The following is a 57,671-nucleotide window of genomic DNA, read 5'->3' as shown; positions in this document are numbered from 1 at the left end:
CATCCTTCTGCAAGTACCCTTTGTTGTACCAGTCTCTCATCATTGAAGCGCCAGCTTTAAATTCATCTGTTTCGTAAAAATTCCGCACCTTGCCGTCATTTCCGATGACGACACCGACACCCGTACTGTCCGTCAGAAAGTCGACTTTATGCGTTCCCCTTAACAGCCTCACCAAGCCCGTATCACTAGGGCTGACATTGATGGGTCCGAAAGGAACGACATCAGGAAGCTTTTCTTGCAAGGCATCAAATACCGCCGGCAGATCCTTTACCGATTGGATATCGTCAGCGGACACGCCAATTTCCGACATCATATCGGAGTTGTAGACCAAATTAGTTGGAAGCGCCATCCCTTTATTTGCGGGAATCCCGTAAATTTGACCATCAATCGTTGTAGCTTCAAGGAGATCATCACCGAAATCCTTATCTAGAATTCCTTTCATTTCCTTCCCATATTGCTGTAGAAGATCATTCATCGGATAAAGCTGCTTTTTCGATGCAAAATTCGCGAACTGCTCGAAGCCTGTAAAGATGTCCAACTGCTCACCGCTTTGCAGCGCCAGGTTTACTTTCTGACTATAATCAGCTGGTCCATACAATTTCAATTCAACCTCTACATTAATCTTTTCCTTCGTAATCTTATTAATAGCTTCCGTTACGCGGCTAAGATCGTCAGGAATTCGGTTAAATGACGGGAGTGCGAATACCACTTTTTCAACCTTTCCAGCAGCCTCTTTAGTCGTTTCGTTCGCGGATTCTGTGCCGCACGCGGTTAACGACGAACCGATTAAGGTTACGGACAAAAGCAGTGCAGTGATTCCCCTCTTTGTGCTCATTTGTTCTGCCTCCATTCGAATAATGAATCTTCTTTATCTTAACTTCAATCCACTTTCAAAACTTTAATAAATCCGTGCTCTTTTTTAAAAAATAAGCACTCTGCTTATGATTTGAATCCCATCCATCTTCTTTACTCGATAAAAAAACAGCAACTTCGCCACCTCTTCTGGGTAACCTAGTTGCCGTTGATTATTTTTTCGGATGTTAAATCCTCAGTACGTTATATTTAGCCCGAAACGCATTCGGAGTGTCGCCTGTTACTTTTTTAAATACAGTGGAGAAATAGGACAGACTGTCAAATCCCGTTTGGGTCGCAATATGGCTAATACTTTCCTTACTATGGGTAAGCATTTCTTGTGCAACCTTTACCCGGTACTCATTCAAATACTCCTTGACCGACAAGCCTGTTTCCAGTTTAAAGCGTTTAGCTAAATAGTCCGGCGTTAAAAACACGACTGCTGCTATATCTTCCCGATTTAAATCCTGATCGTAATGCTCTTGGATGAATCTTTTTGCCTTTTCAACGACACCTTCAGAAGCTATGATCAGCTTTAGAAAATCAATCGTTGTATTCGTTACATAATTTGCCCACTTCATGAATTCAAATACACTGCCATTCGAGCTTTGAGCCAATTGCTGGGCGACCTCATCCGAAAATAATTTATGAGCCTGAATATTGTTTTTATACAATAGGGCATAGACAACCTGTACGAAATCCTGGTGTATGGCACGTATTGTATTCACATCCAGTTTATTTAGAGACGCAAGCAGCTCTAGTTCCTTTTTCAACAAATGAACGATCTTCACTCTTTCTCCTTGAATAAACAACGTATTCATTAGAGCAACATCGAGCGAATAAGGTTCAGAGTAGGAAGGAATAAAACGCTCCTTGCCATCATGAACTTCACCTTTATAAATGATGTTCTTTTTATCCATTTCCTCTAGCCTTATTTTAGCTTCGGCGATTTGGAATATGGCATTCCCTTCTGAAATATAGGAAGTAGCCGTGCAGCGGAATAGCTTCCTGCATTGTTTAATGAGTTTATTGCATTTCTCCTTTGCCACATCGATGGATTCCAGCTCAGGTATAATTAAAGCGCTGTAAAAAACATCCTCCATTTTGTAAGTGACGATTTGGGAGTGATCGGTCGTCCCAAACCATATATCCGAACATAAGTTATGCAGGGCATATTTGAACGTGTTATCGTTCCATTCGATCTCCATATCGTTTTTGCTGACGCAGGTAATCACAAGCAGATAACGTTCCTCTAAATGGATGTCCAAATCCCTTTTCCGCATTTCGGACTGAATCACATCGAGTCGGGGAGGTATCGTCGCAAACATAATGTCTCTCCAGAAGCCCTGCTCAACAAGATCACGATTTTTCAACCATGCCTGTCCGTATTTGCTGTATGCATTGAGTTCCCTTCTTTGCTTGATGACATCTATCGCCTTTATTAGAGACGTCTCCAGTTTATCTTTATCGAAGGGCTTAATGACATACGCATCCGCATTAAACGAAATGGCTGTGGAGGCAAAATCAAAGCTTTCATGACAGGTAAAGAAAATAAAGCCGCAGTCGTATTTATGCTCTCTTACCCATTTGATCATATCGAGCCCGGTACCCTTTGGCATTTCAATATCACATATGATAATGTCAGGGATACTCTGTTCAAATAGCAATTTCGCATCGGATATATTGTGAGCGGTTGTGATTTTGGAAATGCCGAATGCATCCCAGTCTACAAAATCGTTCAAGACGTTTACTGTCGGGATATCATCGTCAATTAATAAACATTGCATCTGTTTCATCCCCTTTGTATGGAGTTTACCCTGCGTCTTCCATAGGAATCACGATTTCCACCTTGGCACCGGATGGCTGTATATTGGATAGCGTTAACAGCCTGTCCCGTTTGTATAAAAGTTTTAGGGTTCTTTGGATGTTGCTGATTCCCACTTTTTCCCCCGTTCCGCTTTGCTGCAAATCCGAAAAATTTACTTCTTCCATCATTTCTTCGGGAAAACCCTCTCCATTATCTTCTATTACTACCCGAAGGAAAGGCTGGCCATTTGTGAGAACGCTATCCACTTTGATAAAAATAGACAGCATTTCTTTATGCGCTAAAGCATGCTTAAACGTGTTCTCCACAAAGGTTTGAATCAAATACTGCGGCAGCGGAAAAGCTTGCAATTCCCGATCGATGTCCGCCATGTAAAATATTTGATTCGGATATCTCATTTCTTGCATCTGGATGTAGTTTTCGACATGCTTCATTTCCTCTTGAATCTGAACCTGAACCAAACCTCCTCTAAACATGTAACGCAAATGCTCGGATAAATGGCTAATGATCAGTCGTATCTCCTCATTCTTGTTATGGTAGGTGAGGCTTGAAATGGTCGTTATTGCATTCAAGAAAAAATGGGGCCTTATTTGCATCTGCAAATATTTTAATTCCGTTTTATTCCGCTCAAGCTTCTCTTCGTAGGTGTTGATTTTCAACGTCTTAATCTCGCGTATCATCGAGGAGAAGGAATTGGACAACCGTGCAAACTCGATTGAGGAGGCTTTGTTGGAAAACGGGTAGTCCCAGTTGCCTTTTTCCACTTCTTTTGCGCCTTTTACAAGCTCTAATATGGGTTGAATCAAATCCTTTGCAAAAAATCTGAAAATAATCGACGTGATGACGACTGCTAACATACTTAAAAAAATAATAAGCCATTGAATCCATTCCAAGCCATAGAAAACATTTCGACTTGCGACAACGTTCGTTAATCTTCCGAATTCAGGAATCTGCTCGGTAACGAAAAAATGCTTGGAGGTAAAGGTAAGGTTTTGTTTCTCCTTCGAAAGATCGACTGGGTTCGTTGTCGAAAGCATGCGGTCCGACTTATCGGTTAGGTAAAATAAGTTCTGTTCATTTGCATTTTTCTTTAGGGCAGACATTAGCGTATCCGTCTTTATGACGGCTCCAAAAATCACATTAGAATAAGTAATTGATTTCAATAAATAAGCAACGCCATTCACTTCGACAGGCATCCACTCTGCCCCGCCCGTTACATTCTTGGCATCAAAGTCATACGCTTTTAGAAAGTCAGTCAAAAACAGGCCTTCCTTTGAATACATTCGGTTACTGAAGGAGGCTAATAAAAAGTCCTCATTCGGAACTGAAATAAACAATCCGTCACTTCCGCTAGTATTAGACACCTTCGAAGCCAAAATCTCCTGCAGTCTGATCGCTTCAAAATACTTCTGGCTCTCATCCTTTGTTCCAAACGTACTAATGCTATTAATCTGGGTATCAAACACCTCTAACAAATCCCTAGATGTATTATTCAAGCTATTTTGAATACTGTTAATAAAAATCGCCAACGTGTTCTTGGAGCTTGCAATCTGATTTTTTCGTACGACCTCCAAAGAATAAAAATTACTCAATATAAGGGTTGCTAACAGAATCGTCAGGATCACCGTCATTTGCACAGTAATTTTTCTAATCATACTATGCTGCTTCAACATCTTGCTTCACCGCCCTGTTGATCTTCTGCTTTTTTTGCCTACGATTGATTATATACATTATTTCTATTAGAGCCTACAACAATTCGTCCGCGGAAACGATCCATGGGATACCGGAGGTTGAAATTGGCTATCATCTTGGTTATGAGAAGAATGACGGGAAGAACACAAGAAAATCGTTGCGAGGGAGTACGATAACCAGATCATCACCTTGTATGCGAAGGGTGTCCGTACACGTGAAATCTAGGATCATCTGCAAAGCTGTTCTTCCTGTTCTGTTTTACTTCCAATCCATAATTGAAAACTGACCCACTCAATTGAGTGGGCCACTGTGATAGAAATTTGAATAAGAAACTTCACACCTTCAATATAGATAAAATAAAGGAGCCCCTGCAGCTAGTGCTTTGGAGCGTACCGTTTGTTTTAAACGATTGAAAGCCTATCGTAATTCCTCTCCAGTAACAGCAGACATACGTGTGTCAATCCTTTTTGCTGAATCACTATGATTTTAGTTCAATTTCTTTTATCACTTTCGCTGGATTACCACCAACAATCATGTTGTCCGGAATATCTTTAGTCACCACGGCTCCAGAGGCGATAACCACATTATTGCCAATAGTTACACCTGGATTAATTACTGCTCGTCCGCCAACCCATACATTGTTACCAATCGTTACTGGCTTGGCATATTCTGGACCCTTGATTCTTTCATAAGGATCTACAGGGTGTGTAGCCGTATATACGTGTACACCTGGTCCGAACATACAGTTATCGCCAATTCGAACCTCGCACACATCAAGAATGGTACAGTCAAAGTTTGCATAGAAGTGCTCACCAACATGAATATTGTATCCATAGTCAAAACGAATGTTCGGCTCCATACCAAGGTTATTTCCTGTTGATCCTAGCAGGTCTTTAAGTAACCTTACTCGTAGTTCATCATCCATTTCGGTAGTCTGGTTGTACATGCGCGTCATCCGTCTGGCATATGCCCGCTCACGTGTCAATTCAGGGTCCCAAGCCATATATAGTTCTCCATCCAGCATCTTTTGTTTTTCTGTTTTCATTAATAATCCCGATCCTCTCTCATTCATAATATGAAGTATTTTGAAATTATATTGGTTTAGCTGATCTGGTCAGAGAAGCTGATATGACCATGCCAATAAGTACAACAATCAGTGCACGCAATAATCCAAAATGCTCTCCAAGGAAGCCCAATAGAGGCGGGCCCACCAGAGCTGCGATGTAGCCCGTCGTAGCTACGGCACCAACTCTTGCAGCAGCACCTTGAGGTTCATCTCCTGCCGCCGACAACCCCACGGGAAAACCTAGTGAAGCTCCAAGCCCCCATAAGACGACGCCTACCGAAGCGACAAAATAATGCTGCCCCCAGATCACAAGCAGTAATCCGAGAATGGCCGCAATGGCGCAGCCCGATAAGACCCACACCCTTCCATAACGATCCATGACCCATCCGCCAGTAAAACGTCCCAGGGTCATCGCTGCAACAAACAAGCCATAGACAAATGAACCTGCCAGCGAGCTAACCCCGTAACCATCTACCATGATCAACGGCAGCCAATCATTGGCGGCCCCCTCGGCAAATGCCATTCCCAAAACCATAAACCCAATTAACATGGTACGCTTCTCTTTCCATACCTCTAACTGCTGCTTAACAGCCGAGCTCCTCTGAGCTGCGCCATCCACAAGTTCCTTTCCTGTATCCTTTGGCAGGTAACGATAGCAATAAAATAAAGTGACGGTAATCAACAACGCGAGGATCGAGAAATGAGCCATGATCGGGATTTGAATGGCCATAGCCCCTGCACCGATTGCCGCACCAATGAGTGTTCCTACACTAAAAAAGCCATGAAAGGATGGTAAGAGCGTTCGATTCAATGCCTTTTCAATAGCAGAACCTTCCACATTTAGTGCGACCTCCGCCGCACCGAAACCGCAGCCAAAAACGATCAGTCCGCCTATAACAACAGACATCATCGTCATAGCCGAACCGATTCCGATGGCCACAAGTCCAATCACAATCATTAAAGAACTGCCTACTATGACAAGACGTGCACCTTTTCGTGCGACGACTGAACCTGCCGCAAGCAGACCAATGATGGATCCCGCTGCGGCCGCGAACATAATAATGCCCATCTCGGCAGTAGAGACATGAAGTAAATCCCGAATAGCAGGTGTAAGGGATATCCATGAAGCAAAGGACAGTCCTGGCAGAGCAAAGAGAAGGAACAAGATGTTGCGGACAAGTCGGGGACTCTGGCGATAAGCCGTTGTCATCAGCTTCGTTTCACCTCCGTTTCTCTACTAGCTGCAGCGAATAGGTCAGGCTTTCCAATGTCATTGTAATTAATCCGTACATGTACACCTCCTCCGGATCCTCGAGCAGCGTAATCTGTGGCATATGCATCTCCGGAATATACTTCAGGCATTCCTGACGGATGAGATGCACATCAGCGTGCTCTACCAAACTCCCCGTCAGAGCAATCATCTCTGGGTTCATTACTGCAATCAAGCTGGATAGGGTACGGCCTGCCAGAGAATGAAAAGTGGTTCGATCATGCAACTGCCGGAATTGCTCTTCATGGGTCATTCCTAACGGTAAAAAGGCGATTTCACCCGCAAAATGAGAGCTGCCTCTATGGATACGTCCATCAACCAACATACCTGCTCCAGGGAAACTGCCTTCAATAAATGTCGCAACCGCAACCGTTTTTTCTTCATCATATTCCTGCTTCTGGTAGAACCCGTAAACGGTCAGATTCATGTCGTTCTCCAAAATGACTTCTACCTCATGCTTTTCACGAATGTAAGCCTCCAGCGGAACATTAATCAGTTCCTTGATGTCGCTGAGATTAATGACCCCCTGATGAACAGCACCCGGCACCCCAATAGCAACAGCTCGAATTTGCGGGAATTGTCCTATGAGCTGATCAACCAGATGATCGATCAATGCAGGATCCACCCTATCGTTTTCCTGGTAACCTTCTGCAATTGTCTCTCCTGCTAGGTTGACGACTGTATGAGTGAGCGAACGGTTCTTTACTCCAGCTCTAACAATAATGCAGGCAATATAAAAGAAGTTTTCGTTATACCGGTACAATCTGGCCGGACGGCCACCGCTTGATTCCTCAATACCCAACTCCAGCAGCTCGCCGGTATCCAGCAACTCATTAAGAATGTTACCGCAAGTTGCTACACTCAAACCTGTTGCTTGTGCTACCATAGACTTTGTTCCCTGCTTCATCGTTTTGAGAGCCTTCCGGACAAACTCTTGGTTCATTTTCTTGACCAGCATCGTATTATTTGTAATTGAATTCATGTATGGTGATCTCACCCCACTTTTAAAAAGACTTTTAATAAGTGATAGTTTAAATGAATTTGGTTATTGTGTCCACTCTTATTCGGAATAAATGAACCAGTTGAAAAAGAAGATATCTACCCAAAAATAAGGAGTAGATATCTTTATTTTTTCTAATCTTTCCATCCAATTCTTCTAGGTTCGGTATACTCTATTCAACCCTTGTTCCCTTGTTTATAAGCCAACGCTCTCGCGCCCAGCGCCACTGCCCCACACAAGCCGGCATTTTCGCCTAATCCAGGCGGTACAATATAATACTCGATATCCGAAACAATCGACGCGCTACTCACATATCCATTTAAGATTCTGCCTACTTCCTCTCGGATCATCGGAAATAGCTGCGCTTGCTTCATCACGCCTCCGCCAATAATGACCTTCTTGGGGGATAACGTAAGAATGACGCTAGATATTGCATGCGCAATGTAGAACGCCTCCATCTCCCATGCCAAGTGATCCTTCGGCAGGGAATCCCCCTTTGCCTTCCACCTCGCCTCCAGCGCCGAACCTGAAGCCATCCCTTCCAAACAATCACCGTGATACGGACAAATGCCACCGAACGTATCGTTCGGATGCCGCCTCGTGAGAGTATGTCCACCTTCCGGATGGACAAGTCCATGTATCAGATTACCCTCGCTATAAATGCCGACTCCTATCCCGGTGCCTATCGTATAGTAAACGCAGCTGTCCAATCCTTTCGCTGCCCCCCATTTGGCTTCACCAAGCGCGGCAGCATTGACATCCGTGTCCCAACCGATCGGTACGTCGAAGATGGATTTCAACGTGCCCACAAAATGATATCCAGCCCATCCAGGCTTAGGCGTTGTCGTCACATAACCGTAAGTCGGACTAGAATGATCAATATCGATTGGACCGAACGAGCCGATTCCCATGCTATCGACTCTTTTATCCCGAAAAAAGTCGATCACTTTCTCCATCGTTTCCTCTGGTCGACGGGTCTGGAAATGAATTCGTTCCTCAATTTCCCCATTCTCGTTCCCGACACCGCATACGAACTTTGTTCCGCCCGCTTCAATGGCCCCGATCCGCATGCGCTTCCTCCTTGACTTTGTCACTCATCCGCCATATGCTTTCCATTTCATTAATGTGGAGCGACACTAGCTTTATATGGCCTCCAACCGCATACAGCTCAAGTCCGTTGCTTTCGGGAGCGGGGAAAATGGTGTCCGAAATGACCACAGTCCCGTCGTCACCGAACACTTCGATCGAAGACCAATCTATATAGATCGATATACGTACACGGTTGCCAGAAAGGTCGAGCGGCGCCCGATGCTTAGCCGCGAAATCCGGATGAAAATTCGTTATACCTGAATTCGTCCGATCGACGAACAGCTCCATCTCTATACTATCGAAACCGATTACCGTCTCCTCATCCGCAGATTTTCTGACTTTAAAACCAAACTCTGTTGCGGTTCCGATTTCGAATTCCGCGATCAATTCTGCTTTATCGACGGTGATGTCAACAAGCGGATTCATGTCTGGTTCGATCGTCACGTTTTCCAGAGTAGCCAGCGTTGAGCGAATTCCGTTAAACTCTTTTATCGGCTCTTGCACCAGACGAAGACCCTCTGGATACGTCTTCAGCTTCAACTCTCGCGGCATCGACATGCTTCCCCGCCATTGGCTAGTCGGAAGCAGACCGGCATACCTCCAGTTGTTCATCCAGCCGAGCCACAGCCTCCGTCCGGCTCCTTCAGGCATATTACTCCAAGTAACGGCTGCGTAGAAATCAGAGCCAAAATCGATCCATTTTAAGTCATCTATTGAATCAACAGGTTCGTCCGATATAAATGTTTTGCCGTCGAAGCCACCGACAAAGTACAACATGCCCGAACCGCCCGCTGGTGGTTCCGGATCATTCGGGTTCACGCCATTGCAATCGCCGACACTTAGGATAAGCACCCATTTTTTCTTATTTGGATCTCCATCGACATTAATCGAGAATAGGTCCGGACATTCGTAAATGCCACGATGTGTGCCGACCGCATCGGCGCCGAATGCGCTCGCAAACGTCCATTCTTTCAAATTTGAAGAGGTGTAAAATTCTATACGGTCTTGAACAGCCAGCGACATGATCCACTTGGATGTCTCCTCGTGCCAGAATACTTTCGGATCGCGAAAATCAATCGTCGTGCCTGGGAACAAAACCGGATTCCCTCCATACTTAGTCCAAGTCCGCCCATTGTCTTTGCTGTAGGCAATGCTTTGAACCTGCGGCTTGTCGGCCTGCACCTTGTTGTCGTTATTTGTATAGATCGCCACCAGCCCAGATCCTTCTTCATCAAAAAAACCGCTTGTATTATGCTTGTCGACTACCGCGCTGCCGGAAAAGATCGCACCGTCCTCACCTGGCGGCAATGCTGGTGGAAGCTCCTCCCAATAGACAAGATCGGAGCTCACCGCATGTCCCCAATGCATTCTCTGGAAATCGGGCTGCGTTGCGAACGGAGTATGCTGATAGAACAAATGGTACTCACCCTCGTAATAAACCATTCCATTTGGATCGTTCATCCAGTTTCTCTCAGGCGAATAGTGATACTGCGGGCGGAACTTCTCTAAATAATTCATGTTTCTACCTCTCCTCCAAGATCATAAAAGTAGGAGCATGCTCTACTGCATCAAGAGTTCATGCTCCCACTGTATACATAAATGCAACAAATTATTGCTTCACTCTGTCGTAACCTGCCTGTTTGATTTTCAACCAATCCTGCATACCGAGACGGTCAAGCTCTTTTACGAATGCATCCCATTCCTTATCCACGTTTTGACCTTGCATCCATTCCGTACGTTTCTTCAGGATATATGGCCACAAGTCAGCTTCGACTTCAGTCAAGCGCTCTGATTCCTCTTTGGAGAAAAACACTCTCGGATAAATGTTCTCAGCTTTCATGTCTGGCACATAGATTTTCTTCAAAATATCGAGACGCCATGCCGCATCATCCGGCATTGTTGTCACCTTGCCGTAATAGGAATCCAGAATGGCGAGCGGTCCTCCAACGCTGGTTTTGGCTCTCAGCTCGTTCGGCGCCGCACCGTTCAGTGGCAAGTGCTTCAGCATCTTCGCCGCTTCATCGAACCCAAAAATATTTTGCTGCTTGTCGTCGCCGTAGGTTCCCCAGTTGTTCTGTACGGACTGGTGCGGATCATACAACGCGTCAATCCATCTAATCGTCGCTTCGATGTTCTTATTATCGGCTGTGATCACCATTCTACCGCGGTCAAATCCCATGCCATTCGTACGAGCTACATTCTTCCAACCGTTTGGCCCTTCCAATGCTGGCATCGGCTCGAATGAACTGTCCATACCACTCACATTCGCCTTGTCCCAAGTGAAGTACAAACCGTAACGATCGTCTTTTGCTTTCGCTATAAATTTGTTCCAGTCTTGTGTAACGAACTCCAGATCAATCAGACCCGCTGCGTACAGCTCCTGGAAATACTTCATCCCTTCCTTATAGCCCGGCGCCAGTACAGCGTTGTTCACCTTGCCGTTCTCGTCGACCAACGTTAAATCCCCGTTAAAACCTGCACCGAATGAGCCGAGCAGGAAGCTTAAATCCTCGTTGCCCCCGTCATCATTTATTAAGGAAACCGGAATCTCATCCGCTTTGCCATTGCCATTTGGATCCTTTGTTTTGAACGCAATTAATACTTGTTTCAATTCTTCCGTCGTCTTCGGCATTTTCAGGCTGAGCTTGTCAAGCCATGCTGTGTTAATCCACGGAATATTGTTGACGGAGTGGATACTCTCCTTGCCTTCGCCAAGCTCCTCGATCCATGGGAATGAATAAATGTGGCCGTCCGGCGCGGTCATCATCCCTTTGTATTGAGGCGCTTCCTCTAGAACTTTACTGAGGTTTGGCATCTTCTCGGGCGTGATGTATTCCTCAACGGGAGTGATCGATCCGTCTTTGGCCAATTTCAGCAAATCAAAATCGCTAAGTCCAGCGTTAAAAAGCGCATCCGGAAGCTCACCCGTCGCCAAAGCGAGATTCCGCTTATCGACGTATACATCGTCCGTATAGGCCATCCAATCAATATGAATGCCGCTCTTCTCTTCCAACCGCTGAAGGATCAACTTATCGTTCGGATCTTGAGGAGCAAGAGGCGAGTTCGGCGTCATAAAGGTTAACGTGATCTTATCTTGATCAGTTGTACGATTAGCGGAATCGACACTCTCCTTGCCGTTGCTGCATCCTGTTACCACCACAATGGCTGCCAGAGAAATAATGGATACCGTTTTCTTGAAATGTTTCAATTTAAGCCCTCCCTTTTTTTGCCGTTCTTTTAACTGCAGCTACTTGCTCCTTACTTGAGGCTGCCGACCATGACACCTTTCTCAAAATACTTCTGGAAGAAAGGATACATCACGAGCAGCGGAATGCTCGAAATGACGATGGCTGCATACTTCATCAATTCAGACAACCGCGCCAACTCGGCTTGTTCCTTTACGGAGGCGATGATATTCGGATCCACCTTATTCAGAATCAGAATACGCCGGAGCACCAGTTGCAGCGGATATTTATCTTGACTATCCAAGTAGATCAGGGATTGAAAGAAATCGTTCCAGTGACCAACGAAGGCGTAGAGCGCAAGGACAAAAACGATTGGTTTGGAAAGCGGTAGGACGATCCTAAAAAAGATCATGATGTCCGAGCCACCATCAATCTTAGCTGCTTCGTTCAACTCCTTCGGCAAGCTCCGGAAGAAGGTCCTAGCCAGAATGATGTTCCAGACACTTACCGCACCCGGGATAACGAGTGCCCAAATTGTATCAAGCATGCCTAATTGTTTTACCACGAGATAGGTTGGGATCAGACCGCCGCCAAAGAACATCGTGATAATAAAAAGCGTCATAATCATTTTCCGTCCAATGAAGGCGTCAAGCGACAGCGGATATCCCGCAAAAACGCAAACAGTAACCGTAATTACAGTGAAGACAGAAGAATACAGCAATGCGTTGAGAAATCCTCGGAGGATGTTGTCATCGGATAAAATCAATTTGTATCCCTCAAGGTTATAGTCTGCTACATCGAATGAAATCCCCTTATTGAGCAAAGCCGTCGGTTCCATAAACGAAGCTACGACCACGTAAATTAACGGACCGACAATCATCAATACGCCGAGGAAAAGCAAGGTATAAGTGATACCTAGTACGATCCGGTCCATTCTGGTTGGCTTAATATAGTCCATGCTAATCTCCTTTCTTAAACAATCCCATTACCCTCATTAACTCGTTTCACGATAGAATTCACCGTGATCAACATAATGAGATTAATGATGGTGTTAAACAAATCCACCGCTGCCGAGAACGAATAATTCGCCTGCTGGAAGCCAACACGATAGACGTAAGTGCTTATGATATCTGACGTTTCCATATTCATTTCATTCCACATCAGGAGCGCTTTATCACCACCGCCTCCCATAATGCTCCCGGCAGCGAGAATCAGTACAATCGCGATGACAGGCTTAATGGTCGGTATATCGATATACCATATACGCTGTAGCAAGCTAGCACCATCAAGCGTCGCCGCATTGTGCAGCTCTGGATCTACGTTAGCGAGTGCAGCCACATATATAATCGATGCCCAGCCAGCTCCTTGCCAAATGCCAGAGAGGATATACACCGTACGGAAATATTCCGGTTCTGACATAAATGAGATCGGCATCCCTCCAAAGGCCATGACTAGTTTGTTAATCGGTCCGATGGGAGACAACAAGACAAAGAGCATACCTACGACAACGACTACCGAAACGAAATTTGGCGCATAAAGAAATAATTGAATGTTCTTCTTCATCGCGGCTTTTCGCACCTGGTTCAACATTAATGCCAAAATAATCGGAACTGGGAATCCCAGTAAAAGACCGAAAATGTTCAACTTCAATGTATTAAAAAACAACTGCTCAAAATTCGGTGAGTTTAAGAAGCGTTCGAAGTGATGAAAGCCGACCCATTCACTTCCCAAAATGCCTTTACGATAGCTGTAATCTTTGAAAGCGATCAGAACGCCATACATCGGAAAATACTTAAAGACAATGGTCAACACGATTGACGGCAGGACGAGCAGGTAAAGCCAATAGTTTGTCTTGATGTACCTGAGATTCCCCATAAGACTCCGTTTTCGGACCTTAGCATCCAATCTAGTGTTCTCTGTGATTTTTGCGGTGTGTTGCAAGTCATCCTCTCCCTCAATATTCATAAGCAAAACTAAAAAGTGATTAAGGAGACCCCTCCACAAAAGAAAGCGCTTCCCCCAAAACCCAACATCTACAATTTACAACAAAGCGTCTAAGTAGTCAACACTTTTGCAACTCCAAAAATAAACATTTGAACATTTAAAAAGGTTATTTCATTTATTTTCGTAAGGATTAGTCCATGATTCCAGCTAAAAATCATATGACCCTCCTATCCATCACTATAAAGACCAAAAGAAAGACAGTTCATAACGCCCATTAAAATTGTTTATTTGTTTACTAAGTTCACTCTGTTATTTCATCATTTTCATCCTATAAATTTGTTTTCTAAATTGTTCATTTGTAACATTAAAGTTGATTATTTTGTAAAGTTATATTACGATTAACTTAGTCGAACATGCAATACTTATGCCAAAGGAGCCAATATCATTGAGCAAAGAGAAAGTTACGATTCAAGATATAGCCGATTCGCTTGGACTTTCAAGAAATACGGTGTCTAAAGCATTGAATAATCATCCCTCTATACCGGACGATACACGCGGCAAAGTAATACGGAAAGCGATCGAAATGAATTATAAGCAGTTTGCCTCCTTCGAACAAGAGATTGTTTCTGCCAGAAAAACCGGCAATATCGCCCTGCTCACAGCAAATATGCCAAATCATTCACATTTTGGCACATCGTTGCTAAGCGGCCTCGAACAAAAAATCAGCTCCGAAGGCTTTAATTTATCGATACACATGGTTCGGAAGAATGAGCTTGAATTGCAGGCTCTTCCAGTGAATTTTGACAAAAGCAAAGTAGACGGGATAGTCTGTATCGAATTGTTCGACAAGCACTACTCAGAGTTTATTGCTTCGCTTGAGATACCGACTTTATTTATCGACGCTTCAGCAGATCTGGCTCTACCCGACAAGGCGGATATATTGCTGATGGAAAACGTCCACAGTATCTTCAATATGACGAAGAGGTTGATTGATGAAGGGATCGCCGCAATCGGGTTTATTGGGGATTACCGCCATTGCTTGAGCTTTAACGAACGTTGGGGAGGGTTCAATAAAGCGTTAGTTACCGCCGGAATTAATCCCGACGAATCGTTCTGCATCCTCGACGAAGACCGATATATTGCAGACTACAAATGGCTTAAGCAACGACTTGCAAACATGGAGAAAATCCCATCCGCATTCGTATGCGCCAACGATTTCATAGCTATTAACGTCATTCGTATCCTGAAGGACCTTAATATACAAATACCTGAGAAAGTTATGGTTTGCGGTTTCGATAATTCCCCGGAATCGCGAATTGTGGAACCTCAATTGACAACCGTCCATATCCACAGATCCGAAATGGGCATTCTGGCTGCCGAGATGCTTCTCTCAAGAATCGAAAATCCAGATAGACCTTCGCAGATTACGCATATTAAGACAACAGCGGTTTTCAGAGAGTCGACGGGGCATATGTAGTTATAGTAGGAAAACGTTGTCATCATAAGACTGACTGACAGCGTTTTTAATCTGCGTATGTTCACGCGCCATTTGATTGGGACTAGAAACTAATTCAGCGATATATTCAGCCCACTCATTGATATCGACATAAAAAGGGTTGCTAACAGAATCGTCAGGATCACCTACAACAATTCGTCCATGTGTAAAGCAAAAGCAGCCCGCCCTTTGAAAAGGGACGGACTGCTTTTGGGGTTGACATTAATCATACCAAATAACGACTACTAGTGAATTTATATTCCCCGTTACCTAGGTAGATAGGTTCCGCATCTTCTAATAGCAGCGTTGCCTTCGTATTAACCGGAATGTGCAGCTTAACTTCTTGTAGCTCTTCATCTTGTTTCCATTCCACTTTTATTGTGCCATGTATGCTCTCATAAGAACCACTTGCAAAATGAAGCCCACATGAAAAATCGGGTTTGATCAAAAGATGATCGAATGTTGTACCCGCCTGCTCTATGCCAAGAACGCGGCGATAAATAAAATCTCCAACGCAGCCGAAGGCATAATGATTAAATGAACCCTCTCCTACCTTGCCGTCCTGTCGGATCGCATCCCATGATTCCCACATCGTCGTCGCTCCATTTTCGATTTCATAGAGCCACGATGGATATTGATTCTGATACAGAAGCTCGTATGCGACATCTTTATGACCGTTGTCATACAAAACGTCCAAGAGGTACGGAACAGACATGAAGCCGGTATCCAAACGATTTCCATTCAATCGAATCAGTTCGACAAGCTTATTTGCCAACAACGGCTTCTTGGCATCTGACACCATTTTCATCTGTAAAGCCAGCACATAATTCCCTTGAAACGAATGTTTCAAGGTTCCATCTTCCGCGATATATTCCTCTTCATAGGCTTGCCTAATTCTTTCGGTTAAACGTTGGTATTCGTTAGCTTTGTCAGCATAGCCAAGTGTAAGACAAATTTGACTGAAAAGTTCAGCACTATTTGCATACAGGGATGTACTCACTAAATCTTTTGTCAAATAGGCAGACATCGGACCGTCCGCAAAACCTGCTTCATTGACGATGCTTGGTGCCAGCCAATCTCCTAAATGAAATCCGGTATTGATGATGTATTTCTGATTATCTAGCTTTCTTCCTTCCATTTCCACGACTTCAGGAGGAAGCTCCGATGCAGTCCTTTCCAAGTGCTTCATCCACTTTTCCATAGCCTCGTAATGATCCGACAATATTCTGTGATCGCCGTAACATTGGTACAAATCCCATGGCAGCGTCACAATTACGTCACCCCAACCGATAGAGCCTGAAAAGTGCATATGCATGTAGCTTCTAAGTTTTGGAACAATATTAAGCACCTGACCATCCGGCAGCTGATCCGCTTTAAGATTTCTTATCCATGAATCAAAAAATCCAATGAGATTTTGGTTATAAAGAGCCGTCTTTGCGTAAATGAGTACGTCTCCAGTCCAGCCTGCTTTCTCTCGTGTTGGACAATCGGTAGGAATACCGACCATGTTGGAGCGCTGACTCCAATAGATATTGGACTGAAGCTGATTTAGCTTTTCATTCGAGCAATGAAAGCTGCCGGTAATATCATTATCTGAACTAATGGCAATCGCCTGAAATTGGTCTTTATTCAGCTCGCCGGCATATCCTTTAACCCGGACGTAGCGAAATCCATGGTACGTAAACTTCGGTTCAAATACTTCTGTACCCGTGCTGGAACAAATATAAATATCGGCTTGTTTTCGATGGTCGTTCGAGAAAGGATAGAAGAAATTTCCGTGTTCGTCCAACGTTTCCCCATGTTCGAAGATAACTGCCATTCCCTCGAACCCGGTTATCCTTGCCCTGATATAACCAGCCATATTCTGACCAAAGTCGATAACCGTGTCCCCATTAGGTGTTATCAGTATGCATTCCGCATCGATTTCGGCAAATACCCGGATCGGCGAATGGGATTGCGCAAACAGTCGCTTTTTATTAAAATCCTTTACCTGAACGTTTCTCCACGCAGAATCATCAAAGCCTGCAACTGAATATCCGTCCTTTTCCATTCTTGCATCGTATTTAACGCCAGTAAATAAATCGGCGTAGCGATAAGGCCCATCGTACGAAAATCTGAAGGTTTCGTCTGATTTGATCGTTTCAAATGAGCCATCCTCAAAAGTAATTTCCAGCTGCAATAACAAGCCGAGCGTATTCCCATAATCATTGCCTCGGCCGGTCGCTAATTTGCTTTTGTACCAACCATCTGCAATCGTTACGCCTAAGGCATTTTCCCCATGAACCATATGGCTAGTAACATCATACGTTTGGTATTTCAGGAGCTTATCGTACGATGTATATTCCGGCGCAAGAAGAGCGTCAGTGATTGCCCTGCCGTTAACTTGAATGTCATAGACCCCATGTGTGGTCATGTATATTCTAGCTTTTTTAACCTTTTTGGAAACGCCAAATGCTTTTCGAATCAGGACAGCCGGATGGTATGGCTGTAGTGGAAGGCTTGCCATAACCGCATCCAAATCGACGTAATCGGGTTGTTCACCTTTCATCATCTTATCCACGAATGCAAACCATATTTCTTCTGCTGTGGTATAAGGGTTATGCTCCAGCGTCTCTAATGGATCGGGTTCCACGAATGAGGCAAGCCAGTCTTCTTCATTAAAAAAAGCCGTTTCAAATGTATGCTCTTCCGATTCGGTCTGGTGATCAGCGTCGTCCCAAATCAGGATTCGATAACGGTACTCCGTTCTAGAGACCAAGGATTCCCCCTCGTACGGTATCGCAAATGTACGCCCACTTTCAATCCGTCCACTATCCCAGATCACCTTAACTCCTTGATGAACGACAATTTGATAAGCTTGTTGGTAAGTATTTTTCCTGTCAGAATAAATTTTCCAACCAAAGACAGGCTCTTTTTTATCCAAGCCAATCGGATTTGTTAAATAATCACATTGGACCTGAGAAATAGAAAGCATAGTCTCGTCACCCCATAATCTTCAAGTAATGGTCACGATACATCCCACAGCTGCGCTTACCAAAAGCGCAGCCGAGCTCTTATTTCCATCATGCTTCCAGCTTCACTGCCGCATTAAATTGCTCCAGCAGTTGACTTAAGGTCTCTTCGGTCATCGCTCCTCCCGTAAACGGAAGCAGGGCACGAAGCGGCATATAACGCATCGCTGCGAGCATCATATCAGAAGATACCGCATCCGAGGGGCCAGCTTGCGGCGCCATGCTTTGCAAATACTGGAGAATAGGGGCGGTCTTCGGATTAGCCATCAGCTCGCCAAGCGTGGAATTGCGATGGAATACCGGTACCGATTCAAGCGTTGACACGACATGTACCGAGGCTTCAAGCAGAATATCGCGCGATGATTTGCCTACAAGAATACGGTAATCGCCGGTTTCTGCTTCCCAATCCCCGAGAGACACGTTGTAGCTGGCAAAGCTCCGTTTGTCTAGCGAGAAATGAACGCTCTGCTCTTCGCCCGGCTCAAGCGCAACCTTTGCGAAGCCTTTAAGCTCCTTCTCCGGCCGAATCACGCTGGACTCCTCATCCTTCACATACAGCTGTACAATCTCCTGGCCTCGGCGTGTCCCCGTATTTTTAATGGTTACTGTCACGTCTAGCGTTTCCTGGTCTGTCATTTGTGCCTTGCTTATATGCAGCCCGGAGTAGTCAAAGGTCGTATAGCTTAGTCCATATCCAAATGGAAACAAGGGTTCAATATCTTTGGCATCATAATAACGATAACCGACAAAAAGACCCTCACGATATTCCACACGATCACCCTCGCCTGGAAAAAAGGGGTGTGAAGGGTTATGTCTGAGACTGGCCGGAAACGTTTCTGCAAGCTTGCCGCTTGGATTGGCTTCACCAAACAAGAGATCAGCGATCGCTCCGCCCGCTGCTTGTCCGCCCAAATAACCTTCAAGCACCGCTTTAACCTGAGGCAGCCACGGCATGACGACAGGGGCACCGTTGCTAAGCACAACGACAATATTCGGCTGAACCTCGGCAATCTCCGCAATCAATCGCTGTTGATTTATAGGCAAGTCCAAGTGGCTGCGGTCATAGCTTTCGGATTCATATCGATCAGGCAAGCCCACGAACAACAAAGCAACATCAGCGGCAGCTGCCTGCTGCCTTGCTTCATCCATTAATTCTTCATTGATGTCGTCCAATTCCAGATCATAACCTTGCGCATAAACAACCGTAGCCGCTTCGCCTGCAAGCTTGACGATTTCCTGATAAGTATGATCTAACCGTGTCGGCTTAATATGCGAGCTTCCGCCGCCCTGATAGCGCACCTTGTCCGCCATTGCGCCAATTACAGCGATTTTGCCATTTTTGTTCAAAGGCAGAATAGCAGCTTCATTTTTCAACAAAACCATCGTTTCTCTGGCTGTCTCCCGCGCCAATGCGTGATGAGCCGCTTGATCATATTCAGCGCCTAGCTGACGGCTGTCTGCCGCCTTGAAAATGACAGTGAGCAGGCGTTCAACCGATTCATCGAGTACAGACACATCAAGCTTGCCGGAAAGAACGGCTTCAACAATCTTGTTCTGTCCGACACCGTGGCTGGCCGGCATCTCCAGCTCCATGCCAGCAGCAACACTCGCGTCCGCTTCATTGACTGCTCCCCAGTCGGAAACGACGATACCGTGATGTCCCCATTCCTGCTTTAAAATAGTTGTCAGCAAGCTGGCATTTTCCGAGCAATATTCGCCATTGAGCTGATTATAGGCCGACATGACGGTCCATGGCTGCGATTTCTTGACGGCCATTTCAAAGCCCGTCAAATAGATTTCCCGAAGCGTCCGTTCATCCACCACAGCATCGGTCGTCATTCGACGATGCTCTTGATTGTTGACGGCAAAATGCTTTAGCGAAGTGCCGACTCCCTGGCTTTGTACGCCTGCTATATGTGCAGCCGCCATTTCTCCTGTCAAATAGGGGTCTTCTGAAAAATATTCAAAGTTGCGCCCGCAAAGCGGAGAACGCTTAATATTGGCTCCGGGTCCGAGCAAAATAGCCACCTCTTCCGCCTGGCTTTCTTTACCCAAAGCCTCTCCAACCCGCTGTACCAGCTCACGGTTCCACGAGCTTGCCAGTCCGGCAGCTGACGGAAAGCAGGTCGCAGGAACGCTTTCATTCAAGCCAAGATGGTCGGAGGACCCCTTCTGCTTGCGCACGCCGTGAGGACCATCTGTCAATGTAATAGAAGGAATCGCCAGCCTGTCTATCCCTTTTGTTGTCCAAAAGGAATCTCCTGAGCATAGTCCCGCCTTCTCTTCCAGCGTTAATTGCTGCACCAATTGCTTAATGTTCCGTTCCATGAATAAATCTCTCCTTTTATACAATATCTATCTGTATCAATCCAAGCAGGCAGATTTGACACCTTATCACTTTTACACCTTATCACTTATCGATTATGGCTTACGGTTTATGGATTTTTCTATTCTCCAAATCGTTTAAGATCTGGACATATTGCTTCTCTAAAGAGAATTTGGACAGCAGAATCGCAATAAGAATATAAGCAATCATAGGAATATAAATATTAAAGCCGATAATCATCTGCAGAGCCGCATGACCTTGTTCCGCTGCTCCTTCCTTGTAATTTCCCCATGCCAGCATCCAGCCGATCAACGCGGTGCCGATAGCTGTACCGATCTTCTGTCCAAAGCTGCTGACGCTGTTAGTCAGTCCTACAATTCGCTGTCCGTACTTCCACTCCCCATACTCAATCGTATCAGTAAGCAGCGGCGTCAGCACAATCATGAGCGGAATCATACCGAAGGATTGCATGATGGAGCCGATCAGCCCCAGAGACACGTTTTCTACGTCTAGCAAACGAAGCAGTGATCCCGCTATTCCAATAACAAGTCCGACTATTGCCGTATTTCTCTTGCCGATTCGTTTCATGACTGGCCCTGAACCTAAGAAAATGACAACAACCGGGATGAATCCGATCGCACCCATAATGCTTACGAGATTCACATTGCCCCAAATGTATTTGGCAAAGTACATACCCGATGTTGTGGACAAGGCGAACAAAATGTTAGAAAGTAATCCTACAGCTACGACGATTACCCAGTACTTATTAGTCACAAGCAGCTTAAGCCCCGTCCAGAGCGAATATGATTTCTTGATTTCTCCTAGCTCTCTAAGCTGGTTGGTATTATATTTTTCTTTTGTTGAACGGAAGGCGATGTATATGCCTGCGGCTGCAATGAGCCCATAAATAGAGGCAAGAAGCGTCCATTGCTGCTTTCCTCCGCCCATTGCATTTACAATCGGGATAAAACCAATAGCGACAGCCATACCGGCCAAATATCCAAAGCCTGCCCTGTAAATTCCCATTAATCCCCGTTCTTGCTGATTGCGTGTCGTTAACGCCATAAGGCTGTTGTATGGAATAGAAGTAGGGGTATAGACACAAATAAAAAAGAGCAGATTCGTAAGCACCGCGTAAGTTATTTTGGACCCCGAGCTCAAATCGGGCATGCTGAAGAGCAAAAAGATAGAAGCAAACATCGGCAAGGTCATCCACAGCAGCCATGGCTTCGCCTGGCCATGCTTTGACTTTGTTCGATCAACCAATACGCCCATTCCAACATCGGCTAACGCATCTAATATCTTGGTCAGCATCATAATCGTTCCGACGATAGCAGCCGAAACCCCTACAACATCCGTATAGTAATACATCATCAAACCTACAAGCCCCGTGCTGATGTTCAAGCCAAATTGCCCCATTGCATCTCCTGCTAGACTACGGTTCGTGCGTTCTCTTGACACTTCTCTTCCTCCTATAATTCTATCTTGGTGTTCTATGATAAGTGTAAGACCCCAGGAGTCTTGCCGATATAACGCATTTTGAACTTTACATATCGCGATATTAAGATTGCATGGTAGCAGTCCAATCACACGAGCGGAATACCCTTTAGATCCCGATCTAATTTTTCCATTACCTCTTGAGAAAGCATTCCACCGCCAAATTCGTTAATCTGTCGAATCGAGACTTGTACGGCATCCTGCAGCTGCGGATTATGTTCAAGCATCGGGAGCGCTCCATAGATTAATTTTTCACAAGCAGAATTTTTTAAGAGTACGCCCATTTGCACATCTATACCGTATTCACTAATATTTTCATCCAATAGAATATCCTGATCTGATGCAAATTCACCGAATACCTTTTTAAGCCAGGCCGCACATAGGCCAAACCATTTAGCTGCATCGCCATCCACCATAGACCGCAGCCCGCCTGAGGTAACGGGAGTTGCTAAAGACAGACCATGTACACCATGCCCAAAAATATGCAATTCGAACGGCACCTTGGACTGTTCCAGAGCGGACGCCAAAGCCAGAGTATTGTTTACAGGCACCAAAGTATCCTCAAAGGTATGAAAAATAAAAGCCGGTGGCGTTGCGGCATCCACAGCGGTGTTAATCCCCGGCAATTCAACAGGAAATATTTTGCTATCGGACGCCAAAATCTGTGGATAACCCAATATCATCGCATTCGGACGATTACGTCCCATCGTGCCTAATGCCGAAGCCAAATGCCCGCCTGCCGAGAAGCCGCATACGGCCACCTTCGACGGGTCTACACCCCATTGCTGGCTGTGCTCGCGAATAAGCTCGAGCGCTTCCTCCGCATCGTTCAACGGTTGGGGAAACGCAGCATTTTGATTAAGCGAATATCTCAAAACGAAAGCCTGATAACCTTCAGCTAAAAAGGCCATCGCCACCGGCTCGGCCTCTCTGTCCGAACATCCTCGGTAAGAACCACCCGGAAAAATTAGAATTGCGGGCCGGATTCGCGTGTTTGGCATTTCATGAGACTGCTCAAGCAGGTAAGCAGTTAAGGTAACATTTTCATTCGTTAATGGCAGAGTAATTAATTTCATAGGATCATTCCATTCTTTATTAAATTGTGTTCCTGCTAAAAAACAAGAAGGCTATGGTCTAAACCCCAGAGCCTTCCTGTCTCACTGCTATTACTTGACGGTTGCATACCATTCGTTTACTTCTTTGGTAATATCATCTCCACCAGATGATTTCCACTTCTGGACGAAAGCATCGAATGCGTCTGCCGGCTTTTTGCCATAAATGATTTCGATATACGTATCCATTTGCATTTTGGTCAGCAATTCTTTTCTCGACAGCATCGTCTTCGTTGACGGTCCTTGGAAGTATTCCCGCACATCCGCATCAGTCTGCTCGATACCGACCAGAAGCGCCTTCGTTGTAAAATGCTCAAGTGGATTGGTGTCGTCAATGCCCAGAATGCCTGTCGGTGCAAGCGCAGCAAGATCCTTGTTCGTCAAAGGTTCGTTTTTCGCCATTTTTAGATTTGTCTCCAGCCTTTTGGAAGGATAAACGGCATCTGATCCGGCAATCGTATACTTCATCGTGGGCGTTTTTCCACCTGGAATCTGCTTCTCGTCCATATTCGCTTTGCCATCTTGAATGATGTAATCGTAGCCATCCTGAAAACCTTTGAAAATAAAAGGGTCATCCGAATTGTATGCATCGAACATTGCATTCTGATAATGGAAATACGCTTGCAGCGCTTCTTCAGAGATATCCTTGCTGATCAAAATCGCACTGGTATATGGATTGGCTATGGTGCGCATATTTTTTCCATCGGCACCTGCGGGAAGCGGATATGGATTATAGATAGCCGATGGATTGGACGCCATGAGCATGGAACCCGGATACACCATCATCCAGCTCTCGCCGCCCAGCATACCCACCTTTCCTGCCGTTACGTTCTCCGCCACCTTGTTGAAATCATGAAGCGCAATATCATTCGCGATATAGCCCTTATTCTTCCACTCATTTAATTTTCCAAGCGCCGACTTGATACCGGGCTGAATGGAGCCATACTGAAGATTGCCATCAGCGCCTGGATACCATCTCTCTGGTATGGCTCCAAACAAGCCAAAAATCCACGACGAGTCTCCCATCGGAGCCCCCAGCATTTGATCTTTCATTGCAATTTCAAGCCCTACAGTATCTTTCTTTCCGTTCCCATCTGGGTCCTCATTGACGAAGGCGTCCATGAGCGCCTCCAGCTCCTCCAGTGTATTCGGAGCCTTCATATTTAGCTTGTCCAACCAATCCTGGCGGATCCAGAGGGTCGATTGGGTTCCCACGGTCGGTCTCAGTACAGGAATGGCATATTTCTTTCCGTTTTTCATAAAGGGCTGCCAGGCAGTCGGCTCTTCCTTCAAAGCAGCCTTCCACGTATCGGACGCATACTTGTCAAATGCCTCCGTAACATCAAGCAATTTACCCGAATCAATAAACGTATTGATCGTACTAGCCTGATAGGCTACGAACAGGTCCGGGAGGTTGTCCCCAGAGGAAAGCATCAGCTTCAGCTTCGTATCGTAAGAGCTATCTCCTGATGGCGAGCTCCATAACGTCTTCAACTCTACGCCCAGCGTATCCTTCGCCCAGCGGGTATGCACATTATCCATGTAGCTTTCGCCATTTTTGAATTTGACAGTCGGGTCCTCGCCCCTCACCATCGTGATCGTAACAGCAGGTTCGATTTTACCATCTACAATTTTAAATTCTGCCGGTGTTTCAGGCTGTTTCGTATTTCCCGACTCGTTGCCGTTGCTGCAGGCAATAGCGGAACTGAGGCTGAGCACTAGCACGAGGCTAGTGAAAATGAATTTCTTCTTGTTGCGCATTTGTTTACCCCCAATTATGAAATGACTGCTTGCCTCTTTATTTTAATAGCGCTTTCAGAGCGTGAATATAACGATAATGAAAGATGCCATAGCGGTATCTTAACTTTCCTCCGCTACTCTTTAACTGCTCCTATAACAATGCCCGCAGTGAAAAATTTTTGCAGTACAGGATAAATAAGCAGAATCGGCAGCGCCCCGATCAGCACCTGTGCAGCTCGAATGGAGCGGTTATTGAGCTTGGCGATTTCATTGACATTGCTGGCATCGACTATCGGAACAGCAATGAGCGATTTCAACAGCGTACTGAGCGGCACGTTGTCTCCTCTCATGTAGATTGATCCCATAAACCATTCATTCCAATCGTTTACAACCATGAACAGACCGACGGTAGCCAAAACAGGCAGCGACAGCGGCAGAAACATTCTGGAGAACACCTGCCAATGGTTGGCACCGTCCATAAAAGCCGACTCTTCAATTTCCTTGGGCAGTGCCTTGAAAAAATTCATAATCAGTATTAAATGGAAAACGTTAACCAATCCAGGAAGCACAAGCGCCCAAATCGAATTATACAATCCTATTTTGGTTACGAGTAAATACGTCGGGATCAAACCCCCGTTGAAAAGCATAGCGACGATGAAGAGGCCGACAAAACCCTTGTAGCCAGCGATACCATCCCTTCCACCACCCTTGGACAATACATACGCTGCCATGCAGTTAACAATTAGCCCAAGACCCAGACTCAGCGCGGTTCGCTGCACAGAAAGCCATATGGCAGGCAAAAATACAGGGTTTTCAAGCGCTTTGGTATAGGAATAGAAGTTTAGCTCGATCGGAAAAAATGTTACCTTATTGGCCATGACCGCTGCGCTAGAGCTTAACGATATCGCAATGACATGAAGCAAAGGTACAATACAGATAAGCGCCAGCAAAATCATAATGACATTATTGAAGGTCTGAAACCAGCGTTGAGGCGTTGAAATCACTTGCACGGAAATCCCCCTTAGAAAATTTTGTAGTCAGCGACCTTGTAGGCTAATCTGTATGCTCCCATAATGAGAATCAGGCTAACGATGGATTTGAATAAACCTACGGCTGTGGAGAAGCTGTAATTGCCGTCAATTAAGCCAACGCGGTAAACAAATGTATCAATAATATCGCCTTTCTCATAGACGAGAGGATTATACAAATTGAAAATTTGGTCAAAGCCCGCATTCAGAACTTGGCTCAGCGATAATGTAAGGACGACTACCATCGTCGGTATCAGCGAAGGCAGCGTAATATGAAGCACCTGCTTCCATTTGCCAGCCCCGTCGAGCTGCGCGGCTTCGTAAAGCGCTGGATTTATGCCGGCAATAGCGGCCAGAAAAATGATCGAACCATATCCGAATTCCTTCCATACCTCACTTGAAACTACTGTAAAGAGGAACCAGTTATTATCACCCAGAAAAAAGATTGGCTTCATGCCCATCGCCTGCAGCGCCAGATTGACTAAGCCGTTGTCCGGGTTAAGCAGCTCAACGAAAATACCACCGAGCACGACCCATGAAAGAAAGTGCGGGAGGAATACGAACGTTTGAACGGTATTTCTTAACGCTTTGCGACGGACCTCATTAATCAGAAGTGCAAAACCAAGAGTAGATATAAAACCAAAAAACAGCTTTAGCATAGCAATTCTCAGCGTATTCCAGATGACCTGTACACTGTCCGGGTATTCAAATAAAAATTTGAATTGCTCAAGGCCAACCCATTCAGATTTCAGAATGCCTTGATACGGCTTATAGTCTTGAAAAGCCATAACCAGCCCGCCCATGGGCATATAAACAAAGATCAGGACAACCAGTACAGCCGGAATAAGCATCAGATAAAGCTGCCAGCTGTCCTTTCTGCGCACTATTTTCTCCCTGTGATTCTTAGCTGCCACTTCCATAAAAAGCCTCCTACGAAATGAATTTTACCGATGGCTTTAGTTTAAGTGCTGAATCATGGTCCGGGATATAATGCAATACAAAGGAATGATAACGTTTTCTTAACTTGAACGGTGTTGGGGAATATCGTTTTACAAACATCCGTTATTCATTCTTAACATTCCGGTTCTGAGTAACGGTCGAGCGTTGTAAACAGCCCCGCTTATGCCTACAATAAGGATAAGCTCTATACATACAAAAAAGGAATCGATGCTATGTTCAGACCATATCCGACGATGTTCAGACAATATCCAACCTTCATTAAAATAATGATGTTGATTCTTTCTACAACCATTATCGTCATGATCATGTACAGCTACACCATTCAATCCAGCTTGAATACGGTTCGTAAGGACATACAGGCCAATAACCTCAATCGCATCAAATTTGCTGTGAACAGTCTGAACCATAATGTCGAGCAGCTGAATATGCTGGCCGCTGCGCTGGAGACAGACTCCAAGGTCGCGCTCCTGCCTTCCGTCGATTTGATGGACAGCTTCGATCAGATCATGCTGATCCGGGATTTGACGGAAAAAATGAATCTTCAAAGCTTCTCGGAGGGCTGGAATAACCGTGTATCCATCTATTCCACTATCTTGAACACCTGGATTGGGACACCCTATGCCCTGGAGGCTCCTATCACTAGTGAGAACAGCAATAATTGGGTGCTGGATTCGCCGCGTCAAACCTTTACCTTGTACCGCTATCATGCTGGATATACCATCCAGGTAGCATTCCCGAAGCTCAATATAACGGATATGTTGAATCGAGGAATTATTGACAGCAATGATCCCTTTTTCTTCAAGGAAGGCAGTACCGTTCTTCTTAATGACCAATCGGATGGAGAGAAGGTGCAGCAAATTCTGCAGCTTCTCTCCCCCCTTATAAACCAGACGGAAGGCACTGAAATCTTGTCTATTAACGACATCTCCTATATGGTCAATTATTTTCGTTCCGAGACGCTTGGCTGGTATATGATCGACTATGTGCCGCTCAATGAGGCATTGGAGCCCATTATTAAAACCCAAAATACGTTCTACATTGCCTGCATGATCCTGCTGTTAACGAGCATCCTGACGCTTTTGTTTCTTTATCGCAAGGTGCAATTGCCAATTGTTACCCTGCTCAAGGGTGTGCGACTGCTTAAGCATGGAGATTTCACATACAGGATTAGGCGCTCCAGCCGCAACGAATTTGATATTTTGTACGAAAGCTTCAATGACATGGCCAGCCAGATTGAAGAGCTCATTGAGAAGGTATACAAAGAAAAAATCGTAACGCGCGAGGCGATGGTCAAACAGCTTCAAGCGCAAATTAATCCTCATTTTTTGTATAACTGCCTATTTTTTATTAACAATATGACACGGCTAGGCAATGACGAGGCAGTCACCGCGATGACGCAAAATCTCGCTGAATATTTTCGTTATACTACACGGCTGAATGAACCAATCACAACCTTGGAGAAGGAACTCGCCGTTGTCGAGAACTATATGAACATTCAAAGCCTGCGAATGGAACGACTCCAATACACGATCTCCATCCCTGAATCAATGAGAGAGCTCCAGATTCCCAAGCTTCTAATCCAGCCGCTTGTGGAGAACAGCGTTGTGCACGGTATTGAAGGCAAGCGGAGCGCGAGCCTTGTTCGCGTAACAGGCTGCGAGACTGAAGCTCAGTACCGTATCAGCGTAGAGGATGACGGGAAGGGCCTGAGCAGCGAAGAAATCGTCGCCCTCTCGTCCCGCATCAAGCTTCCGCTTGACGATTCCATGGGCTGTGCGCTATGGAATATTCAGCAGCGAATGATCATTCACTTCGATTCGCCTTCCGGCATCGAATTTACCAGTAACGCCCACGGTGGACTAACGGTCACGTTGTTCTGGCCTAAGCCGCATAGTTAGTTAGATAAGGAGGAACAAGCCCCATGTACCAGCTATTAATTGTCGATGATGAGCGCTCTGTTGTGGATAGTCTCGCCTTTACCATTCCGTGGAGCGATTATGGCATTGACACCGTTTATCCTGCCTATTCGGCAGAGGAAGCGCTGCACATTGCTGCCAAGCATACGATCGACATTATGATTACCGATATCCGAATGCCGGAAATGGATGGGCTGGAGCTCATTCACCAGCTTCGCCGCCTGTCCAAGAAAATCCGCTCCATTATATTATCCGGGCATGATGAATTTGAATATGCCCAGAAGGCGATCAGCTACGGTGCAGAAAGCTATTTACTCAAACCGGTAGACATTGGGGAATTAATTAAATCCGTGCAAGTGATCATTGCCGCCATCGAACAGGAATGGACCGAATTCAGCTCGCATCAGCGACTGAAGCGCACCTTGCATGCCAATCTTCCGCTGCTAAAAGACCGATTGCTAAACGATCTCATTCAGCAAAAGGCGATCAGCCAGGAAATGCTGCAAGAGCGGCTGTCGTTGCTTGACATCTCCTTCCAGACGGGCGATCCGTTTATCATGATGCTGGTCAGGCTGGATGAGCAGTTCGCGGAATATGACCTGGATTCCCTTTCTCTGCTTGAATATGCTGTGACTAATATCGCGCAGGAAGTATTTCAGGATCTCTTTGAGCTGTGGCATTGCACAACGGATGCCGGCTATTTAGTCTTTTTGATCAAAAGCAAGGAGCAGGAGACTTTAACCTTAGTTGATTCTTCGGCAGTCAAGCTGCAAAAACATGTGCAGCGATTTCTGAAGGGCTCGCTGACAATCTGTATTAGCGGAGCTAGATCTTTTCCCGACCATATACAGGACACTTATCATAAAAGCGTAATCTCCATCCAGCGCAACGTCGGCGGTCACAAAAGCTACTTCCTGAAGACGGATGAAACGGTCGTGGAACATGAGGAGAATAGGCTCCTCCCCTTATACGATTTGCCTTTGCTGCCTAGTATGCTGGAATCAGGAAAGTGGGATAAAGCACTTGGCATACTGAACCGGGCACTTGGCATGAATACAGAGCTTGAGCCCTCGCACGACCAACTGCTCGCTATCGTGCTGCTGGTGTCCTCCGCACTAGCGACGACGTTCTCGGAACAGAACGGACCATTGGAGGAGCAGCTCGGAGAGGAGTTTAACTTGCTGCTCCGCAAGAAAAGCCAATTATCGCGACAGCGGGTATGGGAATGGGCGGAGAAAACCATCATCGGACTGAGGGACCAATCAGCTATACAGTTAGAGGATTCGCACCAGTTGATTGCCTCGAGGGTTCGCAGCTTTATCGAGGAGCACTTGGCTGAAGGCATCTCCCTGCAATCCGTGGCGGATTTTATCGGCCTGCATCCGGTATACCTCTCGAAAGTGTATAAAACCGTAACCAGCGAGACCATCGGCGATTACCTTTATGCTGTGCGAATGGAACGCGCTGCCTACCTGCTCAAAAATTCCGATTTGAAAATTGCCGATGTCAGCAGCCAAATCGGCTTTCTAGCCGCACCCCATTTTATCAAAATATTTAAGAAACATTATGGCGCCACTCCGCAAGAATACCGCAATAAAACATAAAGCAGAGCCTGCTATCCGCATAAATGTAGGATAGCAGGCTCTTTCATTTGTATAATCAGCGCTTCATTAGCTAATGGGTATCGCTTTGAGCGCTTTATCCAGTTTGTTTAATTGCTCTTCGGTTGCCTCATAACCCGGATAGGATGCCAAATCTCTAATCGAAGCGGCTCCCATCGGTCCCGCCATTCCAGGCGTCATAGCAGCGGCAATAGGAATGAACTCGACAAGAATCGCTTTAGCTTCCTTTACACCCAGCAGTTCATCAATAGTGGTTCGAGTGCTGAATGTTTTCTTATAAGGCTTACTAGGAACATACGACAATTCATAAATCCCGCTGTCAAGCAGTAGGCTGACCGCCTCCCCTGCTTGCTCCCCTTCTATTTCGCTTTCATCCAGATTTACGCCATTAATGATCACATTTGAAACGATGGCATCAGGCAGTAGAACCGTGGCAGTTGCATGGAAAGGAATCGTGAAGCTAAAGACAAGCTTGCCCGCTTCATCAATCGACCACTCGCTTCGATACAAACCTGCTGCCGTATGGACGACGGCTTTAGCCCACTGAAGACGCAGATTAGGCTGTGGAGCAAGGATGGCATGTCGGAAGCCCGGCTTGTCTTCCGCTGGATTTAGTCCGGCGACATGTCGGTACATCCACTCAACTACCGCTCCGTAAGCGTAATGATTAAGTGAATTCATGCCGGTGCTGCTGAGAGAACCGTCCGGAAGAATGGCGTTCCAGCGCTCCCATATCGTGGTAGCACCGAGCTCAACGGCGTAGAGCCAGCTTGGATAATCATTATTGAGCAGCAGCGTATACGCAATGTCATTACTGCCTTCTGCAGACAAAACACGATTCAAATATGGCGTGCCAACGAAGCCGGTCCGCAGATGATGGTTGTCAGCACGCATACGCATGCGCAAATCGGCGGCTATGCGGGAGCGGAACTCATCTGGCACTAAATTCATAAACAAAGCAACCGCATACCCGGTTTGGGTGTCCACTGCAAATCGTCCATTCGCGGTAAAAAATTCATCTTTAATCGCCGCACGAATTTCCGCAGCCAGCTGCTCATACTGCTTGGCAAGCTCCACCTTTTGCAATACCCTTGCAGCCTTTGCGACCAATTCGGATGAGTAGCAGTAATAGGCGCTTGCGATCAGATGGGTATCCGTTCCGCCCATAGGCGTGTCTGGATTCGAACCATCAAGCGCAAGCCAGTCTCCGAAGTGGAAGCCGGTTGTCCACAGCCGTTTACCCCCTGACTCCTCCTCCGTTTTTCTGATAAAATCTACCCAGCCGCGCATGCTCTCGAATTGTTGTTCGAGAATCGCTTTATCACCGGAATGCAAATAGACGTTCCAAGGAATGATCGTCGCGGCATCGCCCCAAGCGCTGGAGCCGCCTCCAGGTACGATGCCAGCCGGTATAACCATCGGCACCATACCGCCTTGATCCTTCTGCTCCTGGTACAAATCGTAGCCGAATTTGCTGAAAAATGCGTATGAATCCATATTAAAGCAAGCCGTGCCCGAGAACACCTGGGCATCTCCGGTCCAGCCCATTCGCTCGTCACGCTGCGGACAGTCCGTTGGCGTGTCTAGGAAATTGCCCTTCTGTCCCCATAACGCATTCAGGAACAAGCGGTTGACTTGTGGGTTACTTGTCTCAAAATGCCCAGTCTGCTCCATATCCGAATAAACGACGCAGCCTGTAAAGTCCTTCGGATCAAGCTCGCCATGCCATCCCTCCACCTTTACAAAACGGAAGCCGTAAAAGGTAAAATAAGGGCGTACAGTCGCTTCATCCCCATTTGCTGTATACACATATTCCGCCTTGGCCGTGCGCAAATTTTCCCGATAGAAATTACCGTTTTGCAGCACTTCGCCATACTGCAGCCGAATGACGGTTCCGGCTGGTGCATTCGTGCGGAACTGCAGCCAGCCAACCATATTCTGGCCCAGATCAATAACCGTTTCGCCCGCAGGGGTGGTCAGAACCTCCACAGGCGCAAGCCGTTCCTTCACGACCACTGGCAAGCTGAGCCGAGCCATTAACCGATCAAAGCCCAGATCCGCTGCTTTCACCTGATATACACTAGTATCCACAAACGTAGCATCATATTTCTCGCCATCATAAATATTGCTTTCAATCATCTTGCTTCTCCGCGCAGACCAGCTTTGATCGGTTCCAATCACTTGCGTGGACCCGTCCTTGAATGTCACTATAATTTCCGCTAGCAGCGCAAATTCGTCCCCATAAATATTTTCTTCTCCGCCATCGAAACCGAAGCGCCCCTTGTACCAGCCGTTTCCAAGGCTAACTTCAATCTTGTTCTCTCCGGCTTGCAGCAGTGGAGTCACATCATAAGTCTGATATTGCAGCCATTTATGATAAGCATTGTATAATGGCGTCAGGTATTCATCTCCTGCCTTGACGCCGTTCAGCTCCATTTCGTACAAGCCCAGTCCGCAGACGTATGCGCGTGCAGATACGATTTCTCCTGGCAGGCTGAAGGTGTGGAACAGAACAGGGTGAATGTGCTTGTCCAATTCGGGAGAGATCCAGCTGGCAGTCCATGCGTCACCCATCTTCGCAGTCTCAAACCAGGCGGGCTCGCTTGTTGCCGTATCTCCATTATCCGCCCACACCGTAACCCGCCAGAAGTAGCGAGTGCGCGGTAATAGCTCTGCATTCCATTCATAGGAAAGGCTGTCAATATCGGCTGATTGTCCGCTGTCGAAGATAATGGCTGTAAATGCTTCATCCAAGGCGACCTGAATTTGTGCCTTGGTCTGCTTCTTCGCGGATGTATCCGTTACTACATAGGAAAAGCGCGGTTTATCTAAAGTGAAGCCTAACGGGTTGACGATACGGTTCGTTTTCAAATTTACGATTTTCATAAGTCAAATCCTCTCTGCCTTTAATCATCCTTATCTACTTTATTGTACAAAAATAAATAGGTCCTCTATATAACGCAATATTAAGGCCGTATAACGATATCTTATTCTGATCCGTTGTAACCAGTCTCGCTCCCTTTTCGCAACCATAATCATGCAAAAATCCCGATCCAGCCTGGCTGCATCGGGATTTCTCGTCATTTATGTTAAAGCACTACAGCGTCAAACCACCATCAACCAAAACAATGGAGCCGGTCATATAGCTTGAAGCGTCTGAAGACAGAAAAGCTACTACATCCGCCAGCTCTTGAGGCTCAGCATATCGTCCCATCCGCATGTTCGGGAACTCCTCCGGCACATAACCGCTTTCCTGAAGCTGCTGCGGCACGCTTGCCGTAATGCCAGTCGCTACTCCGCCCGGACAAATCGCGTTTACTCTAATGCCCTTCTTCACATATTCGAGGGCTGCTCCCTTTGTCAAACCAATTACACCATGCTTGCTCGCTGTATACGCTGCAAGGCTGTGTTCAGCCCGTACGCCAGTTGTTGAAGCTGTATTAATAATATTGCCATAGCCCTGCTTGTCCATTACTTTCAGTGCATACTTCATACCAAGAAAGACACCTTTGAGATTTACATTGATGATACGGTCGAAATGGTCCTCGTCAATGTCCTGCAGCAGCGAAAACTTCTGGATGATGCCCGCATTATTGAACAGGCAGTCGATTTTGCCATACGTATCAAGCGTTGCGTCCATGTAACGCTGCACATCCGCGCTTTTGGAAATATCCGCCTGTACGAAGATCCCTTCTCCGCCCTGTTCTTTGAGCAATTGAAGCGTTTCCCGGCCAGCCTCTTCATTGAAATCAACAACAGTTACCTTAGCTCCGCTTGCAGCCAGCTTAAGCGCACTTGCCCTGCCAATTCCACCAGCCGCTCCAGTAACAATGATCACTTTTCCCTCATGAGACAATGCGTGAGCGGTACCAGGCTTCGGTGCGGCTGCCACCGGCTTGGCAGGAGACTCGGCCATATTCACCGAAGCCAAATCGGCTTTCAAAGCATCTAATCTATCCTTTGGCAAATCCACCTGCGGGATCGCAGCTAGCTGATCCAGTGTATGCATAGATGCCATCTTAAAGGTCGGCTCATTAATAAACTCTGGCAGATGCTTGGCCAAAATTGCAACCGCTTGCTCGCTCGCGAGAAGCTCGCCAATTGTCCATTTTTCATTATAAGACATGTAAAATTACCTCCTGGATGATAAATAAAATAGTTTTGATAGTAATACTATCACTTAGATATTAACAATATCATATATTTATTTTCCGCACAACCTCTATGAATTCGCCCCCTCTCCTGACGAAATTGACAGATACTATTAAGTTTGTTAGCATGTTCACACGAACAAACGCAAATGAGGAAGTGAAATGTTGGACGCAAAAAGCAGGTATGAGCAGGAACGGCGCAGCATTAAATCAATGCGCGAGGAAAGCATTATGGAAGCAGCTAAGAGGCTGTTTGTCCGCAAGGGCTTCGATAAAACAACGATGCAGGAGATTGCGGATGAAGTGCCGCTTGGTATCGCCACCATCTTTCGTTATTTTCCCAAAAAAGAGAAGCTGATCGTTGCGGTCGCAAGCGCCATTATCGCTTCCCAGTCAGAAGTCTTCCGCTCGGTGAGCGAAATAAACGGCAATTGCCTGGAAAAACTCAGCTATCTATTTGATCTGTTCATTTCATTCCATCAAGAGAAACACCGCGAGAACATACAACTGATTGAAGCTTTTGATAGCTGGGCTTACTTACCTCATGAGCAGGCGGATATGCTTGAGGAATATCATTCCATTTTTGAGAGCAACAAGCTGCTATTTAAAATGCTTATCGAACAGGGCCGAGAGGACGGCTCTATTCGCAATGATATTTCCGTTGATGATACGTTAATGACCATGATCAATGTGTTCGGCAGTTTTGCCAAAAAAGTATCGATGTCCTACAACTTGGTCATTTTCAAAGATAATGCAGGGACAATTGGCCAGCTTCAAGTGTTGAAGACCGTGTTTCTGGACTATTTGCGGCCACCGGGCAATGCTTGACATAGCGAGAGCTTTATCTAACTTTCAACTAGCTCCTGTTAGGAAAATGGCAGCTTGTCAGCTGCAAGAAAACGAGAAGTGGTGACATTGGGACAACCTCCTGGACGTCGCCACTTCTTTTTACAATGCAGCAAAAACATTTCCATTAAAATACAACCGGAATTTCTGCCAGCAAATATAAGCGTTTAACATGGCTTGCAAGCTGGGCAAGTTTCGTGGCATTCTTTTAGAAGAAGCAGCGGTAAAACCAAGATCATTGCTCATACTCCAATCATAATAACTTTTAGCAGAGAAACACCCTTTTCAAATGAGCATCAGCGTAACTTTGTAGAGATTGCATAGGTGTTTCAGTCTTTCGATTTATCAGGTCGAGGTTCGTTTAAGGTTACAGTGAGAACAACAAAAAATGGAGGGGAGGCTAGAAAATGTATACGCACCATAAGCAATCACTGGACAAATTCGTAGAATCGCTGCAATCTGATCCAAATCTATTAGCCGTAATAACGGCTGGCTCTATCGCGAAAGGTACGGCCAAGGAGACATCGGATATCGACGTATATTTGCTTGTCACGGATCAAGATTTTGAAGAGCGGAAGAAAACCTATGCGTTGGCTTACACGACTCATGAATTTTGCAATTATGAAGATGGCTATATCGATGTCAAAATCATCAATATGCGGTTTTTGGAGTTGGCCGCCGAGAAAGGCAGCGAGCCAACTCGCGCTTCTTTTACAGGTTCACAGGCTGTCTACTCCATCGTTCCAGGACTAAATGAACTGCTCGCCAAAATCCCCGTATATCCCGAGCACAATAGAAACCAAAACATTAAAGATTTCCAAGCACAGGTGCTGCTTTACGGTTATTATTTTGCAGGGGAAGCCGTTAAAAAGAATAATCCTTACCTGCTGTCCCAAGTCGTCAGCAATCTGGTGTTATTCGGAAGCCGAATTATTTTGGCGCATAATCGCATATTGTTTCCTTGCCACAAGTCCATGATGGCTGAGGTCGAGAAAGCTCCAGAAAAACCAGATACCTTTCTCGAGCTTGCCCATGAGCTCCTATTAAACCCGACTCATGAAAAATGCATGGAATTAACCGAAGTCATACTAGGTTTTCTAGACCAGGAATTATCATCTGAGCAGGCGGTCACTCGATTTATTCAGAACAATGAATGGAACTGGATCGATCAGTCCCCTCCTTTGCAAGATAGATAGTAATATAGATAGTAATATAGAGAGATCAATCAAAAAAACAGCCTCTGCGGCTAAAGTTTCAACAGTGTGAATAAAACAATCCATATTTTTGACGCATATACAACTAGAGGTGAAATAGATGCTAAAAGTTAACCGTGACGACGAACGCCCCATCTGGCAGCAGCTGCTTGATCAAGCTATCCATAATATCACAACCGGAAATTGGCCTCCCGGCGAATTGCTGCTACCTACCCGCGAACTCGCGCTACTCGTCGGTGTCTCTCGCTCAACTATACAAATTGTTTATGAGGAATTATTCAGCCGTGGCTACACGGTTACTTCCCGGCGCGGCGGCACAAGAGTAAGTGACTGGACCCACAAAACCCGTTTCATGGAGGATGTTATAGCTCGGGGGCCTGTTACTCCCGAGCTGCCTTTATTAAACGATGCAGTCAGCCAGTTACAAAATTGGTTTAGAGGAAAGGAAAATAGAAATGTGGAGATCGATTTCAGCCCACACGAGCCTTATTTGGATCAACATTTTCAAACGAACTGGAGACACTCCTTTTTACAAGCCTCCAAAGAAACGGATCTAACCAGCTGGGCTTACGGCAACCCCTATGGTTTCGTGCCGCTGCGCGAGCAGATTCAACGTTATTTGTCACTTGAGCGAGGCGTCCATGTTCATATCGATCAAATAATATTAACTTCGGGCGCACAGCATAGTCTGGATTTAATTGCCCAAGCCCTGTTAAATGAAGGAGAAACCGTTTGCGTTGAAGATCCCGGCTTTCCCGCTTCATGGATGGCGATGAAATATCGGCGGATGAATGTGGTTCCCGTCCCTGTCGACGATTACGGAATACAAGCAGACCGTATTCCTCCTCAATCAAAGCTTGTTTATGTTACGCCTTCACATCAGTGTGCAGTTGGAGTGATTACGTCGGAGCCTCGCAGACAGCAATTGCTGCATATGGCGGCTCAACATCAATTTTGGATAGTTGAGGACGACTACGATAGCGAGTTTCGATATCGCGGCGACCCACTCCCAACCTTGTTTAGCCAGCAGCCTCAGAACACACTGTATATGATGAGCTTTTCCAAAATGGTCGCTCCTGGCATTCGGATATCCGCGATCGTTGGTCCAACAGAGGCCATTCGCCAGCTTGCCCATGTCCATGAATTAACCTATCGCCATCTTCCGATTATGGAGCAATTGACGCTTGCTCATTTTATCGAGCACGGGCATTTCATGCGTCATATGAGAAGAGTCAGAAATGTATATCGGCGCAGACACGAAGCCATGACAAAGGCTATCATCGCGACCGGTCTAAGTGAACGTTTTAAACTTAGCGGTGTAGAGACGGGATTACATATGCTTCTTGAAGCTGAAGAATCATTTGATGAAGAATCCGCAACAAACCAAGCGCTCGAAAAAGGCATACGTGTTTATCCACTTAGCAAGTATTGTTTGGAAAGCGATCGAAAAGGATGGGTGCTCGGCTTTGCTAAAGTAGACGAGTCAGCAATAGAGACAGGCATTCATCGTCTTGCGGAGCTGCTTTTATAATTTATGCAGCTCCGGCTAAGCTTAACAATTCCCATCCCTTTTTAGCCCATTTGCACCTGTATTCATTTTCATGCTGCTTATTATTTTTGTTCAACATGTTGTATTCCACTGTTCCTATATGGCTTGTGGCGAAATTGTCCATGTATCAAAATATGCGCAGCCAAGCCTGCAACAAGACCCCAGAATGCACCGCCAACACCAAGTAAGGTAACATTTGCAGCCGTTGCCAAAAAAGTAATCAGCGCTGTCTCACGGCCCTTAGGCTCAGTTAAAGCGTTAGCAAGGCTGCTGCCAATTGTCCCGAGCAATGCGAGCCCCGCTAACGTCGCGATGAAGGTAGCTGGAAGAATTAGAAACAGAGCAGCCAGCGTCACACCGAATATCCCAACAACCATGTAAAAAATGCCACAGACAATACCCGCAAGGTAACGTTTTGTTGAATCCTCATGCGCATCTTTACCTGTACAAATCGCCGCTGTAATGGCTGCTACATTGAAAGCATGCGAGCCAAATGGCGCTGCAAAAAGTGAGCCCAAGCCCGTTACGATCAAAATTGGATTTGCACTCGTCTTAAACCCATCATTTCGCAAAACTAGCATCCCAGGCATATATTGTCCCGTCAATGTAATAATGAACAATGGCAAGGCAACACCCAAAAGAGCATGAAGCGAAAACTCAGGAACAATGAATACCGGCGACGCAATAGCTAATTTGATCGTGCTGAAATCTACTTTTCCCAAGCTTATTAAATAAATAAGCCCAATGATTAAAATGCCGACGATAGCATAACGGGACGTATACCTTCTTAATAGTACATAAGCAGCAAATAAGACAATGACCAGCAACGGATCAGCTTTCGCTCCGCCAAAGGCTGAAATACCAAACTGCAGTAAAATACCTGCCAGCAGACCAGAAGCAATGCCTGGAGGAATAAGCCGGACAAACCTTTCGAACATTCCCGATATTCCTAAAATAATAAATCCTAAAGCAGAGATGATATAAGCGCCAATTGCTTCCTCATAGGGGGTTATCGCTAATACCGACACGAGAAAAGCCACACCTGGTGTTGACCAAGCTGTAATAATCGGTTCACGGTATCGATAGCTCAGCCATATTCCCGTTATCCCCACACCAACGGAAATCGACAATATCCATGAAGCGGTCATTTCGGGGCTCAGACCCGCGACTTTTGCCGCCTGAAATACGAGAATAAATGTCCCGCCGTAGTTGACAATGACAGATATTAAAGCAGCTATAGTGGGCGATATCCAATCACGGCCGCGCAGTGAAGATGATGTTGGGTTCATTTGCATTCTCTTCAACATTTTAACAACCTCTTTTTTCTTATTTGTACATTTTTTCTTCCTCGATTGGATTTGCTTTCGCCGTAATATGATAAGGATCAACTCGGTAGACTTGAACAGGTGATTGGAATATGGCAGACCTATATTTGTCTACATGCTGCTTGGACAACGGACGGTTATAGTAGCCAGGCACATATTTATGAAGCATTTCCTGCAGCATATATGTAGCTTCATCCAGATCATCAATAAGCTCCGCCTTACCAAAAATCATAACACTCATATATGCTGTGTCCGTCTTAGCTGGTACGGGATCGGTAATGGTTCCATATTCTTCGCAAACCGTAAAACAGACCTCGGAATTCGCACTCATGACCTGATTGCGCCTCCCTCCTGCAGCTCCATGAAAATAAAGCTTCCCCTTTGCCCAGACAAAATTAAGCGGAACCACATATGGCAGCTGACCATCAACCATGCCAAGATGACCAATTCGCGCTTTATGCAAAAAAGCATCTATTTTGTCACTGTCCAACACTTCTCTTATCTTGTAACGAACTCCATCCATTCTCAACCACTCCTCAAATACTGAATTTTCGTAAGTATATCAGTCATTGGAGTGAATAAGTACATCCAAAAGAACAGCATTTGAGCAATCCATATTTTCTGATAAGCAGATTTTTTCTGATAAATCTTCTAAAGGACGGTATAGCCGATGTGGGAGAGGCTCACTAGGGTATAGAGTGGGTAACAAACGGTCTATGATTGGATTGGGGCAAATAGATTGGGGTGGGATGTACACGCAAGCAAATGATAAAGGATGGCTACTTCGAAGCAAAAATAACGGTATATGTAGGTGCAATGAGCAGCAAGTGAAGGAGATATTAAAAAAGGGCGTAGGTTATGATGCATATGTAAAAATGGCTCAAATATATGAGTGATTTTAATACCAAAACTAACTGACCAATATACCTATTCATGCTCAAAATATTCTGACGCAAACTTTCAAGATAACTCTAGTAAAATAAAATTGATTTGAACATCAGGTTACTAAATTGAGTGTACATATACTAATCACCCCTAATATTCTATAATTAGAAACTATAGTAATAATCTATAATTTGTATTTAAAGAAGGAGAATGAACCAATTATGAAAAAGTTAAAAATATTTAGTCTTTTGTGTATCTGTACTTTTTTTGTACTTATTCAAGCTTGTAGTTCAGAAGACACAACTCAAGAAGAGAACAAAGTTTTGACCAATGAAACAGCTACTAATATAACACCAACATCTGAGACACCTAGCCCAACTATTAAACCAGAGGAAGCTCAACACGATTTAAATATAGATACTTCCGTCTTTAGCTATGCGGAGAGTGTAGATGTCGATGATACGAGAAAAGTTAATAAACATATTAATCTTATTGTGAATATGAATGAAGGGCCCACTGCTGGATTAGCAACAGAACATGTCTTATTACAAACATATGATTTTTTGCAGCAAGAGGATATTAAAGGTGCAGATATTGTTACAATTAGCATTAATCAAAATGATACGCTAATATCAAAAATTACTGTTGATTCAAGAAAATTTAAAGCAGGAGAACACTTAATAAATTCTGTTTTAGCAGCATCAAAAATAGACCATATGAATGACGATGTGGTGGAATATGGAGAAGCCCTGGAACGTTGGTAACTGTAAATTACAACTATGAGTCAGTCTGAAGTGTCCTCCTAGAATAAATATTGGAATAAAGCTCTGATTCAATCCAATGTCTATTCTAGGGGGCATTTTCATGCTAAAAATTCACAGAAGCTTATGAGTTAATTGTTGCCTAGGTGGTTTTTCATTGCCTACAAAATAGAGTCTTGAGCACTTGTAAAATGCGTCTTTTAAAATTACTCGCTATACCAAAATTTTCGAGAGGCAACTTCGCTTCATAGGCAAGTCAGATGTCTCCGGAGTTATATTCCTTTTTGAGAGTTTGCTATTTCAGTTTGTACAGCTCATTAAAGCTTTCAAATCTCCTATTACTTTGATTTTCCTTCTTCCGGCTTAGCAATGTCTGTTTGATTAAGCAGATAATCGATGCTGACACTGTAAAATTTAGATAACGTGATCAATACGGCAGTAGGTATGTCCAACTCCCCACTCTCATAACGAGAATAGGTTGCTTGTGAAATATGCAGCAACTTGGCCATCTCCTGCTGAGTTAAATCCTTATCTTCTCGTAAATCCCGAATTCTTTTATACATTTTCATCACCCAACGCCATCATAATTTATACGAATTTCGCATATTGACTTTTATGCGTTTTTCGCATAAATTAGCATTGAGCTTAAAAATAATTCTCATACCATTCATTAGCTTTAAACTATAAAAATACTAGCAGCAACGACGAATTTAAATTGCCGAAAGGATGAGATTGTAATGAGAAGTCTTTTGGAAGAATTGTACCATGGCAACATGCGTCCCGATGAAAAAAGAATTGCCAATAATCCAGAGTATCTTCAAATGAGCCAGCACATATCTGAAATGATGGAAGCGTGGAAGAAAAAACATACTGAGGATGAATATACGAAGCTCGAAGCATTGCTAGACTTATATGCTCAAGCTCACTCAATGGAGCTAACCTCCACCTTTACATATGGATTCCGGCTAGGCGCAGGTATTATGACCGAAGTGTTAACAGGGAAGGAAGAGCTTGCTAAGAAACTGAGTACTTTTTCAGAAGTTCCGTCATTATAAGAATTAATCTCCTTCTTGAAACTTTTAATATTTCTCATTCTCTTACTATATAAAGCTAGCATAAGAAAAACCGCTTCAGCTGAAGCGGCGATATTAACATAATTATTAGTATTGATGCATATTTTTATGTGGTACAAAAAAGCAAGATACATATATAGTTGAAAGAAAAAATATATGTATCTTGCTATGGAGGGCTGCACTTTATTGAATCTAACACACTTACTTATCTCAATATCATCAACAAGTCCTCTAGCACTACACCATGTTTATTTTTTCTTTGGCATAGATTTTATAAACACAATTAAACCTCCAATACAAATTCCAACTATAGCCCAACCCGCTATAAAAAATATTGAATTCAAGGCGCTTTCCTCCTTTAATAGATATAGCTGCTGATAGATGTTTTAGATCCCTAGCAAAACAAGTTCCTATCGCTAATAAAACCAACCTTTATGTCTAACATTGTATATCCCAATTGTAGCATGGGACTCATTGTCTGCGCTAATTCATACAATCAAGTAAAGCGTAGTTCACTTTTGTTCAACTATCTTGCCCAATAGTTCAATAAACGAATTTCTCATTTGCGAATACCTCTAACATGATTTTACAAATTCCTCAAACAGTCTAAAGTTACAAATATCCGATTTGTAACTGAACTCTGGATGCCACTGAACGGCAAAAACAAACTTTTTCTCAGGCATCATAACGGCTTCTATTAAACCATCTTCAGCATTTGCCACAGCAATGAGTTGCTTGGACAGCTCCTTAATCCCCTGATGATGGTAACTATTGACTCTTAAATTCTCCGTTTCAATAATACGGTAAAGCGGGTTTCCCTTTTCTATGTAAACATTATGAACGGGTTCAGAATAGGGAGGTGCTTGTTTATGTTTAATGCTGCTCTCCGACTTGAATTGAGTCGGCATATCTTGGTATAGCGTGCCTCCTAGTAAGGCGTTGAACAACTGTAAGCCGCGGCAAATGCCGAACGCTGGTTTATCCAATTCTAAAATTTGTTTGAATAAGGCGCTCTCCATCACATCTCGCTCCTGGCAGAGCACTCCGCAAACATCCTCTATCTGCTCACCATAAATTTCAGGATTCATATCGTGTCCACCTGTAAAAAGAAATCCGTCAAACATATTTGCTATTCTAGTTATATTCTCTACATCTGAGGTAAGTGGCAATACAAACGGAATTCCACCTGCGTCTTCAATCCCTTTCATATAGCCCGGAAGCATCCAATAGCTTTCTTTGTCCCCATCATACAACGGCAATACGCCTATAGTTGGTCTCTCCATGCTAAACTCCTCCGTGAATATAACTTTTTATTGATATATTATACAACAAACTATTTATGGTATGCAGCATGTCAGCTTAATTACCATCTCTGGCGAGCTGTTTTATTTTCTTTGTATTAACCATTGGCTCGGCAGGGCGTTCACTTATTTACGTGCGAGTATAATCGTATTTAGCCAGGTCAACTCCCAGAGGGTAAGCGTACCTTTTTGCGCCTTCTCAATCCATGTCTTGTCAGTAATCACCTTTTTATCAAATAGGGATTGCAGCGCCGCTACAAGCATTTTCTTTTGAGCCTCAGATAGCTTCATTTCTTGTTCATCTTCTACTGCCTCTGCCTCAACAGCATCATATTTTTTAAGGTCATTAGCTTTGATAATCGCCAGCAACTTGCTTGCATAAGCCGAGTCAGTCGCATATCCGCAGGCATACAGCGCTGCCGCTTGCTCCTCTGGTGTTTTAGCTGTCCTCACACGAGCGTAACGGCTGAGGCCAAACAATAGGTCTTGATCCATGTAAAAATCATACAGGGTATCGTATGCCCTAAATGCAGCCGTGATATTGACCGTCTTACCGTTGTACTCCTCCCATGTTCCTTTATTGACCGCCTTACCACGCCAGTAGGCGTTAGGCTTACCGATACCGACTTTAATGCCGCCAAGATTATTCCAATCGTGAATTTTGCAGCCAGTCTCACGGATGGTAGCATTGGCGATCCCTCCCGCCGCGATCGCAGAACATGAGGCGCTAATGTCTCAATGAACGTCGCTCGACTATACTGAGTCGTTGTCTTTTCCTCATTTAGCTCCCCGTTGGGAAGCTCTATCAATGATTGTTTGTAGTTCTGAGTCTATCTTATAAATTCTCTAGCGGCGAGTGCCAATCGTACTTTTCATAGAACGTCTCTATGTATGCTGCTCTCGGATTATATCTTGCCTAATCCTACGAAAGGATTACTTTCGAAGAAACTTTCGGAATGCATCCAACTGAAGAAGGCGCGCCAACTTCGAGTAAGTTTATCCATCGTTGCGTCAGTGGGCGTCTCAGCTTTACCGCGCTTAATTGGCGTACTTTGCTTCGTTTCCAACGCGACCATGATCGTATCTTTCACGATATCTATCAGTCTCTCAACGTTTTGCTTCTGAAGCTGCCACGTTAATTCTTGTAAAGTATCGCGGTAAAAATTGAGTGTATTTTGCGTGAGGTTCCGAATGCGGCAGTAACGGATAAATGACGTGATAGCCGTGTCTAAATCGAGGGATGCCGCAGGATATTGAACCGTAGAATTTCCACAGCCAGCCGACGCTAGATTAACGCGACGACTGCGGCCATTCTTACTTTTTCAGACATATAAAATACGCCTTCACTTCGTAAAATTCGTTAACAAAACGAAAGTTACGAAGAGCAGGCGTACAGGTCTACGTGAATTTAGCACCGCAGTATTCGTGCAGGATGCGTACAGACAACGTAAAGCCACCGAGAGATTTAAAGCTGTATGCCAAGGACCGGGATCGAACCGGTATGGTAGTCACCTACCGCAGGATTTTAAGTCCTGTGCGTCCTTGCCATTCGCCAACCCGCGTGGATACTGGATTCTTCACTATCTGTATCACATTAGCTCAACAGGATTCATTACCGCAAAGAACTCGCGAATCCTGTGACTCTATTCAATTAAATCATTCCAGAAACCAGAACACAAATTCGTATTTAAACCTGTATAAATTCCACGCTTGCTTCTACCTAGGTCAGCCTGATTGCCTTCTTCAGCACACCCCAGGCGGAGATGTGACAACGTATCCCACTACTTGTTAGCCCCTAGTCTAGTCACATGGACGATGCTGGGTAGAAGCACGCACACAGTTTCTTAGGCTGCGAAAGCGTTGTTTGTTTGTTTGTTTGTTTGTTTGTTTGTTTGTTTGTTTGTTTGTTTGTTTGTTTGTTTGTTTGTTTGTTTGTTTGTTTGTTGTTTTGGCTTCAGCGTTGATGAAGCAGTCGACTCCCTGCTACCCGCTGGCTTAAGCTATTTAATCTTTATTCCAGAACCTAATTTTGATAGATTTAGCATTTGTTCTTGAACTTCTGCAGTAATACCCAACTTGAATGCACTCTCGTTAATATTGCCTATTATTCCAAATGTACTATTCGTTTCGCTATTACCAATACTCCCTACATAAGGCCAAGCAGTTGTTGGATTACTGAGAGAAGAAGAGTTTATACTTTTTGTGAGTTGTGATCGTAAGGTTTTTATCGTTTTTTTCAATTCCTCTTTTTCATCACCTTCGATCTTCAATGCATTAATCATTAATTCTAATTCTGTAATTGTCGCATTCTTCTCATGAAGTTCTTTTTGATGAAGATTGTTAATTTGATCCAGTTCATTCGTTAGAAATCTAACAAAAGAGCCCATTTCATCTGCATTCCCTGCCAAACGGTTGAACAAAACAAGATAGTATTTGAGAATTGGATTATCAGTGTCATATGGGTAACGAATCCGATGATCTATCTCGCTCCATCCTTCTTCAAATATAGTTCTAACTTGTATCTCAGCAACTACTTCTTGTTTATCAGGCTTTGACTTAATTAAATAATGCAATGAGCGATAGCCAAATGGATGGTTAACTATTTCTAGATTATGCTCTTTGAATTTCTCCTGCAACTTATCATCATCACCTGCTCTGATATTTGCTTTTGGATTTTCAAAAAGATCCCACTTAGTACTAATGAAGTGATGAATACCTAACCAGTCTTCCTTAAACAGGTGTAACGCCCTGATGCCAATCAAGTCTGTAATCTCAGTTTTGTATGATTCAACAGTAAATACCAACTCAGGTCGTTTTATCTTTTTTCTGATGATCTTCTCTATTAAATGTTCAGGGTCTTTGACCCTATGCTTTACAGTATGAACATTTTCCACTTTTCTTAACGTTTCTGCAATGTACTCTGCTACGGGTTCTAGCCTAGTGTGTTCAGTTGAATAATGCATGTATATTTGTATTAACTCGTCCCAATTCAGACCGCTTTTCTCAAATTCCTCAGCTTTGATATTATACTTTTCAAGAAATTCAACTTGTCCTAACATTTCAACACCTTCTCAAATTTATTCAAATAGATATTTGAATCCTGAATGGCTCTATACAAATATAAATTACACTTACATTAAGCCGCTACTACTTTCATCTTATCAAACGATATTTCATCTTTAGTCCGCATTTACGCCGTACAAACAATAGCACCGTCTTTCGCTGCATGAACAACTACGATAAAAACTTCTTCGACAACTGAGATCCAGGGCACTTCTGCATACAGCAGCCAGATACTCGTCTCCATACCATACTTGGCGGCAGATGCAACGTAATAATTAAGAACAATGAAACTCTGAAGGCCCGACGACAGCACATCCAGTTTCTGCTTCCTGTCTGCAAATCCCTACTGCTCTCCTGAAAATATGGTTTTGCCTTCCCTGCTCATATTACATTCTCTAAAACATCAACACACTTCCCTAAAATCCCAACTACTATCTCAGGTTCATTATTTTATAACTCTATACTGTGCGTTGCAGATAGCTTGAGCAAGCTCCTTAGCAGCTCTTTCGACTTCTGGCCAAAGAGCATTTCTCCTAACCTCTATCTGGTTGGAGATTTGCATTAACTGACCTGAACCAGACAACAATTCTTGCTCGAGCTTTTTTCTTATAGTAAGAATCTCTCGATCTACGTTTGCAATCTCAGAATGTGGTATCTCCTGATTGGGATTAAAAACAAACTTTTTCTCAATAGTGTTTTTCCAATCCATTAACTTTCTAGTATACGTAGGTCCAAACCCTGGGACTTGTAGAATTGCGTTAGCCTTGACATCTAATGCCGTTTCAATTCCGAAAGCCTCTAAGGTAGCTTTACGACTTGGGCCAATACCGTCAATATTAGCGCTTTCTATCCTGTGGCGTTGCAAATGAGCTTGAAGTTGCATGCGATGACGGTCCATTTTCAATCGCTTCAACTTCTCCGCTCTGAGTTGTACTAACCCCTCGTAATCCTTTTTATACTGCTCTAGTTGGAATTTCTTTTGCCTGAAGGATTCATCGCTTGCTTCTCTGAGCCAACGTTGTGAAATCTTCTCCCAACGTTGTTGAGCTTCCGTTCTACTGATCTCCCAACCTTGGTTCAATTGCGATACGTCTGATATATAAAATGCAGAAGTAACAATAGCAGTAACTAACACGATAACAAACCATGCCTCTGGAATTATAAAGAGTAATGCAAATCCTACAACTGGAGGAACAGCGGAAAGCCTTTTTCGGATTTTAGATTGTTTATAGCTTTCAACTAGTTTTGGATCAGGCACTGCACTAATGGAAGTCGGATTTGGCAATTGCATTGCAGTTCCAGGCACAGTAACTCCTGATATCTGTAGCCATACCCGTTGTACATCGAAAGCATTACTAAGTTGTGTTGTTGCTATTACTGCATGGAAGAGAACGACTCCTGTTTTTTGCTCTAGGTCACACCATGGGCACCCTCTATTAACATCAGAAAATATATGACCTTCCTTATGATTGCATTTTTTCAACTTGCTTGATAGCGCCTCTAGTTCTTTTACCCACTCTTCAGGCTTAGGACGAGCATCATCTCTACTGCTCTCTTTGGAGAATGCCCTTTCAAATAAACCAGATAATTGAAAAGGTATTGATCCCATATGAGCAGTCCCTGGCGGTGGTTGCATCATCATTGATGGAGCTGAACTACTGTAAGCGAACCTGTACTCTTTAATTGCCTTCTCAATAGGCATTTCTCCAGAACCAAGGTACCTCCCAGCAAAAGGATGTCTCCCCATGAACAACAGCAGGAATATGAATAATGCAAGTCCAAAATTATCATGATTCTGCGTTCTTGTTATATCCCTAAAGGACGAAATACTTTGTAATTCTGGAGGCTGGTACATTGGTATACCAACTTCACATTTAAATAGTCTGCTTGTTGTGCCAATTTGAAAGCTGTCACAGTCCAACAGTTTGACTGTAGCTTGATCTGTCACATAAAAATTTCCATGATTGATATCTCCAACAACATGCCCACTATCATGCACCGAAGCAAATGCACGCGCTAAGTTTGTCGCTGTATGGACAAGAAATGAATATGTTGCATTAGGGAACTCCAGTAACCTTGTTTTAGGCCCGTATAACTTATGAATTTCTTTGCCAGTCAATCTAGGCATAAGGAATCCTATAACTTGTCCATTGGCATTCCGCAATGTATCAGTAGGCCACGTAGTGAACGTCAAAATGGAGTCCGATTTCAAATTCACCATCGTCTTTATCTTCTCTTGCTTCTCGTTCGTTATCGACTGATGGTATATTTTGGCCACGGTATTGCTGTTTGCCTTGACAGAATACACGCTTCCCTCCCCGCCTCTGCCAAGCTCGCTATCCAAATACACTATACTACCTGCACTATTAATTGCACTTGTTATGATTTTCATGAACTTTTTTCACCAGAAGGCGTAGCTTTCCTCCTTGTGGCCAGAATCAAGCTTTTATCATCATCCGTGCGACTATTGACTTTATCCGATTCAAGAAAAGCTCTGAGTGAATTTGTAAATTTATCAGATTCTGCTTCTTGTTGATCTCTAAGTACTGTAAAAAAAGGTCGAAAAAATGGACTGTGGGCACTTTGTGATTGATAGTGCAGAGCAAGCCTTTGAATACCATCTGTAAATAGAGCAATCTCAGAACAAACTCTACCTGATAACAGGCTAAACTGAAGCATTTCGGTGGCGTTTGTTTGAGTCACAAAATATGTTGTATTCTCATACTCTCCCTGTTGAGGCCAGAATTGCCAGTTATACTCGTCTTCTTCCTCGGGACTATTCGTTACAATCGCCCCATCACCAATCTGAGCAAATACAGCGCACGAATTGTCAATTACTACTGACAAGAATGTACAAGCGAATTCCCTGGATGATAACCCCATAGCATCCGCCCGCGCTTTGACTTCATTCTGGAAGCGTATTACCCATTCTTTGTAAAATTCGCGATCAAGCTTATGGATACTATTCCCTGTACTAAGATATGACGTTATTTCATCAACAAATAGCGAACAAGCGAGCTCAGAACCAATTTGCGAATAACTCGCGCTACCCGCTCCGTCTGATACTACCGCAATAAGAACTTCATGATCATTAGATGTTTGAATCACACGACACAAGGAATAATCCTGGCATGGGGTTTCACTCTTTACATGCGAAGTGCCTAATACAGATGCATTTGCATATCTCCACACTTCAGATCACGCCCCACCCATCAGGACTTGCAGGATTTTCAAGTTTAATCTGATCTCCAGGTGTAGAATGAGAAACAGCGCTCAGTGAATTTGATAGCCATGAGAAAAGCTCTTTAAAGCGAAGTCCTTTTAGCTTCAATGGTTCCCTGGCAGAAATTTGTTTAAGTGTGTTCATATCAGCGTTCTCTACCCCAACAGCAAAAAACAAAAAGGATTTTGACTCTTCTCCCTCTTTTACAAGTGATGCGGCACGTTGCCAATTGTCCGTCGGAGCTCCATCCGTTATTAAAAATATCCACGGTCTAAAGTAGGAAACACCATTCTGTTTGTACACTTCTTTACGTAACTTTAGCATTTCTAGGCCATATTCAATAGCACTTCCCATAGGCGTATCATTGTCAGCAATCAATGTTGGAGGATAAAACACATCTGGTGTTTGAAAGTCAGAGATAACCTGAACAGGCCCAAAGGTTACTATCGCTAGTTCAACCCTTTTAGCTGCCATAGCATCAGAAATTAGCTCCTCCTTAAAGACAGATAAACCATTATTAAGTTGATGTATTGGATTTCCATTCATTGAATACGATGTATCAAGCAATAAAATACACGGACATCTTGGCTCAGGATTTTCCGCAAACTCAGCAGCAAATGGAATTTGATCGAAGTTAGACATTTAGAACGACTCCTTTAATATATTGGTTACTTGTCTTTAGCTCCCGCAAGTATTCTGAGCTCATCTTCTTCATTTCAGTTGAACCATCTGACAGTTTTTTGCATGTCTTAACCAGGACAACATTAGAGATTCAGCGATTTCAATTTTCATTTGGTATCTACTCCTGTTGAGTTAAGTACAAACTTATACATCTTGATTAGATATTTACGTCCAGTGAGATTCATAAGGGCCCTCACCATTTATCATTTTTTCTAAAAATAATAGACGGCAAACTTACGGTATCCACTACCCTATCTGCATATAACCATGCTTTTGCTTGTGAATGAGTCAAATCATTCGACCACCATGCACGATATTTTAATGCTGATGCTGGTAGCTTAAAGCCAAGAATTGCTTCTATCTGTTCGAGAGATAAGGTCAATGTTTCATCTGTTTGAATTCTTATATAGTGGTATAATGAGGCATATTTACCAATCACTTGTTCTGAAACATTTGCTTTTTCTGTTACGCATTGCTTCTCAGTTGTTGGGATTGTAACATTAGTGCCTAGCGCATTCGTAAGCTTTTGGAGCATGTAGCCCATACCCTTACAATCACTAAGTGGAAAAGCTAGTGAGCTTCTCTGCTCAAACACCTTCACGGCACGATCTATATAATTTTCCCCGCCCAAAACCGTTATTTCTTTGAAATTAAAGAGCCCCTTGGCTCTAGCCTGCTCTTTGAGTTGATTTACACCTATTACTTCATTAGATGGCTTCATAAATGTTACATTGTAGCTTTCCTCAATAATATCATCAGGAAATAGAAATCCATGCTTAGCGGACAAAATAACCCAGTGGTCAAAAAATGCCTCCGCATATCTTTGACAAGTTCCTGCGAATACCCCTGTATATACATCCTTCGCTTTCTGAGGCCCCGCAGTTGGCTGCTTATCCCATATTTTTGCTGAACCGCAAGGGATTATACACAAACGATTGCCCATCAGGTGTTCTCCACCAATCTCTTAAAATCTTCCGCTGATAAACCAGACTTATAGAGCTCGTTAACTTGCCAAAGACCACTCTCTCTAATCTTAGCTTTTGGAGAAGACAACCCTAACCACGATTGGGAGCAAGAGCACTCCTTGCATAAGGACACAGTAGAAACAATTCTCGATTCAAAATAAAGCCGATCTTCCTTGCTTGGAACTTCAAGCACTGTGAAAGTAAAATTCTCACGCATATAGCTGCTAACCTGCTGTTCAATTTCTTTCTGATAGTCGGGCATAATGAGATGACTATAACTACTTTTATTTTTTGATGAAGTCGCATCGAGCTCCCATACGGCAAGATAAGGGTCATTCGCTTGATGCAAGAGGCATCTTCCAATATTTTTGCGAAAAATACTCCTGTCCTTCTTCTCATTCGTAAAATGCTGCATGAGCCGTGAACGAAGTTGATTCACGCCAGTATGTGCCCCAATTCGAACAATACGATCACCGCCGTGGGCAGGCTCTCCTTTTTCAAATAAGAGATATATTCCATTTTGAGGGATTAGCTTTTTATCGAAGGTGAAGCTGTACCTGGGTAATTGCCAAGCAAAATGATGAAGCTCGCTGCATACGGTGTTCATACAACCCCTCACAATTCAAATATTTATGCATTGCTGGTGAATCTACATCTTGGATAGCTATTGCAGCCAACAAAAGCACCATTTTTCCCATTACGCTTCATCAATTGATTCCCGCACCTTGGACAAATACCGCTAGTTATTTTTGCTCTGTTTACGTTTAGATTCTCTTTAATAACCTTCACATGCTGCTTTCTCTCTTGTCTGTCGTTAACCGTGCTTGTTGATAATATATCGTGTATATGCTTTACCTGGCTGCCAGTCAGCACGGGAACATTATATTTCGTTATGGTAGACACCAGTTTGGTAGTGTAGATTACCTCCACACTCATCGGCTCCAGCTTTAAATCTGCCCGTGTACTGAAGGCAATAATAGAGATAATTGGAATTGTAGTATCGTCCAACGCAGCTTCTATCGCTTTAATATGTCCATAATTTTGACGTATTGGATTGTATAGCTTCTCTTTACGCTTATAAATCACCTGTGTCCAATATTCCGCTTTCTCATTGCCTACGATCCAACCTGTATAATTTTTAGTCTCAATGACGAACACACCGTATTTCGATATCACAATATGGTCAACTTGCGATGTTCTTCCATCCGCCTTCTTAAGCATGATATCATTTAGAATCATATATTCTTTTGAATTAAGCTTTTTTAGCTTTGACCGAACAGACACTTCGCCAATAAAGCCTTTAAAAGTGGGTGATTTTGAAAGTATGACTAGCATTAACATTAGTCCAGCAAGTAAATATATCATTAGGTACCTCTATCTTTGTTTTTTCTATATTTTCGTTCGTCTCATCTTGCCTTGATCTGCTTTGCGCCATCTATCCAGCTTGTCTCGAATTGCGACTCCGTTAATCAGCTTTATATTCAAACGTTCAGCAGCCTCTTTAGCCGATCTCGTAAAATGGCTAGTCGTCACAATCCAGGCATCATAACAGCCATGCACCTGTTTACCCGACTTTAGCCTTAGAACGATATCATTGCCAACATCCTTCTTCCAGCGCTTGCACTGGACGGCAATTTTGTAGCCTTCCTTGCCTCTTATTATTAGATCAACCTCATGGTCTCCCGCGCCACCCACACGTTCGACTTGATAACCTTGATCTGTGTAATACAGCTCCATTAGCCGCTCAAAATCTGTTCCAGATAGCGTATCTAAGTTAGCTTGTATGATTTGTTGATCCGTTAACTTTTTGCTTGAAGAAGCAACCTGACGCTCAGCTACAACTTTCTTCGCAGTTGTTTTCTTCTTTGGCTTAACCGTGGAACGTCTCTTGTTTACCCATAATAATCCGAGTATCTCTGCAATAATTACCGCTCCAATGACTATGCCAAAATAAAATCCCCAGTGTAAACCTGGAACCTTGAAATAAATGATCAGTCCCCCAAGTATGAAGATTCCTCTTAAAAAATAGGCTAATTGTTTCCCTTCCGAATCATAAGTTCTAGCCATGTTTCCCCCTCAAGAAGATAAAATGTTCAGAGAATAAGCGACACAAATAATTCCAAAGCATACACATTCGACCTCTTACGACTATTTTCCTGCTTTTAGGTGAAAATAGTAGGTATATAGACGGATCAAAAGCGCTATAGTTCTGATATACCTATTAGTCAAAGTACTTCAAGAAAAGCCCGCATGCCTTGAAATGCTGTCATATGTAAATTATTCTAGTCGATTTTTGTTACTTATTGTATAGTTTTAGATATGAGCATTAACTTAAACAAATGTTGTTAATAATGGAGGAAGATATGTGCCTAAGAGAAAGAGAAATATAGCTAAAACAAAACTAAATCCCCACGAACTAGCCACTATTCTTAGTATAGTCGTATTTGCAGGGATACTAACAAACTCAACTAATCCCGTATCAACTGTCTTTTCATTAATCGGGCTATTAGCTACATTTTCAGGTTTTTTTTACGTGAAGTTCAAAATTTCAAAAAGGAGTTTGATTAAGAATAGGCTTATAATAACTGTTACTTTTTACTTAGTAGCTTTGTATATTTCAATTTTAGCTAAAGTAGTAGTACCATTCTTAATTATTGCTATTATGATACCTAGTAGCTACTATGCTTATAAGTGGAACAAACAGTATAAGAGAAGAAAGCGCATATTAGCATCAGGCATTTTTGACATCGATAAAATGGCTGGTCAAGAATTTGAAGTATATCTTGAAGAACTTTTCCGTAAGAAAGGTTGTAGCGTCGAACGAACCCCCGCATCAGGCGACTTCGGAGCAGATTTGATTATTGATGATGGCACTGGCAAAACTGCTATCCAAGCTAAACGCTATTCTGACAAAGTCGGTTTATCGGCAGTTCAAGAAGTAGTGGGTGCGATGGCGTACTATTCGTGTAAATCAGGTATGGTCGTTACCAATAGTTCATTTACAGAGCCAGCAAAGAAGCTAGCCGCATCTAATGGAATTACATTGTGGAGCCGAGACGATTTAGTTAAAGAAATAATTCAGCTTCAAAAAAAGACTGCCTGAGATAAGTCTAATCGCGAATTGGAATTACAACAGACGTACCTATGCGCTTCTCTTCACCTGACACTCAGCACTATGAAATCCCATATTGGACCTCTCTTTCGTCTCATACTAGCCTTCATTTTGCTGGCACAAATTTCTTGACTTTGTCAATCGCACAACATACGAAAAACCTCCTCTAGGTTATTGACTAAATCAGATGCCTAGAGGAGGTTTTTTTAGCTTTTAATTATTATTGTGTACTTAGTTAAAATACACAGGACTCTTAATTTTAATAAAAGTACTCAAAAAAAAACACCTTGATTTCTCAAGGTGTTTTCTGTATGCCGAGGACCGGGATCGAACCGGTACGGTAGTCACCTACCGCAGGATTTTAAGTCCTGTGCGTCTGCCAATTCCGCCACCCCGGCATAATAGATTGAGGTGTACAATGGTGGGCCCTGAGGGACTCGAACCCCCGACCAATCGGTTATGAGCCGACCGCTCTAACCAACTGAGCTAAGGGCCCTCATAAAACGTCTAGTAAGACGATTTAATAGAAAGCGGCTGTATATTCCATTCGTACAACGCATCAATTTGAAATGGCGACATGAATTAATATACAATATATGAGATAGTGAAGTCAAGCATTTTTCTTCATTTTTTTAATCTTTTGAATTAAATCAAAAATCTCACGCCGTAGCGTCCCCGCTTGGAGCGAAAAACCTCGACCTCCTGCGGACACTCGTAGCCATAGATCCACCAGTCATTTTCCATTCTCCGCACTAGACAGCCTGCCTGAAATTTTGTCTCATATAATCGAACCCAATAGATCCACCTCATTGGTATCCCTCCTCACTCCTTAGAATACCCAATAAAGGCCAAATACAATAATGCATCGACTTTTACACCTTCAAAAACAAACGTCCCATACAAAGCCATTTCAGGCTTCATACGGGACGTTCCTATTTTATCCTGCTGGTACTTCTGTTGCTGTTGTTCCTTCTTCCTCTACTTGCGTGCCGGCATCATCCGTGCTGCCACTCTCAGCCGCCTTGGAGGAATCTGTCTTAGCCGGCTGTTTTTTAATCTTCTCAAGTATAGCATTGCCCTTCGTTTCCCACTCAGCGAGCGCTTCCTTCGAAGTGATATCGCCTTTAATGACCTTCTGGAACAATTCATAAGAGGCATTTTGCGCTTCCCAAATGCCCGGCTTGTCGCGGTACAGCTGCTCGGTATCCACGCTTTGCGGCGGAATCGGTTTAAGGGAAGTAAACGCATCAATGTTGTAATTCATGCCGTTTTTAGGCTTCAGGTACTCCTTGCGCGCTACAAGCTCATACGTGCTGCGGGATTTCATTTCCGCCCATTCCTTGCTGTTTGTAAATTGAATGAATTTCCAAGCATCCTCGGAGTTCTGAGCGTTGTTATTAATCCCCATCAGCTGGCTAAAGGAAATAGCGCCGCCAATGCCTGGTGCTTCCTCATGGGTCGGGTAAGTGACGACATCCCAATCGAATGCTTCAAAGTCTTTAATTTTGGATGCATTGTTCATCGTAGTGTTCAGCTCATTGACATAATAAAAGTCCGAAATCGTCATGGCAACTTTGCCACTAGCAAACAAATCGCCTTGCGTTGGGTTATAAACGTAGTTGCCATCGGCAGCTTCTTTATTGGACGCTTCATTGATTTTATTAATATCCTCTTGATCCGGCACAACATCTTCTCTGTACAAGCCAGAGACCGTATTCCATACATTTTCCCATTGCGGCGTGTTGACCAGCATTTTCTCGCCTTTATCATCCCACATTTTCAATTGAAGCGCCGAGCTGTAGGTTTGGATATCGGAGTTGAAATCGCCGCCGTTCCAACGGCTGAAGGTCATGCCATATTTACGGTCAGCGCCCTCTCCCTTGCTCACAAGACGAGCTTTGTCCATAACGTCCTTCCAGGTCATATTGTCAGTAGGAGGCTCTACGCCATTTTCTTCAAACAGCTTTTTATTGTAAAAAAGAGCCGATGAGCTGAACGTTGGCGTCAGCGCATAAATGTTGTTGTCGCCTGCAGATTTAATGCCATCAATGACAGTCGGCACATAATCAGTCAAATCGAATTTGCTCTGGCTGATCAATGGATCAAGCTGCTTCAGCAAATTATCCTGCACCAGGCGGCGCAGCATGCTGTAATCCAATACCACAACATCGACAGGATTATCGCCTGTCAGCATATCTTTCATTTTCGCATACGGATCTGGCTGATCGACATTGCCATTCTCGTCTGGAGTCTGGTAGCGCATATCCGAGTAGTCAATCGCGCTTACGATTTCAAAATCGATCTCTGGGTTCATCATTTCATACGTATCGGTATATTGCGAACGGAAATACGGCTCATTATCTGCTCCGCCATATAGTACACCAATACGAAGTACATGCTTCTCTGCTGTACTCTGGGCACCGCCGCTGCAAGCTGCCAAAATCGATGTCGCCACCATCAGTGTCGCAGGGACAACAACCCACTTTTTAATCATTTTTCTATTAGACAACCGTTTCTCCATCCTATATTACCCCCCTAATGATTTAGGCGGCGAAATGACGATTCGCTCACCATCAAACTCCATTGTCGCTTTATCTGTTATGCCTAGTGCGGTTAAATATTCCTTCGGCACCTGGAGTCTTCCCACCCGGTCTACGACGACATAAGCTTCATGCACAGCCTGAAGTCCTTTGCCTGAATGCTCTTCCTCACCCCCAACCGTATTCATATTGGGATTGCGCTTAATGAACTCGGTACTCGTCAAGCCGTCGCGAATCGCAACGACACGGTCCACTTTGCCCGCGAGTGAAAGATCATGAGTAACAATGACAATCGTAATGCCAATTTCACGGTTCAGCTTGCGAAAAATATTCATAATCAGATCCGACGTTG

The 57,671-nt window shown here is 44.1% G+C and carries 44 protein-coding genes, 2 tRNA genes and 1 pseudogene (2 of these 47 only partly in view); 9 read left to right on the top strand and 38 right to left on the bottom strand.

Translation table 11 applies throughout. From position 1 onward, the window contains the following. The 11 genes from MHB80_RS11445 to MHB80_RS11395 all read right to left on the bottom strand — a co-directional run. Positions 1–835 carry the 5' portion of an ABC transporter substrate-binding protein gene (locus MHB80_RS11445; RefSeq protein WP_341282250.1) on the bottom strand. Its footprint begins 698 nt before the window's first position, so only the first 835 of its 1,533 coding nucleotides appear in the window; it begins with the start codon at positions 833–835; its stop codon lies beyond the left edge, outside the window. A 205-nt stretch (positions 836–1,040) separates the two neighbouring features. Further along, entirely contained in the window at positions 1,041–2,639 is a 1,599-nt protein-coding gene (locus tag MHB80_RS11440; protein ID WP_341282249.1) for a helix-turn-helix domain-containing protein, read from the bottom strand. Between the two features lie 25 nt (positions 2,640–2,664). Continuing rightward, a complete protein-coding gene (locus tag MHB80_RS11435; protein WP_341282248.1) occupies positions 2,665–4,350 on the bottom strand; it encodes a histidine kinase in 1,686 nt (561 codons plus the stop codon). Between the two features lie 497 nt (positions 4,351–4,847). After that, positions 4,848–5,414, bottom strand: a complete 567-nt coding sequence (locus tag MHB80_RS11430) for a sugar O-acetyltransferase (protein ID WP_341282247.1) — start codon at positions 5,412–5,414, stop codon at positions 4,848–4,850. Between the two features lie 46 nt (positions 5,415–5,460). Beyond that, positions 5,461–6,645, bottom strand: coding sequence for an MFS transporter (locus MHB80_RS11425; RefSeq protein WP_341282246.1), 1,185 nt, complete (start codon positions 6,643–6,645; stop codon positions 5,461–5,463). 10 nt (positions 6,646–6,655) lie between these two features. Beyond that, the gene (locus tag MHB80_RS11420) at positions 6,656–7,687 is read right to left on the bottom strand and encodes an ROK family protein (RefSeq protein ID WP_341282245.1); all 1,032 of its coding nucleotides are present in this window, start codon (positions 7,685–7,687) and stop codon (positions 6,656–6,658) included. A gap of 194 nt (positions 7,688–7,881) precedes the next feature. Beyond that, entirely contained in the window at positions 7,882–8,775 is an 894-nt protein-coding gene (locus MHB80_RS11415) for an ROK family protein (RefSeq protein WP_341282244.1), read from the bottom strand. Continuing rightward, entirely contained in the window at positions 8,756–10,312 is a 1,557-nt protein-coding gene (locus MHB80_RS11410) for a glycoside hydrolase family 32 protein (protein WP_341282243.1), read from the bottom strand. Before MHB80_RS11410 ends, MHB80_RS11415 begins: the two co-directional genes overlap by 20 nt. A gap of 91 nt (positions 10,313–10,403) precedes the next feature. Beyond that, complete coding sequence (locus MHB80_RS11405; protein ID WP_341282242.1) at positions 10,404–12,002, bottom strand: ABC transporter substrate-binding protein; 1,599 nt, start codon at positions 12,000–12,002, stop codon at positions 10,404–10,406. A gap of 50 nt (positions 12,003–12,052) precedes the next feature. Further along, positions 12,053–12,937 carry a carbohydrate ABC transporter permease gene (locus MHB80_RS11400; RefSeq protein ID WP_341282241.1) on the bottom strand — a complete coding sequence of 295 codons (885 nt, stop codon included), beginning with the start codon at positions 12,935–12,937 and terminating at the stop codon, positions 12,053–12,055. Between the two features lie 14 nt (positions 12,938–12,951). After that, the gene (locus MHB80_RS11395) at positions 12,952–13,854 is read right to left on the bottom strand and encodes an ABC transporter permease subunit (protein ID WP_341282240.1); all 903 of its coding nucleotides are present in this window, start codon (positions 13,852–13,854) and stop codon (positions 12,952–12,954) included. A 514-nt stretch (positions 13,855–14,368) separates the two neighbouring features. On the opposite strand from MHB80_RS11395, the gene MHB80_RS11390 reads away from it, so the two are divergent. Then, positions 14,369–15,400, top strand: a complete 1,032-nt coding sequence (locus MHB80_RS11390; RefSeq protein WP_341282239.1) for a LacI family DNA-binding transcriptional regulator — start codon at positions 14,369–14,371, stop codon at positions 15,398–15,400. 244 nt (positions 15,401–15,644) lie between these two features. On the opposite strand, the gene MHB80_RS11385 is transcribed toward MHB80_RS11390, so the two are convergent. The 7 genes from MHB80_RS11385 to MHB80_RS11355 form a co-directional block, all read right to left on the bottom strand. Beyond that, positions 15,645–18,392, bottom strand: coding sequence for a family 78 glycoside hydrolase catalytic domain (locus MHB80_RS11385; RefSeq protein WP_341282238.1), 2,748 nt, complete (start codon positions 18,390–18,392; stop codon positions 15,645–15,647). 88 nt (positions 18,393–18,480) lie between these two features. Next, a complete protein-coding gene (locus MHB80_RS11380; protein WP_341282237.1) occupies positions 18,481–20,757 on the bottom strand; it encodes a glycoside hydrolase family 3 C-terminal domain-containing protein in 2,277 nt (758 codons plus the stop codon). A 100-nt stretch (positions 20,758–20,857) separates the two neighbouring features. Continuing rightward, the gene (locus MHB80_RS11375; RefSeq protein ID WP_341282236.1) at positions 20,858–22,216 is read right to left on the bottom strand and encodes an MFS transporter; all 1,359 of its coding nucleotides are present in this window, start codon (positions 22,214–22,216) and stop codon (positions 20,858–20,860) included. A gap of 125 nt (positions 22,217–22,341) precedes the next feature. Beyond that, a complete protein-coding gene (locus tag MHB80_RS11370; protein WP_341282235.1) occupies positions 22,342–23,328 on the bottom strand; it encodes an alpha/beta hydrolase in 987 nt (328 codons plus the stop codon). Between the two features lie 90 nt (positions 23,329–23,418). Continuing rightward, a complete protein-coding gene (locus tag MHB80_RS11365; protein WP_341282234.1) occupies positions 23,419–25,125 on the bottom strand; it encodes a sugar ABC transporter in 1,707 nt (568 codons plus the stop codon). A 113-nt stretch (positions 25,126–25,238) separates the two neighbouring features. After that, positions 25,239–26,114 carry a carbohydrate ABC transporter permease gene (locus MHB80_RS11360; RefSeq protein WP_341282233.1) on the bottom strand — a complete coding sequence of 292 codons (876 nt, stop codon included), beginning with the start codon at positions 26,112–26,114 and terminating at the stop codon, positions 25,239–25,241. Between the two features lie 11 nt (positions 26,115–26,125). Next, on the bottom strand, positions 26,126–27,019 hold the full coding sequence (locus MHB80_RS11355; protein WP_341282940.1) for an ABC transporter permease subunit: 894 nt from the start codon (positions 27,017–27,019) through the stop codon (positions 26,126–26,128). 285 nt (positions 27,020–27,304) lie between these two features. On the opposite strand from MHB80_RS11355, the gene MHB80_RS11350 reads away from it, so the two are divergent. Both MHB80_RS11350 and MHB80_RS11345 read left to right on the top strand, forming a co-directional pair. Further along, entirely contained in the window at positions 27,305–28,990 is a 1,686-nt protein-coding gene (locus MHB80_RS11350; RefSeq protein WP_341282232.1) for a histidine kinase, read from the top strand. 23 nt (positions 28,991–29,013) lie between these two features. Then, positions 29,014–30,612, top strand: a complete 1,599-nt coding sequence (locus MHB80_RS11345) for a response regulator (RefSeq protein WP_341282231.1) — start codon at positions 29,014–29,016, stop codon at positions 30,610–30,612. A 66-nt stretch (positions 30,613–30,678) separates the two neighbouring features. Here the strand turns inward: MHB80_RS11345 and MHB80_RS11340 are convergent, their stop codons facing one another. Together MHB80_RS11340 and MHB80_RS11335 are read right to left on the bottom strand one after the other, a co-directional pair. Next, positions 30,679–33,516, bottom strand: a complete 2,838-nt coding sequence (locus MHB80_RS11340; protein WP_341282230.1) for a family 78 glycoside hydrolase catalytic domain — start codon at positions 33,514–33,516, stop codon at positions 30,679–30,681. Positions 33,517–33,727: 211 nt separating this feature from the next. After that, a complete protein-coding gene (locus tag MHB80_RS11335) occupies positions 33,728–34,486 on the bottom strand; it encodes a glucose 1-dehydrogenase (RefSeq protein ID WP_341282939.1) in 759 nt (252 codons plus the stop codon). Between the two features lie 457 nt (positions 34,487–34,943). Between MHB80_RS11335 and MHB80_RS11330 the strand changes: the two genes are divergently transcribed. The 3 genes from MHB80_RS11330 to MHB80_RS11320 all read left to right on the top strand — a co-directional run bounded on the left by MHB80_RS11330 (position 34,944) and on the right by MHB80_RS11320 (position 38,372). Beyond that, a complete protein-coding gene (locus tag MHB80_RS11330; protein WP_341282229.1) occupies positions 34,944–35,609 on the top strand; it encodes a TetR/AcrR family transcriptional regulator in 666 nt (221 codons plus the stop codon). Between the two features lie 425 nt (positions 35,610–36,034). Further along, the gene (locus tag MHB80_RS11325; RefSeq protein ID WP_341282228.1) at positions 36,035–36,823 is read left to right on the top strand and encodes a nucleotidyltransferase domain-containing protein; all 789 of its coding nucleotides are present in this window, start codon (positions 36,035–36,037) and stop codon (positions 36,821–36,823) included. A gap of 118 nt (positions 36,824–36,941) precedes the next feature. Next, the gene (locus MHB80_RS11320; protein WP_341282227.1) at positions 36,942–38,372 is read left to right on the top strand and encodes a PLP-dependent aminotransferase family protein; all 1,431 of its coding nucleotides are present in this window, start codon (positions 36,942–36,944) and stop codon (positions 38,370–38,372) included. Between the two features lie 80 nt (positions 38,373–38,452). Here the strand turns inward: MHB80_RS11320 and MHB80_RS11315 are convergent, their stop codons facing one another. Then, positions 38,453–39,679, bottom strand: a complete 1,227-nt coding sequence (locus MHB80_RS11315; protein ID WP_341282938.1) for a benzoate/H(+) symporter BenE family transporter — start codon at positions 39,677–39,679, stop codon at positions 38,453–38,455. A 37-nt stretch (positions 39,680–39,716) separates the two neighbouring features. Next, a complete protein-coding gene (locus MHB80_RS11310) occupies positions 39,717–40,238 on the bottom strand; it encodes a pyridoxamine 5'-phosphate oxidase family protein (protein WP_341282226.1) in 522 nt (173 codons plus the stop codon). A 583-nt stretch (positions 40,239–40,821) separates the two neighbouring features. Between MHB80_RS11310 and MHB80_RS11305 the strand changes: the two genes are divergently transcribed. Then, the gene (locus MHB80_RS11305; RefSeq protein WP_341282225.1) at positions 40,822–41,364 is read left to right on the top strand and encodes a hypothetical protein; all 543 of its coding nucleotides are present in this window, start codon (positions 40,822–40,824) and stop codon (positions 41,362–41,364) included. 335 nt (positions 41,365–41,699) lie between these two features. Here MHB80_RS11305 and MHB80_RS11300 read toward each other — a convergent pair whose 3' ends face one another. Then, positions 41,700–41,924 carry a helix-turn-helix transcriptional regulator gene (locus tag MHB80_RS11300; RefSeq protein WP_341282224.1) on the bottom strand — a complete coding sequence of 75 codons (225 nt, stop codon included), beginning with the start codon at positions 41,922–41,924 and terminating at the stop codon, positions 41,700–41,702. A 174-nt stretch (positions 41,925–42,098) separates the two neighbouring features. Between MHB80_RS11300 and MHB80_RS11295 the strand changes: the two genes are divergently transcribed. Continuing rightward, positions 42,099–42,416 carry a DUF6809 family protein gene (locus MHB80_RS11295; protein WP_341282223.1) on the top strand — a complete coding sequence of 106 codons (318 nt, stop codon included), beginning with the start codon at positions 42,099–42,101 and terminating at the stop codon, positions 42,414–42,416. Between the two features lie 593 nt (positions 42,417–43,009). On the opposite strand, the gene MHB80_RS11290 is transcribed toward MHB80_RS11295, so the two are convergent. The 10 genes and pseudogenes from MHB80_RS11290 to MHB80_RS11245 form a co-directional block, all read right to left on the bottom strand. Then, positions 43,010–43,717, bottom strand: a complete 708-nt coding sequence (locus MHB80_RS11290; RefSeq protein ID WP_341282222.1) for a gamma-glutamyl-gamma-aminobutyrate hydrolase family protein — start codon at positions 43,715–43,717, stop codon at positions 43,010–43,012. Between the two features lie 144 nt (positions 43,718–43,861). Then, positions 43,862–44,356, bottom strand: a complete 495-nt coding sequence (locus tag MHB80_RS11285) for a glucosaminidase domain-containing protein (protein ID WP_341282937.1) — start codon at positions 44,354–44,356, stop codon at positions 43,862–43,864. Positions 44,357–45,735: 1,379 nt separating this feature from the next. Beyond that, a complete protein-coding gene (locus MHB80_RS11280) occupies positions 45,736–46,794 on the bottom strand; it encodes a hypothetical protein (RefSeq protein WP_341282221.1) in 1,059 nt (352 codons plus the stop codon). A 449-nt stretch (positions 46,795–47,243) separates the two neighbouring features. Then, on the bottom strand, positions 47,244–49,190 hold the full coding sequence (locus MHB80_RS11275; protein ID WP_341282220.1) for a hypothetical protein: 1,947 nt from the start codon (positions 49,188–49,190) through the stop codon (positions 47,244–47,246). Continuing rightward, positions 49,187–49,990: a PP2C family serine/threonine-protein phosphatase gene (locus MHB80_RS11270; protein WP_341282219.1), complete on the bottom strand. Its 804-nt coding sequence runs from the start codon at positions 49,988–49,990 to the stop codon at positions 49,187–49,189. Before MHB80_RS11270 ends, MHB80_RS11275 begins: the two co-directional genes overlap by 4 nt. 1 nt (position 49,991) lies before the next feature. Next, positions 49,992–50,663, bottom strand: coding sequence for a VWA domain-containing protein (locus MHB80_RS11265; RefSeq protein ID WP_341282218.1), 672 nt, complete (start codon positions 50,661–50,663; stop codon positions 49,992–49,994). A 547-nt stretch (positions 50,664–51,210) separates the two neighbouring features. Next, positions 51,211–51,645: pseudogene (locus MHB80_RS11260) on the bottom strand (DUF6884 domain-containing protein); the annotation flags it as partial. After that, positions 51,645–52,274 carry a hypothetical protein gene (locus MHB80_RS11255; RefSeq protein WP_341282217.1) on the bottom strand — a complete coding sequence of 210 codons (630 nt, stop codon included), beginning with the start codon at positions 52,272–52,274 and terminating at the stop codon, positions 51,645–51,647. The gene MHB80_RS11255 and the pseudogene MHB80_RS11260, both read right to left, overlap by 1 nt. A 23-nt stretch (positions 52,275–52,297) precedes the next feature. Continuing rightward, entirely contained in the window at positions 52,298–53,032 is a 735-nt protein-coding gene (locus MHB80_RS11250) for an NERD domain-containing protein (protein ID WP_341282216.1), read from the bottom strand. 24 nt (positions 53,033–53,056) lie between these two features. Beyond that, positions 53,057–53,734 carry a restriction endonuclease gene (locus MHB80_RS11245; RefSeq protein ID WP_341282215.1) on the bottom strand — a complete coding sequence of 226 codons (678 nt, stop codon included), beginning with the start codon at positions 53,732–53,734 and terminating at the stop codon, positions 53,057–53,059. 298 nt (positions 53,735–54,032) lie between these two features. On the opposite strand from MHB80_RS11245, the gene MHB80_RS11240 reads away from it, so the two are divergent. Then, complete coding sequence (locus tag MHB80_RS11240; protein WP_341282214.1) at positions 54,033–54,770, top strand: restriction endonuclease; 738 nt, start codon at positions 54,033–54,035, stop codon at positions 54,768–54,770. A 321-nt stretch (positions 54,771–55,091) separates the two neighbouring features. Here the strand turns inward: MHB80_RS11240 and MHB80_RS11235 are convergent. The 5 genes from MHB80_RS11235 to MHB80_RS11215 all read right to left on the bottom strand — a co-directional run. Further along, a tRNA-Leu gene (locus MHB80_RS11235) sits at positions 55,092–55,177 on the bottom strand. Between the two features lie 21 nt (positions 55,178–55,198). Beyond that, positions 55,199–55,275: transfer RNA gene (locus tag MHB80_RS11230), tRNA-Ile, on the bottom strand. Between the two features lie 149 nt (positions 55,276–55,424). Further along, entirely contained in the window at positions 55,425–55,589 is a 165-nt protein-coding gene (locus MHB80_RS11225; RefSeq protein WP_172455662.1) for a hypothetical protein, read from the bottom strand. Positions 55,590–55,716: 127 nt separating this feature from the next. Then, positions 55,717–57,300 (bottom strand): extracellular solute-binding protein, encoded by a 1,584-nt coding sequence (locus MHB80_RS11220; RefSeq protein ID WP_341282213.1) that lies wholly within the window; start codon positions 57,298–57,300, stop codon positions 55,717–55,719. 6 nt (positions 57,301–57,306) lie between these two features. Continuing rightward, on the bottom strand, positions 57,307–57,671 hold the final stretch of the coding sequence (locus MHB80_RS11215; protein WP_341282212.1) for an ABC transporter ATP-binding protein. It continues 520 nt past the right edge of the window; only the last 365 of its 885 coding nucleotides appear in the window; the start codon falls outside the window, past its right edge; it ends in the stop codon at positions 57,307–57,309.

The sequence above is a fragment of the Paenibacillus sp. FSL H8-0537 genome (assembly GCF_038051995.1).
Lineage (GTDB): Bacteria > Bacillota > Bacilli > Paenibacillales > Paenibacillaceae > Pristimantibacillus.
Note: the sequence above shows the minus strand (reverse complement) of the source record. Positions and strands in the feature narration are given on the sequence as shown.

Bases quoted from the DNA above. Each gene is read 5' to 3' on its own strand.
- MHB80_RS11440 (WP_341282249.1), bottom strand. From the start codon at position 2,639: ATGCAATGTTTATTAATTGACGATGATATCCCGACAGTAAACGTCTTG.
- MHB80_RS11435 (WP_341282248.1), bottom strand. From the start codon at position 4,350: ATGTTGAAGCAGCATAGTATGATTAGAAAAATTACTGTGCAAATGACG.
- MHB80_RS11430 (WP_341282247.1), bottom strand. From the start codon at position 5,414: ATGAAAACAGAAAAACAAAAGATGCTGGATGGAGAACTATATATGGCT.
- MHB80_RS11425 (WP_341282246.1), bottom strand. From the start codon at position 6,645: ATGACAACGGCTTATCGCCAGAGTCCCCGACTTGTCCGCAACATCTTG.
- MHB80_RS11420 (WP_341282245.1), bottom strand. From the start codon at position 7,687: ATGAATTCAATTACAAATAATACGATGCTGGTCAAGAAAATGAACCAA.
- MHB80_RS11415 (WP_341282244.1), bottom strand. From the start codon at position 8,775: ATGCGGATCGGGGCCATTGAAGCGGGCGGAACAAAGTTCGTATGCGGT.
- MHB80_RS11410 (WP_341282243.1), bottom strand. From the start codon at position 10,312: ATGAATTATTTAGAGAAGTTCCGCCCGCAGTATCACTATTCGCCTGAG.
- MHB80_RS11400 (WP_341282241.1), bottom strand. From the start codon at position 12,937: ATGGACTATATTAAGCCAACCAGAATGGACCGGATCGTACTAGGTATC.
- MHB80_RS11395 (WP_341282240.1), bottom strand. From the start codon at position 13,854: ATGGGGAATCTCAGGTACATCAAGACAAACTATTGGCTTTACCTGCTC.
- MHB80_RS11385 (WP_341282238.1), bottom strand. From the start codon at position 18,392: ATGCTTTCTATTTCTCAGGTCCAATGTGATTATTTAACAAATCCGATT.
- MHB80_RS11380 (WP_341282237.1), bottom strand. From the start codon at position 20,757: ATGGAACGGAACATTAAGCAATTGGTGCAGCAATTAACGCTGGAAGAG.
- MHB80_RS11370 (WP_341282235.1), bottom strand. From the start codon at position 23,328: ATGAAATTAATTACTCTGCCATTAACGAATGAAAATGTTACCTTAACT.
- MHB80_RS11365 (WP_341282234.1), bottom strand. From the start codon at position 25,125: ATGCGCAACAAGAAGAAATTCATTTTCACTAGCCTCGTGCTAGTGCTC.
- MHB80_RS11350 (WP_341282232.1), top strand. From the start codon at position 27,305: ATGTTCAGACCATATCCGACGATGTTCAGACAATATCCAACCTTCATT.
- MHB80_RS11345 (WP_341282231.1), top strand. From the start codon at position 29,014: ATGTACCAGCTATTAATTGTCGATGATGAGCGCTCTGTTGTGGATAGT.
- MHB80_RS11340 (WP_341282230.1), bottom strand. From the start codon at position 33,516: ATGAAAATCGTAAATTTGAAAACGAACCGTATCGTCAACCCGTTAGGC.
- MHB80_RS11330 (WP_341282229.1), top strand. From the start codon at position 34,944: ATGTTGGACGCAAAAAGCAGGTATGAGCAGGAACGGCGCAGCATTAAA.
- MHB80_RS11325 (WP_341282228.1), top strand. From the start codon at position 36,035: ATGTATACGCACCATAAGCAATCACTGGACAAATTCGTAGAATCGCTG.
- MHB80_RS11320 (WP_341282227.1), top strand. From the start codon at position 36,942: ATGCTAAAAGTTAACCGTGACGACGAACGCCCCATCTGGCAGCAGCTG.
- MHB80_RS11315 (WP_341282938.1), bottom strand. From the start codon at position 39,679: ATGAACCCAACATCATCTTCACTGCGCGGCCGTGATTGGATATCGCCC.
- MHB80_RS11310 (WP_341282226.1), bottom strand. From the start codon at position 40,238: ATGGATGGAGTTCGTTACAAGATAAGAGAAGTGTTGGACAGTGACAAA.
- MHB80_RS11305 (WP_341282225.1), top strand. From the start codon at position 40,822: ATGAAAAAGTTAAAAATATTTAGTCTTTTGTGTATCTGTACTTTTTTT.
- MHB80_RS11300 (WP_341282224.1), bottom strand. From the start codon at position 41,924: ATGTATAAAAGAATTCGGGATTTACGAGAAGATAAGGATTTAACTCAG.
- MHB80_RS11295 (WP_341282223.1), top strand. From the start codon at position 42,099: ATGAGAAGTCTTTTGGAAGAATTGTACCATGGCAACATGCGTCCCGAT.
- MHB80_RS11290 (WP_341282222.1), bottom strand. From the start codon at position 43,717: ATGGAGAGACCAACTATAGGCGTATTGCCGTTGTATGATGGGGACAAA.
- MHB80_RS11280 (WP_341282221.1), bottom strand. From the start codon at position 46,794: ATGTTAGGACAAGTTGAATTTCTTGAAAAGTATAATATCAAAGCTGAG.
- MHB80_RS11275 (WP_341282220.1), bottom strand. From the start codon at position 49,190: ATGAAAATCATAACAAGTGCAATTAATAGTGCAGGTAGTATAGTGTAT.
- MHB80_RS11265 (WP_341282218.1), bottom strand. From the start codon at position 50,663: ATGTCTAACTTCGATCAAATTCCATTTGCTGCTGAGTTTGCGGAAAAT.
- MHB80_RS11255 (WP_341282217.1), bottom strand. From the start codon at position 52,274: ATGAACACCGTATGCAGCGAGCTTCATCATTTTGCTTGGCAATTACCC.
- MHB80_RS11250 (WP_341282216.1), bottom strand. From the start codon at position 53,032: ATGATATATTTACTTGCTGGACTAATGTTAATGCTAGTCATACTTTCA.
- MHB80_RS11245 (WP_341282215.1), bottom strand. From the start codon at position 53,734: ATGGCTAGAACTTATGATTCGGAAGGGAAACAATTAGCCTATTTTTTA.
- MHB80_RS11225 (WP_172455662.1), bottom strand. From the start codon at position 55,589: ATGAGGTGGATCTATTGGGTTCGATTATATGAGACAAAATTTCAGGCA.
- MHB80_RS11220 (WP_341282213.1), bottom strand. From the start codon at position 57,300: ATGGAGAAACGGTTGTCTAATAGAAAAATGATTAAAAAGTGGGTTGTT.